This window comes from Burkholderia sp. MSHR3999 (genome assembly GCF_000833595.1).
Lineage (GTDB): Bacteria > Pseudomonadota > Gammaproteobacteria > Burkholderiales > Burkholderiaceae > Burkholderia > Burkholderia ubonensis.
This window is the reverse complement of record NZ_JRFO01000004.1, coordinates 282,072-339,742: the sequence shown is the minus strand read 5'-3', so window position 1 is coordinate 339,742 and position 57,671 is coordinate 282,072. Positions and strand designations below refer to the sequence as shown.

At 59.3% G+C, this 57,671-nt stretch carries 47 protein-coding genes and 5 pseudogenes (2 of these 52 cut by a window edge); 42 read left to right on the top strand and 10 right to left on the bottom strand.

The window, feature by feature from the left end; translation table 11 throughout:
* The 9 genes from KY49_RS14110 to KY49_RS14070 all read left to right on the top strand — a co-directional run.
* Positions 1–410, top strand: partial view of an ABC transporter permease gene (locus KY49_RS14110; protein ID WP_269433294.1) — the 3' portion only. It extends 379 nt beyond the left edge of the window; only the last 410 of its 789 coding nucleotides appear in the window; the start codon falls outside the window, past its left edge; its stop codon occupies positions 408–410.
* The gene (locus KY49_RS14105) at positions 407–1,072 is read left to right on the top strand and encodes an ABC transporter ATP-binding protein (protein WP_042585217.1); all 666 of its coding nucleotides are present in this window, start codon (positions 407–409) and stop codon (positions 1,070–1,072) included. Before KY49_RS14110 ends, KY49_RS14105 begins: the two co-directional genes overlap by 4 nt.
* Positions 1,073–1,118: 46 nt before the next feature.
* Positions 1,119–2,444, top strand: a complete 1,326-nt coding sequence (locus tag KY49_RS14100) for a hypothetical protein (RefSeq protein WP_042585216.1) — start codon at positions 1,119–1,121, stop codon at positions 2,442–2,444.
* Between the two features lie 46 nt (positions 2,445–2,490).
* Positions 2,491–3,528 carry a GDP-mannose 4,6-dehydratase gene (gene gmd, locus KY49_RS14095; protein ID WP_042585215.1) on the top strand — a complete coding sequence of 346 codons (1,038 nt, stop codon included), beginning with the start codon at positions 2,491–2,493 and terminating at the stop codon, positions 3,526–3,528.
* A gap of 156 nt (positions 3,529–3,684) precedes the next feature.
* Positions 3,685–3,984, top strand: a complete 300-nt coding sequence (locus KY49_RS14090; protein WP_042585214.1) for a hypothetical protein — start codon at positions 3,685–3,687, stop codon at positions 3,982–3,984.
* Positions 3,985–4,208: 224 nt separating this feature from the next.
* Entirely contained in the window at positions 4,209–5,465 is a 1,257-nt protein-coding gene (locus KY49_RS14085) for a capsule biosynthesis protein (protein WP_042585213.1), read from the top strand.
* 102 nt (positions 5,466–5,567) lie between these two features.
* Positions 5,568–6,086, top strand: coding sequence for an ISAs1 family transposase (locus KY49_RS14080; protein ID WP_231636413.1), 519 nt, complete (start codon positions 5,568–5,570; stop codon positions 6,084–6,086).
* 79 nt (positions 6,087–6,165) lie between these two features.
* Positions 6,166–6,585, top strand: a complete 420-nt coding sequence (locus KY49_RS14075) for a response regulator transcription factor (RefSeq protein WP_052495684.1) — start codon at positions 6,166–6,168, stop codon at positions 6,583–6,585.
* A gap of 974 nt (positions 6,586–7,559) precedes the next feature.
* Complete coding sequence (locus KY49_RS14070; protein WP_042585211.1) at positions 7,560–8,192, top strand: recombinase family protein; 633 nt, start codon at positions 7,560–7,562, stop codon at positions 8,190–8,192.
* Positions 8,193–8,258: 66 nt separating this feature from the next.
* Here the strand turns inward: KY49_RS14070 and KY49_RS14065 are convergent, their stop codons facing one another.
* On the bottom strand, positions 8,259–8,891 hold the full coding sequence (locus KY49_RS14065) for a response regulator (RefSeq protein WP_042585210.1): 633 nt from the start codon (positions 8,889–8,891) through the stop codon (positions 8,259–8,261).
* A 264-nt stretch (positions 8,892–9,155) separates the two neighbouring features.
* On the opposite strand from KY49_RS14065, the gene KY49_RS14060 reads away from it, so the two are divergent.
* Positions 9,156–10,283: an ABC transporter substrate-binding protein gene (locus tag KY49_RS14060; protein ID WP_231636412.1), complete on the top strand. Its 1,128-nt coding sequence runs from the start codon at positions 9,156–9,158 to the stop codon at positions 10,281–10,283.
* Complete coding sequence (locus KY49_RS14055; RefSeq protein WP_042585209.1) at positions 10,283–12,115, top strand: PAS domain-containing sensor histidine kinase; 1,833 nt, start codon at positions 10,283–10,285, stop codon at positions 12,113–12,115. The genes KY49_RS14060 and KY49_RS14055 overlap by 1 nt, the downstream gene beginning before the upstream one ends.
* Here KY49_RS14055 and KY49_RS14050 read toward each other — a convergent pair.
* Positions 12,106–13,344, bottom strand: a complete 1,239-nt coding sequence (locus tag KY49_RS14050) for a galactosyl transferase GMA12/MNN10 domain protein (RefSeq protein WP_231636411.1) — start codon at positions 13,342–13,344, stop codon at positions 12,106–12,108. The two genes, KY49_RS14055 and KY49_RS14050, sit on opposite strands and share 10 nt — an antisense overlap.
* Before the next feature lie 207 nt (positions 13,345–13,551).
* Positions 13,552–14,142 carry a recombinase family protein gene (locus tag KY49_RS14045; RefSeq protein WP_042585207.1) on the bottom strand — a complete coding sequence of 197 codons (591 nt, stop codon included), beginning with the start codon at positions 14,140–14,142 and terminating at the stop codon, positions 13,552–13,554.
* 734 nt (positions 14,143–14,876) lie between these two features.
* Between KY49_RS14045 and KY49_RS37275 the strand changes: the two genes are divergently transcribed.
* Positions 14,877–15,200: a hypothetical protein gene (locus tag KY49_RS37275; RefSeq protein ID WP_156162521.1), complete on the top strand. Its 324-nt coding sequence runs from the start codon at positions 14,877–14,879 to the stop codon at positions 15,198–15,200.
* Between the two features lie 276 nt (positions 15,201–15,476).
* Positions 15,477–17,444: pseudogene (locus tag KY49_RS39280) on the top strand (ESPR-type extended signal peptide-containing protein); the annotation flags it as partial.
* A gap of 8 nt (positions 17,445–17,452) precedes the next feature.
* On the opposite strand, the gene KY49_RS14035 reads toward KY49_RS39280, so the two are convergent.
* Positions 17,453–17,989, bottom strand: a complete 537-nt coding sequence (locus KY49_RS14035) for a hypothetical protein (RefSeq protein ID WP_082062367.1) — start codon at positions 17,987–17,989, stop codon at positions 17,453–17,455.
* Here KY49_RS14035 and KY49_RS39275 point away from each other — a divergent pair.
* Positions 17,919–18,479 (top strand): annotated as a pseudogene (locus tag KY49_RS39275) (hypothetical protein); the annotation flags it as partial. The gene KY49_RS14035 and the pseudogene KY49_RS39275 overlap by 71 nt on opposite strands.
* On the opposite strand, the gene KY49_RS38565 reads toward KY49_RS39275, so the two are convergent.
* The gene (locus KY49_RS38565; RefSeq protein ID WP_042585206.1) at positions 18,386–18,595 is read right to left on the bottom strand and encodes a hypothetical protein; all 210 of its coding nucleotides are present in this window, start codon (positions 18,593–18,595) and stop codon (positions 18,386–18,388) included. The pseudogene KY49_RS39275 and the gene KY49_RS38565 sit on opposite strands and share 94 nt — an antisense overlap.
* Between KY49_RS38565 and KY49_RS39270 the strand changes: the two are divergent.
* A pseudogene (locus KY49_RS39270) lies at positions 18,588–18,872 on the top strand (hypothetical protein); the annotation flags it as partial. The gene KY49_RS38565 and the pseudogene KY49_RS39270 overlap by 8 nt on opposite strands.
* An 8-nt stretch (positions 18,873–18,880) precedes the next feature.
* On the opposite strand, the gene KY49_RS38560 reads toward KY49_RS39270, so the two are convergent.
* Positions 18,881–19,897, bottom strand: coding sequence for a hypothetical protein (locus KY49_RS38560; RefSeq protein WP_052495683.1), 1,017 nt, complete (start codon positions 19,895–19,897; stop codon positions 18,881–18,883).
* On the opposite strand from KY49_RS38560, the pseudogene KY49_RS37265 reads away from it, so the two are divergent.
* The 19 genes and pseudogenes from KY49_RS37265 to KY49_RS13920 form a co-directional block, all read left to right on the top strand.
* A pseudogene (locus KY49_RS37265) lies at positions 19,827–28,100 on the top strand (beta strand repeat-containing protein); the annotation flags it as partial. The gene KY49_RS38560 and the pseudogene KY49_RS37265 sit on opposite strands and share 71 nt — an antisense overlap.
* Positions 28,101–28,136: 36 nt before the next feature.
* The gene (locus tag KY49_RS38990) at positions 28,137–28,610 is read left to right on the top strand and encodes a YadA family autotransporter adhesin (RefSeq protein ID WP_442854621.1); all 474 of its coding nucleotides are present in this window, start codon (positions 28,137–28,139) and stop codon (positions 28,608–28,610) included.
* 87 nt (positions 28,611–28,697) lie between these two features.
* Positions 28,698–29,375 carry an OmpA family protein gene (locus tag KY49_RS13985; protein WP_442854619.1) on the top strand — a complete coding sequence of 226 codons (678 nt, stop codon included), beginning with the start codon at positions 28,698–28,700 and terminating at the stop codon, positions 29,373–29,375.
* Between the two features lie 151 nt (positions 29,376–29,526).
* Entirely contained in the window at positions 29,527–30,684 is a 1,158-nt protein-coding gene (locus tag KY49_RS13980) for a DUF2827 family protein (protein ID WP_042585201.1), read from the top strand.
* Positions 30,678–31,796 carry a DUF2827 domain-containing protein gene (locus KY49_RS13975; RefSeq protein ID WP_042585200.1) on the top strand — a complete coding sequence of 373 codons (1,119 nt, stop codon included), beginning with the start codon at positions 30,678–30,680 and terminating at the stop codon, positions 31,794–31,796. The genes KY49_RS13980 and KY49_RS13975 overlap by 7 nt, the downstream gene beginning before the upstream one ends.
* Positions 31,793–32,428, top strand: a complete 636-nt coding sequence (locus tag KY49_RS13970; RefSeq protein ID WP_156162520.1) for a hypothetical protein — start codon at positions 31,793–31,795, stop codon at positions 32,426–32,428. The genes KY49_RS13975 and KY49_RS13970 overlap by 4 nt, the downstream gene beginning before the upstream one ends.
* A gap of 55 nt (positions 32,429–32,483) precedes the next feature.
* Positions 32,484–33,623 (top strand): DUF2827 domain-containing protein, encoded by a 1,140-nt coding sequence (locus tag KY49_RS13965; RefSeq protein ID WP_042585199.1) that lies wholly within the window; start codon positions 32,484–32,486, stop codon positions 33,621–33,623.
* A 61-nt stretch (positions 33,624–33,684) separates the two neighbouring features.
* Positions 33,685–34,563, top strand: a complete 879-nt coding sequence (locus tag KY49_RS13960; RefSeq protein ID WP_082062366.1) for a peptidylprolyl isomerase — start codon at positions 33,685–33,687, stop codon at positions 34,561–34,563.
* A 33-nt stretch (positions 34,564–34,596) separates the two neighbouring features.
* A complete protein-coding gene (locus KY49_RS13955; protein ID WP_042585197.1) occupies positions 34,597–34,917 on the top strand; it encodes a hypothetical protein in 321 nt (106 codons plus the stop codon).
* A gap of 45 nt (positions 34,918–34,962) precedes the next feature.
* Positions 34,963–36,837, top strand: coding sequence for a tetratricopeptide repeat protein (locus KY49_RS13950; RefSeq protein WP_082062365.1), 1,875 nt, complete (start codon positions 34,963–34,965; stop codon positions 36,835–36,837).
* A 50-nt stretch (positions 36,838–36,887) separates the two neighbouring features.
* Entirely contained in the window at positions 36,888–37,142 is a 255-nt protein-coding gene (locus KY49_RS37260) for a hypothetical protein (protein ID WP_156162519.1), read from the top strand.
* 29 nt (positions 37,143–37,171) lie between these two features.
* Positions 37,172–39,148, top strand: coding sequence for an OmpA family protein (locus KY49_RS34495; protein ID WP_156162518.1), 1,977 nt, complete (start codon positions 37,172–37,174; stop codon positions 39,146–39,148).
* A 56-nt stretch (positions 39,149–39,204) separates the two neighbouring features.
* A complete protein-coding gene (locus KY49_RS13940; protein WP_156162517.1) occupies positions 39,205–39,927 on the top strand; it encodes a DUF2968 domain-containing protein in 723 nt (240 codons plus the stop codon).
* Positions 39,928–40,178: 251 nt separating this feature from the next.
* Complete coding sequence (locus KY49_RS13935) at positions 40,179–40,430, top strand: GlsB/YeaQ/YmgE family stress response membrane protein (RefSeq protein WP_042585196.1); 252 nt, start codon at positions 40,179–40,181, stop codon at positions 40,428–40,430.
* Positions 40,431–40,658: 228 nt separating this feature from the next.
* On the top strand, positions 40,659–40,790 hold the full coding sequence (locus KY49_RS38985) for a hypothetical protein (RefSeq protein WP_269433293.1): 132 nt from the start codon (positions 40,659–40,661) through the stop codon (positions 40,788–40,790).
* The gene (locus tag KY49_RS35625) at positions 40,791–41,153 is read left to right on the top strand and encodes an H-NS histone family protein (RefSeq protein ID WP_080402772.1); all 363 of its coding nucleotides are present in this window, start codon (positions 40,791–40,793) and stop codon (positions 41,151–41,153) included. It abuts the gene before it with no gap.
* The gene (locus KY49_RS34490) at positions 41,150–42,028 is read left to right on the top strand and encodes a response regulator transcription factor (RefSeq protein ID WP_052495678.1); all 879 of its coding nucleotides are present in this window, start codon (positions 41,150–41,152) and stop codon (positions 42,026–42,028) included. The genes KY49_RS35625 and KY49_RS34490 overlap by 4 nt, the downstream gene beginning before the upstream one ends.
* Before the next feature lie 15 nt (positions 42,029–42,043).
* A complete protein-coding gene (locus KY49_RS13925; protein ID WP_197083577.1) occupies positions 42,044–42,886 on the top strand; it encodes an FkbM family methyltransferase in 843 nt (280 codons plus the stop codon).
* A gap of 123 nt (positions 42,887–43,009) precedes the next feature.
* On the top strand, positions 43,010–44,842 hold the full coding sequence (locus KY49_RS13920) for a tetratricopeptide repeat protein (protein WP_063840485.1): 1,833 nt from the start codon (positions 43,010–43,012) through the stop codon (positions 44,840–44,842).
* 789 nt (positions 44,843–45,631) lie between these two features.
* Here the strand turns inward: KY49_RS13920 and KY49_RS37255 are convergent.
* Both KY49_RS37255 and KY49_RS13915 read right to left on the bottom strand, forming a co-directional pair.
* A complete protein-coding gene (locus KY49_RS37255) occupies positions 45,632–46,570 on the bottom strand; it encodes a CmcJ/NvfI family oxidoreductase (RefSeq protein WP_156162516.1) in 939 nt (312 codons plus the stop codon).
* A gap of 255 nt (positions 46,571–46,825) precedes the next feature.
* Complete coding sequence (locus KY49_RS13915) at positions 46,826–48,001, bottom strand: histidine decarboxylase (protein WP_063840478.1); 1,176 nt, start codon at positions 47,999–48,001, stop codon at positions 46,826–46,828.
* Positions 48,002–48,506: 505 nt separating this feature from the next.
* Here KY49_RS13915 and KY49_RS37250 point away from each other — a divergent pair.
* The 6 genes and pseudogenes from KY49_RS37250 to KY49_RS13900 all read left to right on the top strand — a co-directional run bounded on the left by KY49_RS37250 (position 48,507) and on the right by KY49_RS13900 (position 52,677).
* Entirely contained in the window at positions 48,507–48,740 is a 234-nt protein-coding gene (locus KY49_RS37250; protein ID WP_156162515.1) for a hypothetical protein, read from the top strand.
* A gap of 469 nt (positions 48,741–49,209) precedes the next feature.
* A pseudogene (locus KY49_RS35620) lies at positions 49,210–49,601 on the top strand (transposase).
* Positions 49,598–49,756, top strand: a complete 159-nt coding sequence (tnpB, locus tag KY49_RS13910; RefSeq protein WP_082062364.1) for an IS66 family insertion sequence element accessory protein TnpB — start codon at positions 49,598–49,600, stop codon at positions 49,754–49,756. Before KY49_RS35620 ends, tnpB begins: the two are co-directional and overlap by 4 nt.
* A 116-nt stretch (positions 49,757–49,872) precedes the next feature.
* Positions 49,873–50,574, top strand: coding sequence for an IS4 family transposase (locus KY49_RS35610; RefSeq protein ID WP_197083576.1), 702 nt, complete (start codon positions 49,873–49,875; stop codon positions 50,572–50,574).
* A gap of 598 nt (positions 50,575–51,172) precedes the next feature.
* The gene (locus tag KY49_RS13905) at positions 51,173–51,823 is read left to right on the top strand and encodes a hypothetical protein (protein WP_156162514.1); all 651 of its coding nucleotides are present in this window, start codon (positions 51,173–51,175) and stop codon (positions 51,821–51,823) included.
* A 14-nt stretch (positions 51,824–51,837) separates the two neighbouring features.
* Complete coding sequence (locus KY49_RS13900; RefSeq protein ID WP_156162513.1) at positions 51,838–52,677, top strand: response regulator transcription factor; 840 nt, start codon at positions 51,838–51,840, stop codon at positions 52,675–52,677.
* An 878-nt stretch (positions 52,678–53,555) separates the two neighbouring features.
* On the opposite strand, the gene KY49_RS13895 is transcribed toward KY49_RS13900, so the two are convergent.
* Together KY49_RS13895 and KY49_RS13890 are read right to left on the bottom strand one after the other, a co-directional pair.
* The gene (locus KY49_RS13895; RefSeq protein ID WP_042585194.1) at positions 53,556–54,017 is read right to left on the bottom strand and encodes a hypothetical protein; all 462 of its coding nucleotides are present in this window, start codon (positions 54,015–54,017) and stop codon (positions 53,556–53,558) included.
* A gap of 322 nt (positions 54,018–54,339) precedes the next feature.
* Entirely contained in the window at positions 54,340–54,996 is a 657-nt protein-coding gene (locus KY49_RS13890) for a DUF2968 domain-containing protein (RefSeq protein ID WP_052495674.1), read from the bottom strand.
* Between the two features lie 1,509 nt (positions 54,997–56,505).
* Here KY49_RS13890 and KY49_RS37245 point away from each other — a divergent pair.
* The gene (locus KY49_RS37245) at positions 56,506–57,153 is read left to right on the top strand and encodes a GNAT family N-acetyltransferase (RefSeq protein ID WP_156162512.1); all 648 of its coding nucleotides are present in this window, start codon (positions 56,506–56,508) and stop codon (positions 57,151–57,153) included.
* 237 nt (positions 57,154–57,390) lie between these two features.
* Positions 57,391–57,671, top strand: the start of a protein-coding gene (locus tag KY49_RS13880; RefSeq protein WP_082062362.1) for an indolepyruvate ferredoxin oxidoreductase family protein. 3,364 nt of this gene lie beyond the right edge of the window; the window shows 281 of its 3,645 coding nt (coding positions 1–281); its start codon is at positions 57,391–57,393; the stop codon falls past the right edge of the window.

Genomic DNA, 57,671 nt, shown 5'->3' with positions numbered 1-57,671 from the left:
GCCTCACGGTGGTTTTCTGGCTATTCGGACTCGCAGGACTTCCCGCCCATCCGGCACGGGTTATCGTCGCCTGGGGATTGACCGCGTTCCTGTCGACGGGGCTGGGACTCTTCATCGGCGCGGTCAGCGAATTGTCGGAAGTCGCCGAGCGCGTCTGGCATACCGTGACCTATCTGCTGTTTCCATTTTCCGGCGCGGTATTCATGGTCGACTGGCTACCCGCAAAGGCACGTGAGGCAGTGCTGCTTCTGCCATGGGTGCATGGCGTCGAAATGCTTAGAAGCGGTTATCTTGGTGATGCGTATACGTACCACTACAGCACGGCATTCATGTGTTGGACCGCGTCGTTGCTGATGCTAGGTGGATTGCTGATCCTAAAGGTCGTTCATCGTAGAGTGGAGGCGGGATGATTCGACTTGTGAACATCAGTAAACGGTATCCGATTGCCTCCGGAAGCAGGCAGGTGCTCGACGGAGTTACGTTCACGCTGGAACGGGGCAGAAAGATCGGCATTCTCGGGAAGAACGGCGCCGGGAAGTCGACATTGATTCGCGTGTTGGCTGGCGTCGAACCCGCGTCGAGCGGCGTCATATATCGGGGCATGAGCTTGTCGTGGCCGCTTGCGTTCGGCGGGGCGTTTCAGAGCAGCCTGACGGGATTGGACAACCTGAGGTTCATCTCGCGGGTCTACGGCTGCGACGAGGCGTCGATGCGTTTGTTTGTCGAAGAGTTTTCCGGCCTCGGGAGATATTTGCGTGAGCCGATCAAGGTGTATTCGAGCGGTATGCGCGCCCGGCTAGCTTTTGCCTTGTCGATTGCTGTGGAGTTCGACTGCTTCCTGATCGATGAAGTGATCGCGGTCGGCGACCAGCAGTTTCAGGAGCGCTGCCGAGAAGAGTTGTTCGTGAAACGTAAGGATCGTTCGATGATCCTTGTGTCCCACGATCCCAACTTGATTCGCGAGTGCTGCGATAGTGCCGCGATTCTCGACAACGGAAAGCTAACCATGTGCAGTTCCGTGGACGAAGCCTATTCGATCTATACGCAAGAGTTTGATCATCGGGTTAACTAACGACAAGGGAGTGTGCGGCTCGGATCCGCGCGCAGAAAAAAACAGGATGAAAAAGGAAAAACCTCGGCTCGCGATCATCAGTACCTACGACGATCTGTGCGGCATTGCGAGCTACGCGCGCGCATTGGTCCGTCAGTTGTCGCCATACTTCAATATCACGGTCTTCGATCTCGATCAGTACGTCTTCCGGCATACGAGCCGATATGTCCGGAAGATGGCGGACAAGGAAATCGAACGGATCTGCAAAGAAATTCGCGGCTTCGACTGTGTAAACGTCCAACTCGAGCACGGCATCTTCGGTAGGAACAAGCGCGATTCCTACAAGAGAATTTGCAAGATCATCTCCGCCGCCCCGACGTTGTCGATCACATTTCATACCGTTTTTGACGGCTCGGCCGTTGACTGGAAGGCGGTAAGGCAGGAACTCGGGCGTTTCAATATCAGCAAGGCGTGGTCGCTCGCAGTCGGTTCGCGACTCGAAAATACGCTGCTTGGCGCTGGTATTTATGGTGCGATACGCCGCGCGCAATGGACGAAGAAGGTCAGCGTAGTCGTGCACACGAGGCGCGACGGGCGGACATTGCGAGTCGTCGAACGAATCAAGAATGTCCACGATCACCCGCTCGCCTATTACTCTCGTGGCGAGGCGGCGGAGTATGCCCGGACCGCGAGCCGGGACGAGTTCCCTCTGCTCAAGGATTGCGGCGATGATGTCATTCTACTCGGATGTTTCGGTTTCACCGGGACCTATAAAGGGATCGACACTGCGATACGCGCGCTGCACCTGCTGCCTGAGAACTACCACCTCGCGATCTTCGGCGGCGTGCATCCCGAGGCGATTCAGCGAGGCGTTGCCCTCGACCCGTACATCTCGGAGCTTCTCCAGATCGTCAATCCCGGGCGAAGCTGGCTCGACGATGTGCAGGGCGCCGCAGGCAAGGCTGTGAACCTGAATGCGACGATCAGCGAGCTGTTGAATCTTGCGGATACGCCCCACATAAAAGACATTTCGCACCGCACTCATTTCATGGGACCGATGACCGACGACGAGATGCCGCGCGCCATGGAAATCTGCGACGCGGTGCTGTTGCCTTACCTGGAGGTTGGACAGTCGGCTTCGGGCCCGATGTCGATGGCGGTCAACCTGAACCGGCCAGTCATTGCGACGCGAACAAAGACGTTTCTGCAGTTCTGCCGCTACTACCCGGGGCGGGTGTCGTTGTTCGATATCGGCAACTTCCTGCAATTGAGCCAGATCATCAGGACCGGCGCGTTCAGCATGCCACAGCACAATGCCGACGATCAGGAACCAGGAACAGAGTCGAATATAGCGACGTATTGCAAGGCTCTTTTTTTCAATCGGGCGACGTGATGAGCGTCGCTCAAGAGCAATTGAACCATCGTGTTGGGAGGCTGAAGTGAATCGAAAAGCTATTGTGACGGGTGTGAGCGGCCAGGATGGCGCTTACCTCGCAAAGTTGCTGCTGGAAAAAGGGTACGTTGTCTACGGCACTTACCGCCGGACCAGCTCGGTCAATTTCTGGCGGCTCGAGGAGCTCGGCATCGCAAATCATCCTCAGCTACATTTGACGGAATACGATCTGACCGATCTCGGCACGAGCATCCGGCTGATGGAGTCGAGCGAAGCGACCGAAGTGTATAACCTGGCCGCACAAAGCTTCGTCGGTGTGTCGTTCGAGCAGCCCGTCACGACAGCCGAGATCACCGGTATCGGGCCGCTGAATCTCCTCGAGGCCGTCCGGGTCGTCAATCCGCGTGCGCGGTTCTACCAAGCAAGCACCTCGGAGATGTTCGGCCGTGTGCAAGCCGTGCCGCAGAAAGAAGATACGCCGTTCTACCCGCGTAGCCCGTATGGCGTCGCGAAGCTGTTCGCGCACTGGATGACGGTCAATTATCGCGAGAGCTACGGCATTTTTGGCAGCAGTGGCATCCTATTCAATCACGAATCGCCGCTGCGCGGTCGGGAATTCGTCACACGGAAAGTGACCGATTCGATGGCGAAGATGCGGCTCGGCAAACTTGACGCGCTCGAACTGGGCAATCTTGACGCAAAACGAGACTGGGGCTTTGCGCAGGAATACGTAGAGGGCATGTGGCGCATGCTGCAGGCCGATCAGCCTGATACCTATGTTCTCGCGACGAATCGCACGGAGACGGTACGTGATTTCGTGACGCTCGCGGGCAAAGCAGCGGGGTTCGAGCTCGCGTGGAAGGGGCAGGGCGTTGACGAGGTCGGGATTGATCAGCGGACTGACAAAGTTATCGTGCGAATCAACCCGAAGTTCTATCGGCCGGCTGAAGTCGATTTGCTGATCGGCGATCCGTCGAGAGCAATGACCGATCTCGGCTGGAAGCCGGAGACAACGCTCGAGCAGTTGTGCCAGATGATGGTTGAGGCCGACCTGCGCCGCAACGAAGTGGGTTTTTCCTTCTGACCGACGAGCGGGCAGGCCGTTTCGCACTTGTCATTGAGACTGTCTCAATGACAAGTGCTGCATAAGGCGCGGCGCTCCCGCACTTGGGAAGTGCTGCCATCCTCTGCCCATGGCATTCCGTTCGACGATCGCGCCGTTTCATCCGGGTGAGGAAATATGAGTCATATTCTGGCAGTTTCGTTCAAGACCACTGTACTTGGCATCGTCACGTACTTCTCGTTGATGCTCCTCGGTTTTCATGACCGTGTCGCTCTGTTGCTGGCACTTGTGCCCGTCGTGTTGATGATGTTGAGCGTTTACACAGGTATCGTCGTTCGAGGCGTTGCGCTCATCTTCTTGACGGCTTGTCTGGTATTCATGCTGTCGGATCGCGGATTCGACTGGAACGGCATTGCGGCGCCGGCCAGGAAGATTCTGCTCGACGCGAAGAGCAGGCTGCAATCCGCCACGCGCTGAAAGAGCTTGCATGGCCGGCGCGACCAGAAGACCGACTCTCGCGCTGCGACTTCCGCTTGTGCTCAAACTGGCAGGTTGGTATTGCGTCAGGCGCCTTGGTAGCGTGGCCGCGGTCACGCAGATGGCATCGATGTTCTCGCCGCCCCATTTCCATTGCTTCCCGAACTTGCTTCGGGCTTCCTGCTTGCGTATCGCGTGCAGGGAGGTAAAGAGGATGTCGCTTTATGTTGCCCGACGGATGGCACTTTTTTGCCGGCAAGAATATATTGCTGCTGCAGGGACCGGTTGGTCCATTTTTCTCGAAGTTGGCTAGCACATTGTCGCAAGCCGGCGCGCAAGCGGTTCATAAGGTCAACTTCAACGGTGGAGACTGGCTCTTCTATCCTCGCGACGCGTTGAACTATCGCGGCAAAAAGCGGGACTGGCGTGCGTTTCTCGACCGGATACTGGCTGAGCGGCACATCGACACGATCATGTTGTTCGGCGATTGTCGCCCGTTTCATGTGATCGCTCGAAAGCTGGCGAATGAGCGCAGCGTGGACATGTGGGTATTCGAAGAGGGCTACGTCCGGCCGGATTTCGTGACCATGGAGCAAGGCGGAACGAATGGGCACTCGCGCCTGCCGAAGATGCCCGCGTTCTATCGCGCGCTTCCTGAACTGGCACCCGTGACGGAGCGCAGTGTCGGGAACGTGATCCCAAATCTCGTGGTTTGGGGCTGTCTATACGGGGTGGCCGCGATGGCGGGGCAGCCATGGTTTCCTCACTACCGCCACCATCGCCCGTTGGCTTTGGCCGAAGGCGGCAGATGGTTGCGGGCGGCGTGGCGTAAGGTCGCTTACCGGCTCCGAGAAAGTGGGGCGCTCGAATATCTGGTCGAGTGCAAGTCGAGACGGTATTTTCTCGTGTCACTACAGACAGCTATCGACACACAGATTCGGGTACATTCCCGGTTCCCTTCGCTGGAGACCTTCATAGAGGAGGTCGTCGATTCATTCGCGGATTCCTGCCGGGAGCACTACGATCTGGTATTCAAGCATCACCCGCTCGATCGCGGCCATACGGATTACGGCCGCGTGATCCAGTCTGCTGCCAAGCGGAACGGCGTTGCGAACCGTGTACTGTACATTCACGATCAGCATCTGCCTACGCTTCTCACGCACGCCGCCGGCTTGGTGGTGGTCAACAGTACTGTCGGCCTGTCAGGCATTCATCATGGGTTGCCGGTCAAGGTTCTCGGGGATGCGATCTACGATATGCTGGGCCTGACATTTCAGGGCCGGCTCGACAGGTTCTGGGACGAAGCCGCATCGTTTCGACCAGACATGTCGCTGTACCGTCGCTTCCGATCCCATGTGATCGATCAAACCCAACTGAACGGCAGCTTCTATTCCGGTGATATCGTCAACGTCGTCAGACGTGTTGAATCGTGCGCATGCGACCGAAGCGAACATTTTCGCGGCGAACTTTTTGACGCGTAGCCGCGCACCGAACGTAACGTTCCGATAACTTACGCGTCAGCAGAGTTGACCCCGTAGTCCCGGACACCTCCTCACACTACTGTTGATGAAACGACGCTGCTCGTGGAGATTCGCGCCACGCTCGACGCGATCCACCGTCTCCCGCCCGGCGGCCGCTGTGACTGTTCGAATGAGCATCGAGCCATCGACAGTCGAGACTGCGGCCGGATCGAAACGCGTAGCTGCCTCGTTGGCGACGTGTTGGGCGTCGGGCGCCCAGCGGCGCTTTGGCCGGGCATGCGCCCGATCGCGATGGTCGAGGCCACGCGCGAGATCTGTGGCACGGTGTCGGTTGAGCGCCGGTATTACGTGGCGAGCCTGCCGCCCGAGGCGGCGCACATTGCACACGCCGTGCGTTCCCACTGTGGCATCGAGAATTCGATGCATTGGGCGCTCGACGTGGCATTCGGTGAAGACCAGTGCCGGGTGCGGGTCGAGAATGCAGCGCGGAACTTTGCCATCCTGCGGCGTGTCACGATAAACCTGCTGCGCAAAGATACTCAGACCAGGGCCGGCCTCAAAATCCGTCGACTCAAGGCCGCCATCGGCGACATCTACCGCGCCCAATTCCTTGGCTGGTAAGGGCCTTCATGCGATTGCCCTGAGTGTTTCGGGCCCGCATAACAATTGTTGATCCTTGAAAGCCTGTCACCGCGCCAAAATGGCGCGCATCGATCAAGAGCGGTTCTACGTTCACGTCGGCCGAGCAGGTGAAGCTTGGGTTGGATTGATCCAGACGCTGCATATAAAACTGCCGACACTGCCGTTGCTGGTACTGAGCGGACTCGAAGATGCGCAAGCAATCCCGCGAATCTCGTGGGCGGGGGCAAATGGATGCATCGCGAAAGAGAGCGATCCAGACGTGTTGCTGGAAGCCGTCAGGCTGGTTGCAGCGGGCATCCGATTCATCGATCCGGCACTGATCCATGCCGTTTTCTTCGGGGAAACCGGTTCAAGCCACGTGCCGGAGGATGGGTTGTCGACAAGGGAGCGCCAGGTGCTGAGATCGATCGCTTCCGGATACAGTCTGAGCGACATCGCGCGTAGTTTTTCTAAGTGTCAAGACGATCAGTACGCGTAAAATCCGGCTGATGCTGAAGCTCAAGTAGAGAATAATGCCGAACTCATGCGTTTCGCGTTTCACCATGGATTGGTGACGGGTAAGTGAAACGGCATGCTTGGCGTCGGCGCGCCTTAGTGCTCCAAACCCTTGTCACGACGCATCTTCGCGCGAATTCAGGGGGGGCGGTGCATGAGCATGCGTCGCGCCTTTGACAATTCGTCTGTGCGCGTACCTGCGAACAATTGTCCGTCGCTCCTTTTTTGAGCTCGATCCAGGCACTGCCGAGCCATGCGAATTGCTGCCGTGCTGGTCAGACGAATCGCATCGACGCAATAGCACGAGAAAGGCCGTCCAATGTGGTGTGCGTTAATCTCCATCCAACCCGGTGCGCGCAAACTTTGCGTCGCAATGACGTTGATTTTGATCAATCACGTCAATCGATAAAATGCCGAAATTGAAGATGTCTCGATAAGGTTCGTGGCGATTCGGATTGGAGTGTGCTGCTTTGTTACCCATTCTTGGAATTAAATTGCTGTTCGCCTTTGGATCAACGTGATCGAGTGGAGCTGCAATTTGAGGCTGCCTTGGAAATATGGGTAATATAATAAAAAGAGTGAAAATAATTCCATTGGTTATATTTCTCGTGCGCGCCATCGATGGCAGGTCGGCATGCTGACAAGGCCTGGCGAAGTCAAGGATTTTCCCGATTCTAAATTTAAATGGGGATTTGTGACTTTCTGGGGGTAAGAAAATTCTTACGTTGAGGGTAGGGTGATTCTGTGATTTTTATCGGATTGGGTAACGTTTTAGTTTGTGTGTTGCGGTTTTACAATCATTGACAGTGATTTTTTGCATTGCTGCGCATGTGCTTGTTATGCTGGTCGGCGCTTGCGAAGAGCGTGGATGCTGTTTTTGTGTGGAATTTAAACAATAAATATAATCCGATGCTTTGAGTGTTGGATAACGGGTTTGGATGGAAGCGAGTTATATAAATGACGGCGACTGGCAAAAATGTTGGGTATGCGCGGGTTTCGACTGATGAGCAGCATCTTGACATGCAGATCATGGCTCTAGCGAAATTCGGATGTGACGTCACGCATTATGACAAGGGGATCTCGGGCGCACGTTTCGATAGGCCCGGCCTGCAACGTGTGCTGGAGGAACTGGTAGAGGGGGATACGCTTGTCGTCTGGAAGCTCGACCGGCTCGGTCGCTCGTTGGGCCATCTGGCCAACATCATCAGTCAACTGGACAAGCGGAAGATCCGGGTTGTCTCGCTGACGGAGTACATCGATACAAGATCATCGAGTGGCCGCTTCACGTTCCACATGCTTGCCGCGCTCGCCGAGTTCGAGCGTGGCCTGATCAGCGAGCGCACGCGTGCTGGTATGGCCGCGGCTCGCGACCGCGGTTCCCGCATTGGGCGCCCGAAAGTGCTGAGCGACGAGCAGTGCATCGAGGCGCAATGCCTGCTCGAAGCGCATCCGCCGTCCCAGGTCGCCAAGCGATTCAACGTGCACCGCTCAACGTTGATGCGGCATATCAAGATGTATCAGGACCGCCGTCGGGACATAGCACCCGACCACGCCACAAATCAATTTGCTTCGCCGTCGAGCGTATCGTGACCGGTGCGCCTGATTTTCGCGGAGCGAGTTCCGGAATGAGTTCGTAAGGAAACGGTCGCTCGGGGCTCAGCTCGTGCAGACGTTGTTGTCGATCGCGTAGCGGAACAATTCCGCATTGCTGCGGACCCCCAGCTTCTGCATCAGCCGCATCTTATGTGTGCTGATTGTCTTCGCGCTCAATGCGAACTCGGCGGCGATCTCGTTGACGGAACGACCGGCTGCGAGACGCTTCAGAACCTGAAGCTCGCGGGTCGAAAGCACCTCTCCGGCGATCGGCGCGTGCGAGGGCGCATCGAAGACAACAGTCTCGACCAGTAACGGATCGATGAACCGCCCGCCGCAAGCGAGTCTCCGTACGGCAGCGATGAGGACTTGCGGGTCGCTGTCCTTGGTGACATAACCGGACGCGCCGGCGCGAAGCGCGCGCGTGACGGTCTGAGGGTCGTTATGGATGCTTAAGACGAGCACAGGCAGCGCCGGATGGCCGGCGCGTACCGCCTGGATCAGGCCTGCGCCGGAAAGCCCAGGCATCGTCATGTCCAACAGCAGGACGTCGACGGGGTGGGCGCACAGCTGAGCCACAACGTCGTCGCCGTTTCCGACCTCCGCGACAACCACGATGTCCGAGGTCGTTGCCAAAATCTGTTTGATGCCGCCTCGGACGATCGCGTGATCGTCGGCTATCAGCGTGTGAATCATAAACGTACTTCTCGTAGGGGCGCGCGCGGTGAAACCTTCATCCTTCCACTGCAAACAATCATTGGACGAATTGGGGGGCGATTCCGGGGTGATACGACCATCTTGGACGCATCTTGGGTGCACATTGGATTCAAATAGAGATTGTAAAATGATTTTTTAACATTTAGTCTTGATATTTTTTGCTCGTTCGCGCGCCACATCCGAACCTATCGTCGAATGCAATCTCCGCGCGCGAGATGCTTCCAACATCCCTTGGTGTGCGTGGTGGAATGTGACAATTTTGTGACGAGGCGGCGACTGCTTGTCGGTGCGGCGGCGTCTGCACTGAGTCTCGGCGCCAGGTCAGTCAGGCCCGCGACGCGGAGCGCTCGCGTCGTCTTCCTCAATCCGGGCGAATCGGTCGAACGGAGCACCGGAAAGCAATGGCAGTTGGTGGTTCGTTTCATGGCCGCGGCGGCGAAAGCGCTCGACATGCAATTGGAGGTCCTGTATGCCGAACGAGACTACATGCTGATGCTGCGGCAAGCGGAGGCAGTTGCGAATCGCAGTTCCGTCCCCGATTACGTGGTCGTTGTGAACGAGAAGGGCATAGCGCCACGAATATTCGACGTGCTCCGCCGGATCAAGTCCCGGATCGTGCTGATCCACAACGATCTGACTGACCAGCAACGCGCGGTCGTCGGTGACGAGCGCGGACAGATCGCCAACTGGATCGGTACGGTGACGGCCGACGCGAGGCGCGGCGGATACCGATTGATGAATTTTCTGTGCCGAAGCCAGACGGCTTCGCAGCCGAGTGTTATTGGCATTACGGGAGACCCCATGACGCCCGTATCGACCGAGCGCGCGCAGGGTGTGCGCGATTGGCTGGCCGCCGTTCCCAATGCCCGGCTGAATCAACTGGTCTACAGCGACTGGAGTTTCTCCGACAGCTACGAAAAGGTCTGCGTGCTTCTGAAGCGCTATCCCGACACTAATCTGATCTGGGCCGCGAACGACTCGATGACGTTGGGCGCGTTAAATGCGTGCCGGACGTGCGGCGGACGTGCGGCCGTCGGTGGAATGGGTGCTTTGCCGGAGGCGTTGATCAGAGTGAAGTCTGGCGGGCTGTCCGCGATGATGGCCGGCGACTACTTCATCGGCGCATTTGCGATGGTGCTGATACATGACCACTACCGTGGGGTGGATTTCGCTCTCCTTGGCGGCGCACGGAAGAAGTTGGATTTCCTGACGGTGGTGAGCGAGCGCAATGCAGCTTCGTACTACGAATTGCTTTTCGGCGGGCTTGGCGATCCGGATTTCAGCATCTTCTCGAAATACATACATCCTGGTTCGGGGGGCTACGATTTCCAAATCGACCGTCTGTTGAGCCATGTAAAGAAATTTTCGTGATGTCCTGGTTCGAAAGATTGTTCGGCTTGCGCCGACCGCTCGGTCTGCAGGGAAAGCTGATGCTTTCTTTCCTCATCCTCGTGGTCGTGATCGGGGGCGTCGGCGCATTCTGTTTGACGGAACATGAGCGGGAGGTTCGTCTCGACGCACTGGAAGGCAAAGCCACGCGTGTGGCCAATTTCCTCAGCCTTGCGCTCGACCCGCCGCTTTGGAACGTAGACAAGGCTGCAATCGACGCACTGCTCGCCTCGTTGGCGGTCAACCCGGAAGTGGCCGAATTCACAATCACGGCAACGAACGCAGGAATCATTTCGTCGGTAAAACCGCTTGCGTCGACCGATCCGAACGACCAAATCGTCCGGGTCGAAGAGATTTTTCACTCGGCGTCTCCCGCTGCGCCTCGAGAAAAGCTCGGCGAAATCAAGGTCGTGATGTCGAAAGCCGCGGCGACCAAAGAGATTCGCCATGCGCAGATCATCCTTCTCGTCTCGATGCTATGTCTGCTGATCGGACTTTACGTAGCGGTTTATCACCTTCTCAGGTTGATGGTGCACCGTCCGATCAAACAGCTGACGACAACGATCGACTTGATTTCCTGCGGCGATCTGGATGCGTGGTGTCCGATCACGTCGGATGACGAGCTGGGTGGTCTGGCCGTCAGAGTGAATGCGATGGCACGCAACCTGCGAAAGTCGACGCGCCTCGTGCGCGAAAGCGAACAGAAATATCGGCGGATCTTCGAGAACGCGATCGAAGGCATGTTTCTGCTCGAACGATCCGGGCGACTTCGCGAGGTGAACCCCGCGATGGTTGGCATGCTGGGTTATTCCTCCGCGGAAGAATTGCTGTCTGGCGATCCTGGGCAGGGGCGGCGATCGGTGTTTTCGGTCGAGCAAGTTCAGCACCTGTTCGTCATTGCGGTGAGTAACGACGGCATAGTCGGATTGGAAATGGAGTTGCGCAAGCACGACGGCGCACCTGTCTGGGTTGAATTGAACGCCCGCATTGTCGCGGCCACTGATGGCGAGCCGGCATATCTAGAGGGCATGTTGGCCGATATCACCATCCGGCGATTCGCACGAGAGAGACTGCGTGCGCATCGCGACCGGTTGCAGCGAGAGGTATCGGAACGCAGGCGTGCCGAAGCGGAACTCGTCGCGTCGCAGGAGCAACTGAGACGGATATCTGCACATATGGAAGGGGTGCGGGAAGAGGAGCGAAAGCATATTGCAATGACCGTCCATGATGAGCTCGGTCAATTGCTGACGGCGCTGAAGATCGACGCATCGTTGCTGAAGAATGCGTTGGATCACGATAGCCCGGGGGTACACAGGATCGACCAGATGAGCGGCCTCGTCGACAAGACGCTGCAAATCGTTCGTGACGTTGCCAGTCATTTGCGGCCCGCGGCGCTCAACTACGGGCTTGAGTCGGCTTTGGAATGGTTGGCTGGCGAGTTCACCCGGCACGGAAGCGTGCGATGCGATTTTGTGTTGTCGACGAATGCGCCGGAACTTCCCGACGCACAAGCGACTGCCATCTTCCGCATTGCGCAAGAAGCGCTGACCAACGTTGCCCGTCATGCGGGAGCGACCCAGGTTGAATTACGACTCGGCGGCAACGGTCACAGGATTGAACTGACGATCACCGACGACGGTATCGGGTTCGATCCGACGGTTCGCCCCTGCAAGTCATATGGTTTGCTGGGCATGAAGGAGCGCGCCCGGATGCTCGGGGGGGAACTGACGATCGACAGTGCCCGAGGGGAAGGGGCGCGCGTGCGGCTGACACTTCAAGCGGATGCGGTGAAAGCGCACCGCGTCTACATGTGAAGCGTTTGACCCTCCGCTAGCCAGGCCCGCTCGTCGCAATCCATCATCAGCGCACGCATTTCGGTCCACATGCCGAAGTAATGGACGATAAAGCTGTCCCGCTGCTTGAAAAACCATGGTGTGTTGATGGCGAGTGGACTCTGGATCTCCGTCGCATCGAGCAGGCCGTGCTCTTTCATCGCCGCGATGAAATAGTACTGGTCGCCGTTGCCCGCGTAGACGTTCGACCGGTCCGGCAGCGCGTTGATCGTATTCATCAGGTCGGACAGCATCGCGCGATTCGCGTCGGTGCGTCGAAATCCCATCACGCCTGAATTGAACGGCCATTGCCCGATGTCCCGCGCGAGCAGTCGGTCCTTGCCAGCGAGCAACGGTTCGATGCGCAACGTCTGATTGCCGATCAAAACATCGGCGTCGAGCCAGATCACCCATTCGTGATGCGCGAGGTATGCGTGCAGCAGCCAAGGTTTGAGCCAGTTTCCGGTTCCGGAAAGGCCAATTTCCGGCGGTGTCGCGCGGTGCACGTAGAGCGTATGCCCATGCTGCTCACAGTAGCGGCGGAAGTTTTTTTCGGCGATATGCGCGTAGGTGCTGATCTCAGGCGTATAAAGCGTCACGAACGCGATCGGCCGGCCGGGATTGTAGGTGCTGCGCTCTTCGGACGGAATGCCGTCCGACCAGTCGAAGGCGAAGTAAGGGCGAACGCCGGTCATGCAGTCGTCGATGTGAGCGACGAGCGTACTCAGGAACCGCGGGACGACGCCCATCTCGACGGGTGAATGCGTTTCGTCCTCGATGCTGATCGCGAAGGTGGGCAAAACGCGCCAGCGCGGATCGACGTTCGGCCCGGTGTGCATGACTGCGCACATACCGTCGATTGAGGCATGCCATGGCAGCGAATGGAGCCGGGAAAGCAATCGACGCTCGCCGGGAAAAGGCCTACCTCCGAGCTTGCATTGCATTACGATCTCGACGACCCGCTCGCGCGTGGCCGCGCAGTTTCGCCAGATCTGCACATTCGGCTGAGGGACTTCTCCGGACGTCGATATCAGCAGGTGGTCGCGATCGCCGATCAACGCGTCAAGCGGGACCAACGACACGATTGCCGCGTGCTCGTTGAGCACGAGCACGATGTGTCCGTCAGCTGTTTTGCTCAACGTGTCGAGGAGGCACTCGTATTTGTGCAAGGCGTGCACCTGATGCCCTCGCGGCCCGTTGCTGGTATCCATGATTTGATGCGCATACGAATGGGCGTTCGCATACCGCGCGTGATTTGCGCATGCGGTAGGCGCGGATTCGAAAAAGAAGCTCAAAACTGTGCATTGAGCCATAGTCGATGTTCCTCAACGATATGAGTTCAGCTTGTTGCCCGGGGGAAATTGGTTCGGTGTTCGGAATGCAGGCAGGACAGGCGACACAGCCGCGATGATTGGCGCCTAGCTTTCTTTTTGCGGTTTCGCACCGGGCGGCAAAGTATCTTTCCGTTTCGCCAATGCGCGTTTCAGCGTGCGGGGGTGGACCTTGAATTTTCTGGCAACGTCCGACACCGGCTTCGTCTTCAATAGCGTGACGGCTTGCCTGCACTGTGCTGGCGACAATATCGGCTTGCGCCCGATGCGCTTGCCGTGCGACCGGGCTGTACGCATGCCTGCCCGTGTGCGCTCGCTGATCAGGCGGCGCTCGAATTCGGACAGCGCCGCCATCATATGAAACATCAGCACGCCGCCTGCGGATGACGTATCGATCGATTCGGTAAGGGACATGAACCCGATGCCGTTTTTCCCGAGATAGTTGACCAGATCGATCAGCTTCGCGAGCGAACGCCCGAGACGATCGAGCCGCCAAACTACCAGCGTGTCGCCGCTTGAAGCCTCCGCCAGCGCCTCGTTCAGGCCCGGGCGCGAGAAGTCGGCGCCCGATATCCCCTGGTCCATGTATAGCACGTCGCAGCCGGCACGGAACAAGGCGTCTTCCTGCAATGTGAGATTCTGTTCGTCCGTTGATACACGGGCATACCCTATCTTCACTGGGCAGCCTCCGGCAAGTGACTCGTGTCTCGGATGCCGAGATCGCGGTTCGGGGGACATTCACCAGGCGTGCAGAATGTTTCCGCGGCCCATCGGAAACGGGGAAAGTGGACGAAAGATTGCATCGTACGCAGAGAGCTTGGTTGAAAAATCCAACGGAACAGTGCGAAAAAAAGCTTCTGCCACCCCGCGACGCAGCATTGTTTGGCAGCTAATTGTGATGTTGCGCGGGCGGCGGGCACGTGCCGATTGGTTCGGTCGACTACAAATGTCAAAACTTGTAAAGTCGCCGCCATTGTAGTGGACAAAAGGGAACCCTTTTGCCACCCCGCTTCTTCGACACCCTCAACGCCGCGGCGCCTCGCAGGGCCTGACCATTAAAAATTTTCTCTCACTTTGGCACAAGGGTTCCCTTTTGCACACCCGGATGCTGTTGGCAATTGGCGAACAGTGCTGTGGCGATATTTGTGCGGTCCTGGGCCCTTTGCAAGCAAATCTAAGGAGCTTCTCGGTAGTGAAGTCAGGTAATCGCAAGCTGGCTAGAGATGGCCGAAAAGGGGGGGGGGATGCAGAACAGGACGCACAAATCCGGAGGTGCGCTCGCACCTTATACGTCGAGATTGTTCGGAAGGCGACGTTGTGGGCAGAGTCGCGATGTTTCGTTGGCTGACAGGATACTTGCTCTGTTGACGGCAACTGGCCCGCGACAGGTGCTGCCGCAGTCTGCAGAGGGGGTGTCTGCGGTAGTTGCAGAGGCGGCGATGGTGCAGCTTCGAAATGCGGCTTACGTGCTGATGGCTCATTACTTTCCCGGGGCCTCAGAAAATTTGGAAAAAGCATATGACATGGGATTGTTCGCCGGATTTTGCGGAGAGCGATCGGCAATCACTATGGGATCAATTTCGAAATCCGAAGCCGGCGGGCCAAGCGATGAACTCGCAAAAGGAGCTGCTCCGGCTTTACTTCATGGTGTGTTCGATTTAGGGATCAGGCACGGTAGGTTGGCAAGAGTTTGGGGTGGTTTGGATCATTTCGGGCATGAAGTTGTTCAGTCATAGTGCGGATCTATCGTGAAAGTAGGTAGGCCGCTTCTAGCGGCTGTCAGCGCCGAACGGCAGACTGCGTTCGATTTGAGTATATGGTCGCGCTTGCGTTGGACTTGGATTCGGAGATCGCGACCAAAGGTTTAGGGGGTGAATCTAGAGCCGACGCGTGTGGCTGGAGCCCAGCGGATATCGATAACTCTCGGACCGAATTCGAATGCCTTGTGCTTTCTACGTGTGAAATTAGTAGTGCGATTTAATGAGATAGGCGACCTCTACTAGAGGATAAAAATGAACAAGATCTATAGAGTTGTGTGGAACAAGTCGCTTGGCACGTATGTGGCGGCTTCGGAGCTCGACAGTGCGCAGGGTAAGGGAAAGGGAGGCGCCGCGTCTGGAGTCTTTGATCAGCGAGGAGCCGGCGCAATCAGTAACCTTGGTGAGGACCAGGCCGAGGGATTCGCGCTAAATGTTTTCATGGTTGCTGCGGTGTTGTTGGCCGGTGGCATGACGCTCTCACATGATGTCTTCGCCGGCACCACACTTTCCGGATGCGGAACCGCGACGGCCAGCAACGGGTTGGCTGATGCTATCGGTTGTGGAGTGACAGCTGTCAATAGCGGGGACATTGCGATCGGAGCAAACGCGACCACGGCCAGCGGAGGAAATTCGGTGGCGCTAGGTCCGAATACTACAGCGACTGGGGGGTCTTCTACGGCCGTCGGTTCGGCTGCGACCTCATCAGGAGCGACTTCAACGGCCATTGGTGCGGTTGCTGTTTCATCCGGAGCGAATTCGACGGCGCTTGGTGTGGGCGCAACAGCGAGTGGGACAGGTTCTCAAGCACTCGGTTCGGGTTCAACCGCAACCGCATTTCGCGCTGTCGCCGTCGGCCGTGCAGCGACTGCAAGCGGCCTAAGCTCCGCCGCATTCGGTGATGCTGCAGTGGCGAGCGGGCAAGATGCAATTGCGCTTGGTCAAGCGGCATCTGCGACAAATTTCGGTTCTCAAGCGTTTGGCCTTAGCGCTATCGCAACTGGCGTTAATGCTATAGCAATGGGAGATGCTGCGACATCCTCCGGGCCTAACTCACTCACGATTGGCACTGGTGCGGTTGCGGCCGGAAACATTTCAATTGCATTGGGATTTGGTTCGACCGCTACGCAATCAGGAGGTGTCGCTATTGGTTGGAGCTCGAAGTCATTAGGTGTCGACAATCTCATTGTTGGCAATAATTCGACAGCATCCGGAGTCAGCGGCGAAGTCTTGGTCGGTGATGGCGCGATTGTGTCAGGCCTGGCGGCGACAGGCGTTGGCAGCGTTGTCCGAGCATTGGGCGATCGAAGCACGGCGATCGGGCAGTGGGCTCTCACTACCGGTGCGCAAACGCTTGCAGCCGGGCGGTCAGCTTCTGCGATTGGGGATTTTTCCACTTCGATTGGCGTTAATTCGACAACTTATGGACAGGGTTCTCTCGCCGCTGGCGAAGGGGCGGTCGCGGGCGTAAGTGGAAGCGGCACCACCATAATCAACGATCTTGCCCTTGGGAATGCCGCATCCGCAATTGGCGGCAATTCAATCGCAATTGGGACGACGTCGACAGCGTCAGGCATATCCGCGAGCGCGGTAGGGCCTAACGCGACAGCATCCGGGGGGGATTCAACGGCGATCGGCAATGGCTCGCAGGCGCTGGGGGCGTCGACGGTGGCGCTGGGTGACAGCAACACGGCGGCCGCGACGGCGGGCCAGGGCGCGTTCGCGGGCGGTTATCAGTCTCAGGTCCTGAGCGGTAACGGCGCGGTGGCGTTGGGCTATCAGCAGACGGCGAGCGGCAATGGTGCGGTCGCGATCGGCGATCCGAATAGCGCGACGGGCACGGGCGCGGTGGCAGTCGGCGCGAACAACACGGCGACGGGCACGGGCGCGCTGGCGATCGGCAACACGAACGTGGCGACGGGCACCGGATCGATCGCGCTGGGGAGCACGTCGACGGCGGCGAACACGGGCGGGGTGGCGCTGGGTTCAGGCGCGACGGCGACCAATGCTGGCGACGTGGCGCTGGGCAGCGGCTCGGTGACGTCGGCGGCGAACCCGACGTCGAGCGGGACGATCGGCGGGACGACGTACTCGTATGCGGGGACCAGCCCGACGAGCGTGGTGAGCGTGGGTTCGGCAGGGGCCGAACGCCAGATCACCAACGTGGCGGCGGGCCGGGTGAGCGCGACGAGCACGGATGCGGTCAACGGCTCGCAGCTGTTCGCGACGAATCAGGCGGTGAACTCGCTGTCGACGTCCACGTCGACCTCGGTCAGCTCGTTGTCGACGGGTCTGTCGACGACGAACAGCACGGTGACGTCGCTGTCGACGTCGGCCTCGACGACGGCCAGCTCGCTGTCGACCGGTGTGAGCTCGTTGTCGACGGGCCTGTCGACGACCAACAGCACGGTGTCATCATTGTCGACTTCGACCTCGACGACGGCCAGCTCGCTGTCGACCGGCGTGAGTTCATTGTCGACGGGTCTGAGCACGACGAACAGCACGGTGACGTCGCTGTCGACGTCGGCCTCGACGACGGCCAGCTCGCTGTCGACCGGCGTGAGCTCGTTGTCGACGGGTCTGTCGACGACGAACAGCACGGTGTCGTCGTTGTCGACGTCGACCTCGACGACGGCCGTTTCGCTGTCGACGGGCATCAGCTCGCTGTCGACGTCGGCATCGACGGGCATCGCGTCGGTGTCGACGACGGTGAGCACGCTGAGCGCGCAGGCGGTGAAGTACGACCTGAACCCGGACGGATCGGTCAACTATACGAGCGTGACGCTGGATCCGGGCGGCTCGGCCGCGCAGATCCACAACGTGGCGGCGGGTACGGCGTCGACCGATGCGGTGAACGTGTCGCAGCTGAGCACGGCGGTGTCGGGCAGCAAGACGCACTATTACAGCGTCAACGACAACGGTACGCAGGGCAGCAACTACAACAACGACGGTGCGACTGGCGTCAATGCACTGGCGGCAGGCGTGGGTGCATCGGCGGCGGGTGTCAATGCGACGGCGATCGGCAATGGCTCGCAGGCGCTGGGGGCGTCGACGGTGGCGCTGGGTGACAGCAACACGGCGGCCGCGGCGGCGGGCCAGGGCGCGTTCGCGGGCGGTTATCAGTCTCAGGTCCTGAGCGGTAACGGCGCGGTGGCGTTGGGCTATCAGCAGACGGCGAGCGGCAATGGTGCGGTCGCGATCGGCGATCCGAATAGCGCGACGGGCACGGGCGCGGTGGCAGTCGGCGCGAACAACACGGCGACGGGCACGGGCGCGCTGGCGATCGGCAACGCGAACGTGGCAACGGGCACGGGATCGATCGCACTGGGCAGTGGATCGATTGCCGGCGCGGACGGCGCGATCGCAATGGGCACTACCGCTAGCGCTGGATCTCAGAACGGAATTGCGATCGGAACGAATGCCGTTGCGCTCAATGGCGGCGACGTCGCACTCGGCTCGAACTCAGTGACGTCTAGCGCGAATCCGACGACGAGTGCGACGATCGGCGGCTCGGTGTACAACTTCGCTGGCACCAATCCGACCAGCGTCGTAAGTGTCGGTAACGTAGGGGCAGAGCGGCAAATCACGAACGTGGCAGCAGGACGGATCAGTCCGTCGAGCACCGATGCGGTCAATGGATCACAACTCTACGCTGTGGATCAGGCGGTCAACAAGCTGTCGACCTCGACGTCGACGGCGGTCAGCTCGCTGTCGACGGGGCTGTCGGCGACCAACAGCACGGTGACGTCGCTGTCGACATCCACGTCGACGACGGCCAGTTCGCTGTCGACTGGCGTGAGCTCGTTGTCGACGGGTCTGTCGACGACGAACAGCACGGTGACGTCGCTGTCGACATCCACGTCGACCACGGCCAGTTCGCTGTCGACCGGTGTGAGCTCGTTGTCGACGGGTCTGTCGACGACGAACAGCACGGTGACGTCGCTGTCGACATCCACGTCGACGACGGCCAGCTCGCTGTCGACCGGTGTGAGCTCGTTGTCGACGGGTCTGTCGACGACGAACAGCACGGTGACATCGCTGTCGACATCCACGTCGACGACGGCCAGTTCGCTGTCGACCGGTGTGAGCTCGTTGTCGACGGGTCTGTCGACGACGAACAGCACGGTGACATCGCTGTCGACATCCACGTCGACGACGGCCAGTTCGCTGTCGACTGGCGTGAGCTCGTTGTCGACGGGTCTGTCGACGACCAACAGCACGGTGACGTCGCTGTCGACATCCACGTCGACGACGGCCAGTTCGCTGTCGACTGGCGTGAGCTCGTTGTCGACGGGTCTGAGCACGACGAACAGCACGGTGACGTCGCTGTCGACGTCGGCCTCGACGACGGCCAGCTCGCTGTCGACCGGCGTGAGCTCGTTGTCGACGGGTCTGAGCACGACGAACAGCACGGTGACGTCGCTGTCGACATCGGCCTCGACGACGGCCAGCTCGCTGTCGACTGGCGTGAGCTCGTTGTCGACGGGTCTGTCGACGACCAACAGCACGGTGACATCGCTGTCGACGTCGACCTCGACGACGGCCGTTTCGCTGTCGACGGGCATCAGCTCGCTGTCGACGTCGGCATCGACGGGCATCGCGTCGGTGTCGACGACGGTGAGCACGCTGAGCGCGCAGGCGGTGAAGTACGACCTGAACCCGGACGGATCGGTCAACTATACGAGCGTGACGCTGGATCCGGGCGGCTCGGCCGCGCAGATCCACAACGTGGCGGCGGGTACGGCGTCGACCGATGCGGTGAACGTGTCGCAGCTGAGCACGGCGGTGTCGGGCAGCAAGACGCACTATTACAGCGTCAACGACAACGGTACGCAGGGCAGCAACTACAACAACGACGGTGCGACTGGCGTCAATGCACTGGCGGCAGGCGTGGGTGCATCGGCGGCGGGTGTCAATGCGACGGCGATCGGCAATGGCTCGCAGGCGCTGGGGGCGTCGACGGTGGCGCTGGGTGACAGCAACACGGCGGCCGCGGCGGCGGGCCAGGGCGCGTTCGCGGGCGGTTATCAGTCTCAGGTCCTGAGCGGTAACGGCGCGGTGGCGTTGGGCTATCAGCAGACGGCGAGCGGCAATGGTGCGGTCGCGATCGGCGATCCGAATAGCGCGACGGGCACGGGCGCGGTGGCAGTCGGCGCGAACAACACGGCGACGGGCACGGGCGCGTTGGCGATCGGCAACACGAACGTGGCGACGGGCACCGGATCGATCGCGCTGGGGAGCACGTCGACGGCGGCGAACACGGGCGGGGTGGCGCTGGGTTCGGGCGCGACGGCGACCAATGCCGGCGACGTGGCGCTGGGCAGCGGCTCGGTGACGGCGGCGGCGAACCCGACGTCGAGCGGGACGATCGGCGGGACGACGTACTCGTATGCGGGGACCAGCCCGACGAGCGTGGTGAGCGTGGGTTCGGCGGGTGCCGAACGCCAGATCACCAACGTGGCGGCAGGCCAGGTGAGCGCGACGAGCACGGATGCGGTCAACGGCTCGCAGCTGTTCGCGACGAACCAGGCGGTGAACTCGCTGTCGACGTCCACGTCGACCTCGGTCAGCTCGTTGTCGACCGGTGTGAGCTCGTTGTCGACGGGGCTGTCGACGACGAACAGCACGGTGACGTCGCTGTCGACATCCACGTCGACCACGGCCAGCTCGCTGTCGACCGGCGTGAGCTCGTTGTCGACGGGTCTGAGCACGACGAACAGCGCGGTGTCGTCGTTGTCGACGTCGACGTCCACGGCCACGAGTTCGCTGTCGACGGGACTGTCGACGACGGACAGCAATGTCGCGTCGCTGTCGACGTCGACGTCGACGACGGCGAGCTCGCTGTCGACGGGACTGTCGACGACGGACAGCAATGTTGCATCGCTGTCGACATCCACGTCGACGACGGCCAGTTCGCTGTCGACCGGCGTGAGCTCGCTGTCGACGGGTCTGTCGACGACCAACAGCACGGTGACGTCGCTGTCGACGTCGGCCTCGACGACGGCCAGCTCGCTGTCGACTGGCGTGAGCTCGTTGTCGACGGGCCTGTCGACGACGAACAGCACGGTGTCGTCGTTGTCGACCTCGACGTCCACGGCCACGAGTTCGCTGTCGACGGGACTGTCGACGACGGACAGCAATGTTGCGTCGCTGTCGACGTCGGCCTCGACGACGGCCAGTTCGCTGTCGACCGGCGTGAGCTCGCTGTCGACGGGTCTGTCGACGACCAACAGCACGGTGACGTCGCTGTCGACATCCACGTCGACCACGGCCAGCTCGCTGTCGACCGGCGTGAGCTCGTTGTCGACGGGTCTGAGCACGACGAACAGCGCGGTGTCGTCGTTGTCGACGTCGACGTCCACGGCCACGAGTTCGCTGTCGACGGGACTGTCGACGACGGACAGCAATGTCGCGTCGCTGTCGACGTCGACGTCGACGACGGCCAGCTCGCTGTCGACGGGTCTGTCGACGACCAACAGCACGGTGACGTCGCTGTCGACGTCGACCTCGACGACGGCCAGCTCGCTGTCGACTGGCGTGAGCTCGTTGTCGACGGGCCTGTCGACGACGAACAGCACGGTGACGTCGCTGTCGACATCCACGTCGACGACGGCCAGTTCGCTGTCGACTGGCGTGAGCTCGTTGTCGACGGGTCTGAGCACGACGAACAGCACGGTGACGTCGCTGTCGACATCGGCCTCGACGACGGCCAGCTCGCTGTCGACCGGCGTGAGCTCGTTGTCGACGGGTCTGTCGACGACGAACAGCACGGTGACGTCGCTGTCGACGTCGACCTCGACGACGGCCGTTTCGCTGTCGACGGGCATCAGCTCGCTGTCGACGTCGGCATCGACGGGCATCGCGTCGGTGTCGACGACGGTGAGCACGCTGAGCGCGCAGGCGGTGAAGTACGACCTGAACCCGGACGGATCGGTCAACTATACGAGCGTGACGCTGGATCCGGGCGGCTCGGCCGCGCAGATCCACAACGTGGCGGCGGGTACGGCGTCGACCGATGCGGTGAACGTGTCGCAGCTGAGCACGGCGGTGTCGGGCAGCAAGACGCACTATTACAGCGTCAACGACAACGGTACGCAGGGCAGCAACTACAACAACGACGGTGCGACTGGCGTCAATGCACTGGCGGCAGGCGTGGGTGCATCGGCGGCGGGTGTCAATGCGACGGCGATCGGCAATGGCTCGCAGGCGCTGGGGGCGTCGACGGTGGCGCTGGGTGACAGCAACACGGCGGCCGCGGCGGCGGGCCAGGGCGCGTTCGCGGGCGGTTATCAGTCTCAGGTCCTGAGCGGTAACGGCGCGGTGGCGTTGGGCTATCAGCAGACGGCGAGCGGCAATGGTGCGGTCGCGATCGGCGATCCGAATAGCGCGACGGGCACGGGCGCGGTGGCAGTCGGCGCGAACAACACGGCGACGGGCACGGGCGCGTTGGCGATCGGCAACACGAACGTGGCGACGGGCACCGGATCGATCGCGCTGGGGAGCACGTCGACGGCGGCGAACACGGGCGGGGTGGCGCTGGGTTCGGGCGCGACGGCGACCAATGCCGGCGACGTGGCGCTGGGCAGCGGCTCGGTGACGGCGGCGGCGAACCCGACGTCGAGCGGGACGATCGGCGGGACGACGTACTCGTATGCGGGGACCAGCCCGACGAGCGTGGTGAGCGTGGGTTCGGCGGGTGCCGAACGCCAGATCACCAACGTGGCGGCAGGCCAGGTGAGCGCGACGAGCACGGATGCGGTCAACGGCTCGCAGCTGTTCGCGACGAACCAGGCGGTGAACTCGCTGTCGACGTCCACGTCGACGACGGCCAGCTCGTTGTCGACGGGCCTGTCGACGACCAACAGTACGGTGACGTCGCTGTCGAGCAGCGTTGGGTCGATCTCGACGACGCTGTCGACCACGGGCAGCAGCATCGCATCGCTGTCGACGGGGCTGTCGACCACGGACAGCAATGTCGCGTCGCTGTCGACGTCCACGTCGACGACGGCCAGCTCGCTGTCGACCGGCGTGAGCTCACTGTCGACGGGCTTGTCGACGACCAACAGCACGGTGTCGTCGTTGTCGACCTCGACGTCCACGGCCGCGAGTTCGCTGTCGACGGGTCTGTCGACGACGAATAGCACGGTGACGTCGCTGTCGACCTCGACGTCGACGACGGCCAGCTCGCTGTCGACCGGCGTGAGCTCACTGTCGACGGGCTTGTCGACGACCAACAGCACGGTGTCGTCGTTGTCGACCTCGACGTCCACGGCCACGAGTTCGCTGTCGACGGGTCTGTCGACGACCAACAGCACGGTGACCTCGCTGTCGACCGGCGTGAGCTCACTGTCGACGGGTCTGTCGACGACGAACAGCACGGTGTCGTCGCTGTCGACCTCGACGTCCACGGCCACGAGTTCGCTGTCGACGGGTCTGTCGACGACGAACAGCACGGTGTCGTCGCTGTCGACCTCGACGTCCACGGCCACGAGCTCGCTGTCGACGGGTCTGTCGACGACGAATAGCACGGTGACCTCGCTGTCGACGTCGACGTCGACGACGGCCAGCTCGCTGTCGACCGGCGTGAGCTCGTTGTCAACGGGTCTGAGCACGACGAACAGCAACGTGTCATCACTGTCGACGTCGAGCTCGACGGCAGTCAACTCGCTGTCGACGCTGGTGTCGACGACGCGCACGCACTACTACAGCGTCAACGACAACGGCACGCAGCAGAGCAACTACAACAACGACGGCGCGACGGGGATCAACGCGCTGGCGGCAGGCACGGGCGCGACGGCGGCAGGCGCGGCAGGCGTCGCGGTGGGCAACAACGCGAACGCGAGCGGCGCGAACACGGTGGCAATCGGCTCGGGCGCGACGGCGTCGCATGCCGGCGACGTGGCGCTGGGCAGCGGTTCGGTGACGTCGGCGGCGAACCCGACGTCGACGGGGACGATCGGCGGGACGACGTACTCGTATGCGGGGACCAGCCCGACGAGCGTGGTGAGCGTGGGTTCGGCGGGTGCCGAACGCCAGATCACCAACGTGGCGGCGGGCCAGGTGAGCGCGACGAGCACGGATGCGGTCAACGGCTCGCAGCTGTTCGCGACGAACCAGGCGGTGAACTCGCTGTCGACATCCACGTCGACGACGGCCAGCTCGTTGTCGACGGGCCTGTCGACGACCAACAGTACGGTGACGTCGCTGTCGAGCAGCGTTGGGTCGATCTCGACGACGCTGTCGACCACGGGCAGCAGCATCGCATCGCTGTCGACGGGGCTGTCGACCACGGACAGCAATGTCGCGTCGCTGTCGACGTCCACGTCGACGACGGCCAGTTCGCTGTCGACCGGCGTGAGCTCACTGTCGACGGGCTTGTCGACGACCAACAGCACGGTGTCGTCGTTGTCGACCTCGACGTCCACGGCCGCGAGTTCGCTGTCGACGGGTCTGTCGACGACGAATAGCACGGTGACGTCGCTGTCGACCTCGACGTCGACGACGGCCAGCTCGCTGTCGACCGGCGTGAGCTCACTGTCGACGGGCTTGTCGACGACGAACAGCACGGTGTCGTCGTTGTCGACCTCGACGTCCACGGCCACGAGCTCGCTGTCGACGGGCCTGTCGACGACGGACAGCAATGTTGCATCGCTGTCGACGTCGACGTCGACGACGGCCAGCTCGCTGTCGACCGGCGTGAGCTCACTGTCGACGGGCTTGTCGACGACCAACAGCACGGTGTCGTCGCTGTCGACCTCGACGTCCACGGCCACGAGTTCGCTGTCGACGGGTCTGTCGACGACGGACAGCAATGTTGCATCGCTGTCGACCTCGACGTCGACGACGGCCAGCTCGCTGTCGACCGGCGTGAGCTCGTTGTCAACGGGTCTGTCGACGACCAACAGCACGGTGTCGTCGTTGTCGACCTCGACGTCCACGGCCGCGAGTTCGCTGTCGACGGGTCTGTCGACGACGAATAGCACGGTGACGTCGCTGTCGACCTCCACTTCGACGACGGCCAGCTCGCTGTCGACCGGCGTGAGCTCACTGTCGACGGGCTTGTCGACGACGAACAGCACGGTGTCGTCGCTGTCGACCTCGACGTCCACGGCCACGAGCTCGCTGTCGACGGGTCTGTCGACGACGAATAGCACGGTGACCTCGCTGTCGACGTCGACGTCGACGACGGCCAGCTCGCTGTCGACCGGCGTGAGCTCGTTGTCAACGGGTCTGAGCACGACGAACAGCAACGTGTCATCACTGTCGACGTCGAGCTCGACGGCAGTCAACTCGCTGTCGACGCTGGTGTCGACGACGCGCACGCACTACTACAGCGTCAACGACAACGGCACGCAGCAGAGCAACTACAACAACGACGGCGCGACGGGGATCAACGCGCTGGCGGCAGGCACGGGCGCGACGGCGGCAGGCGCGGCAGGCGTCGCGGTGGGCAACAACGCGAACGCGAGCGGCGCGAACACGGTGGCAATCGGCTCGGGCGCGACGGCGTCGCATGCCGGCGACGTGGCGCTGGGCAGCGGCTCGGTGACGTCGGCGGCGAACCCGACGTCGACGGGGACGATCGGCGGGACGACGTACTCGTATGCGGGGACCAGCCCGACGAGCGTGGTGAGCGTGGGTTCGGCGGGTGCCGAACGCCAGATCACCAACGTGGCGGCGGGCCAGGTGAGCGCGACGAGCACGGATGCGGTCAACGGCTCGCAGCTGTTCGCGACGAACCAGGCGGTGAACTCGCTGTCGACATCCACGTCGACGACGGCCAGTTCGCTGTCGACGGGCCTGTCGACGACCAACAGTACGGTGTCGTCGCTGTCGAGCAGCATTGGGTCGATCTCGACGACGCTGTCGACCACGGGCAGCGGCATCGCATCGCTGTCGACGGGTCTGTCGACGACCAACAGCACGGTGACGTCGCTGTCGACGTCGACGTCCACGGCCACGAGTTCGCTGTCAACCGGCCTGTCGACGACCAACAGCACGGTGTCGTCGTTGTCGACCTCGACGTCCACGGCCGCGAGTTCGCTGTCGACGGGTCTGTCGACGACGAATAGCACGGTGACGTCGCTGTCGACCTCGACGTCGACGACGGCCAGCTCGCTGTCGACCGGCGTGAGCTCACTGTCGACGGGCTTGTCGACGACCAACAGCACGGTGTCGTCGTTGTCGACCTCGACGTCCACGGCCACGAGTTCGCTGTCGACGGGTCTGTCGACGACCAACAGCACGGTGACCTCGCTGTCGACCGGCGTGAGCTCACTGTCGACGGGTCTGTCGACGACGAACAGCACGGTGTCGTCGCTGTCGACCTCGACGTCCACGGCCACGAGCTCGCTGTCGACGGGTCTGTCGACGACGAATAGCACGGTGACCTCGCTGTCGACGTCGACGTCGACGACGGCCAGCTCGCTGTCGACCGGCGTGAGCTCGTTGTCAACGGGTCTGAGCACGACGAACAGCAACGTGTCATCACTGTCGACGTCGAGCTCGACGGCAGTCAACTCGCTGTCGACGCTGGTGTCGACGACGCGCACGCACTACTACAGCGTCAACGACAACGGCACGCAGCAGAGCAACTACAACAACGACGGCGCGACGGGGATCAACGCGCTGGCGGCAGGCACGGGCGCGACGGCGGCAGGCGCGGCAGGCGTCGCGGTGGGCAACAACGCGAACGCGAGCGGCGCGAACACGGTGGCAATCGGCTCGGGCGCGACGGCGTCGCATGCCGGCGACGTGGCGCTGGGCAGCGGTTCGGTGACGTCGGCGGCGAACCCGACGTCGACGGGGACGATCGGCGGGACGACGTACTCGTATGCGGGGACCAGCCCGACGAGCGTGGTGAGCGTGGGTTCGGCGGGTGCCGAACGCCAGATCACCAACGTGGCGGCGGGCCAAGTGAGCGCGACGAGTACGGATGCGGTCAACGGCTCGCAGCTGTTCGCGACGAACCAGGCGGTGAACTCGCTGTCGACGGGCCTGTCGACGACGAACAGCACGGTGTCGTCGCTGTCGACGTCCACCTCGACGGTGGCGAGCTCGCTGTCGACGGGTCTGTCGACGACGAACAGCACGGTATCGTCGCTGTCGACCTCGACGTCCACGGCCACGAGTTCGCTGTCAACCGGCCTGTCGACGACCAACAGCACGGTGTCGTCGCTGTCGACGTCAACCTCGACGGCAGTCAGCTCGCTGTCGACGGGCTTGTCGACGACGAACAGCACCGTGTCGTCGCTGTCGACGTCGACCTCGACGGCGGTCAGCTCGCTGTCGACGGGCTTGTCGACGACGAACAGCAATGTGTCGTCGTTGTCGACGTCGACCTCGACGGCGGTCAGCTCGTTGTCGACGGGCTTGTCGACGACGAACAGCACGGTGTCGTCGCTGTCGACGTCGACCTCGACTGCAGTCGGTTCGCTGTCGACGGGTCTGTCGACGACCAACAGCAACGTGTCGTCGCTGTCGAGCACGATCAGCTCGGTGTCGGGTAATACGACGTCGTTGTCGACATCGGTGTCCACCACGGCCAGCTCGCTGTCGACGGGCTTGTCGACGACGAACAGCACGGTGGCATCGCTGTCCACGTCGACCTCGACTACGGCCAACTCCTTGTCGACCAGTGTGAGCTCGCTGTCGACGGGCTTGAGCACGACCAACAGCAACGTGTCGTCGCTGTCCACGTCGAGTTCGACCGCGGTCGTGTCGCTGTCCACCCTGATCTCGAACTCGCACTCGCATTACTACAGCGTGAACGACGACGGGCAACAGCAGAGCAACTACAACAACGACGGCGCGACTGGTACCAATTCGATCGCTGTCGGTCCGTCCGCATCGGCAGCCGGCAAGAACGCGGTCGCGATCGGAAACGGCGCTAACGCGAGCTCGGATGGGGCAACGGTGATCGGCGCAAATGCGTTGGCGACCGGGTCCAATGCGGTGGCGTTCGGCACAAATGCCACCGCGAGCGGGGCGAACTCGGTTGCGCTGGGTGCGGGCTCGATCGCGAGCGAAGCGAACACCGTGTCCGTCGGTTCGGCCGGAAGCGAACGGCGCATCACGAACGTCGCGGCGGGCGTGAATCCGACCGACGCGGTGAATGTGTCGCAGTTGGGCGCGGTCCAGAAAGACGTGAGCAACGTCGCACGGCGAGCCTACTCGGGTGTGGCAGGCGCGACGGCTTTGACGATGATCCCGGATGTCGATCTCGGCAAGACGATTGCTGTGGGCGTGGGTGCCGCGACCTATCAGGGCTATGGCGCCGTGGCGCTTGGCTTCACCGCGCGCCTGACGAACAACGTCAAGCTGAAGGGTGGTTTCAGCAGCAGCAGTTCCGGTTATTCGTTCGGTGGCGGCATCAGCTACCAGTGGTAGTGCGATGGCGGTGAGGCGAGCGGCGACGCTGCTTGCCTCGCACAGTGTGCGAATCGTTGTGAGATGTACAAGAAAGCGAGGTTTGACATGATGAAAATGATGACCACGGCGCTGTTCTCTGCCGTCGTGCTCACGGGCTGCTCGTCTGCGTCGGGTCCGACGTTCGACGCGTATTCGGTGACGCTGCCGAACCAGCAGCAGGCGTTCCGCGTGCGGTGCGACGGTCTCCTCGAGGGACAAGGCACATGCGAGGCGAAGGCACGCGAAATCTGTGGCAACGCGCAGGTTCGTCCTATCGAGGCAGTGGCTCCGTATTCGAGTGGCGCCGACGCGCGATTGCTGACGTTCCAGTGCGGCGTGCCCCCACAAGCCGCCCCGGCGCCGCAACCCGCCCCGGCGCCTGTTCCCGCACCGCCGCGCAAGATCACACTGAACGGCGATGCAAACTTCGATTTCGACAAAGCGACGCTTAGGCCCGACGCGAGCGCACGACTCGATCAGCTTGTCGCGCAAGCTCGCGGGATGTCGTTCCGAAGCGTGACGGTGGATGGCTATACCGACGCGCTTGGTTCCATCGCCTACAACCAAGGCTTGTCAGAGCGCCGCGCGCAAACGGTGGCGACCTATCTGCACGATCGTGGGTTGAACGCGCAGCAATTCATCGCACATGGCTACGGCAAGACCAATCCGATTGCAACGAATGCAACGGATATCGGCCGCGCACAGAATCGGCGCGTCGAGATTCTGCTCGATCCCACAAATTAAATAGTGCTGTGAAGTACCCCGCTGTCCGCCTCGTCATCCAGGAGCGCGGTATGCATGCAGCGGGTTTTGGGGAGGGGGTTGCAACGCCCCGGAAGAGTAATTCCTTCCCCCCTTTTTCATAACAATTCAATCGTGCTTCACAAAAACAGCAATGCGTATCGGAATTTCAGTGCTTACCCATGCCGGACATAGCATCTGGGAAAACGGGCTGGGACAGAACGTATTCTTTTTCGCTCAGCTTCTTCGAAAGCTGCCGTTCGTGACGGACATCGTGCTGCTGAATTGCGGCGACCAGGAAAGCGTCGCACCGGAAGCCACGGAAACGGCCTTCGACATGCGGCTCGTGGCACCGCGCGACGCGACGGATCTCGTCGATGTCGTCTTCGAGATGGGCGGCGGGCTCGACGTCGAATGGCTGGACTACATCCGGACCCTCGGCAAGAAGGTGGTGTTCTTCTGTTGTGGTCAGCCCTATGCGGGGCTGATCGAGCCGACTGTGTTCAAGAACAAGAACGGCTACTTCTCCCGCGCTACACGCTGCGACGAGATCTGGATTCTCGCTAAAGACCGTGTATTCGCGCCGATGCTGCGCTCGCTTCACCGGTGTCCGGTCGTCGAGGTGCCGTTCCTGTGGGATCCAGTCTTTATCGACCGGCGCGCACGCGAAATCGAAGCGGCAGGCTTGCGATTCGGATGCCGTCCGATGCAAGGATTGCAATCGCCGCGCCGTCTTCGTGCCGCCATCTTCGAGCCGAACATCTCCGTCGTGAAATGTTGCACGATCCCTCTGCTGATCTGCGAGACCGCGTTTCGGCGCGATGCGGAATCGATCGATTCCGTAAGCATACTCAACAGTGTCCATATGAAGGATCACCCAACTTTTTCATTTCTGGTCGGATCACTCGCGTTGAATGAAAGAGGCAAGCTGCATATCGACAAGCGACACGATTTCGTCGGCTATGCCTGCCAATTCGTCGATGCAGTCGTCGCGCATCAATGGCATAACGACCAGAACATCGCGTATCTCGACGCGCTTTATGGCGGTTATCCGTTGATTCACAACTCAGAATGGCTCAGATCGGTCGGTTATTTCTATTCCGATTCGAACGTCGAAGAAGGTGCTGATCAGTTGTTGAACGCGGCATACATGCACGACGTGGCTTACGACGGGTACGTCGCGCAGGCGAAGGCATTTCTGGCGCGTCTCAATCCCGCGCATCCCCGCAACCGGTCCGACTACGCGCGGACCCTGCTGGCGCTGAACACGGCCGATGGCCGACGTACCGCCATGGGAGCGCGATCATGCTGAGTCGCCGCCTGAAGGTTGGCATCACCATTTTCCTGCGTCCTGGACATCAATCGATCTGGGAAAACGGCATCTTCCAGAACTGTTTCTTCCTCGCGATGCTGCTCAAAAGGTCGCCGCACATCGATGCCGTTTATCTGGTCAACGGCGGGGACGGATCGCCATCCGAAGCGGAACAGTTTCTTGCATTGGCGCCGGCACCTACGATCGATCTGAACGTCGCACGGGAAAAGCTCGACGTCGTGATCGAGTTGAGCGCGCAACTCAATCCGGATTGGGCACGTTCGTTCCGCGAGCGCGGCGGCCACGTGATCGGCATGCGGGTCGCGAACGACTATGTAATCGATATCGAGCGGATGATGTTCGATTTGCCGCACGGCATGCTGGTGTCCGGCACGCCGTACAGCGCGATCTGGACGCTTCCGGCATTCGAGCGTACCTGCGCAAGCTACTACCAGTCCGCGTTGCGTGCGCCGGTTCGCGTCATGCAGCACCTGTGGGGGCCGCAGTTGCTCATGCGCTCGGTCGAGGCCAACGGCACCGCTAGCTTCAGCTACGAACCGGGCCGCCAACGTTGGCGACTCGCCGTTCTCGAACCCAACATCTGCATGGTGAAGACGTCGCATCTTGCGATGCTCGCCGCGGATGTGGCGTATCGTCAGGCACCGCATACGATCGATTACCTGCGCGTGTACAACACGCTGCACATGAAGAGCGATGCACAGTTCGTTGGGTTCGCGCGCAGTCTCGACCTCGTCAATCACGGGCGCGCGACATTCGAGCCGCGCCTGCCGATCTACGAAATTCTTGGTCCCCAGGCGGACGCAGTGGTCTCTCACCAGTGGGAGAACGCCCAAAATTATCTGTATTACGAGGCGCTCCATGGCGGTTATCCGCTCATCCACAACTCGGATCTTCTGGACGGCTGTGGCTACCGATACGAGGGCTTCGATTGCGAAGACGGCGCGCTCGCGTTGCGTGAAGCGTTCCACGTTCACGACTTGAATCTCGCGATCTATCGGGCCAATGCGCGCGCCTTTCTTGCGAAGCTCGATCCCGAGCGAAAGGAGAATGTCGATGCGTACGGCGCGGCCATTGCGGAGCTCTTTCAATGAAAAGCATCCGCAAACCTGGACCCGCCGCACGACCGAAAACGCACCGGTGCGCCGTTCGCATCGGCGTCGCGTGGCCGTGGTCGGTCCTGGCCGGTGTCCTGATGCTCGTCCAATCGACTGTGTTCGGCCAGCCGCTTCCGGCGAACGCTGGCGCCGGGAGCGCACAACCAATGGATCTGCCGGGCACCGTGCTCGCCGGCGCGGCGATGCGTGCGGGCGTGAGGCGTTGCTACCCGATGATCAATGCGGTGTCTGGCCGCACGTTCGCGAATGCGGAACATACGGACGTCGTCCTCGACTGGGATCGGACCAATCCGGACGGCGAGCCGTTCTTTTCGCTGTCGGGCCTCGATTACGGTCAGGCTTCGGCGCTGCTGTCCCTCACGACGGCGCCTGCCGATACCGGGTGCACCGTACTGGCCGAGCGCATCTCGAGCGCGCCGCTGCCATGCAAGGACGTGGCGCGGTCAGAGCTTGCCGGCTACCGTGCTTCGCCGCTCGTCAAATCGGTCACGGTCTATACGAATCCGGCTCGTCCGCGCGAGACGGTCACGCTGCTCGACGCACCGCCGTCGTGCGTGATCGTGCGGCGGCAGGTCCATTACGGATCGAGAGGGGTGGGGATGCAATGAACGCAATCAACGAACGATTTTCCTGGCCGCGGAGCGGTCCGGCAGGGGGGCAGACATGAACACCGCGCGATCACTTCGGATAGGCATCACGATCGGCTTGCGCGACGCGGCGGAGAGCCTGTGGGTCAACGGCATCAAACAGAATGCGCTGTACCTGATGAAGCTGTTCCAGCATTCGCCGCTGCGTCATCGCGTGACGCTGGTCAATACCACGGCCGTCGAGATCACGCCGAGTCTGCCGTGGGATCTCGAGCAGTTTCCGGTGCGCTCGTTCGACGACGCGAAGGACTCGCTCGACGTATTGATCGAGCTGGGCGGGCAGATCGATCCGCTGCAGACGCGTTATCTGCAGTCGCGCGGCGCGAAGGTCGTCAGCTATTGCTGCGGGCCCGAATACGTGCAGATGACCGAGGCCATGATTTTTTCGCGGCGACTGGCCGATTCGATCTTCATTAATCAGGAGTATGACCAGGTCTGGGTGATTCCGCAGGTGGTCGAGACCAGCGCGGGCTTTTTCAGCGTGCTGCGGCGTCGTCCGGTGCGCGAAGTGCCGTTCGTCTGGGACCCGATGTGTCTCGACATGCGTACCCGCGACCTGCCGTTTTCCGGCGAGTATCGGCCCACGGCGCGCGCGAGACGGCTGTCGATCATGGAGCCCAACATCGATGTGCTCAAGTTCTGCCTCTATCCGCTTTTGATCGCCGAATCCGCCTATCGGCAATGCGGGCCGAAGATCGACTATGTGCACGTGACGAACGCTGACCATTTCGCGCGCATGAGCCCGGAGTTCATCGGTGTGGCGCGCCACCTCGATCTCGTACGAGACAGCAAGGTGAGTTTCGTTGGACGTTACGACACGCCGCAATTCCTTGTCGAGCACACGGACATCGTGGTGTCGAATCAGTGGGGCCTTGCGCTGAATTACTTCTATTTCGACGTGTGCTGGAACGGCTATGCGCTCGTGCACAACGCCCATCTGTGCAAGGAGCTCGGCTACTACTACCCGAACAACGACGTGGACGAAGGTGCGCGACGGGTCGTCGAGGCGGTCGAATGCCACAGCGAGACCTGGCAGCGCTATCTGAAACAGCAGCGCAAGCTCATCGGCCGGTTCTTGGCGACCAACCCGGATCAAGTCGAAGCGTATGACCGGCTTCTGATCGGTTTGTTCGACGACGCCAGCCCATCAACTTGAAACAGCCACGTCATCAAACCGCAGCGACGGATAACTCAGCCACCACCATAGGGACCTGACAATGAAAAATCATATTCACAGCACGAAGGGGATCGAACTGCGTCATTCGGTAGCGGCGATCGCAACGGCGTTCGTACTGGCCGGATGCGCGCACCAGGCAGCATCTGTGCCGTCGGCGCTTGTATCGCCGGTGGCGCACGTCATACCGGCTGATGCGGTTGCCGCCGTCAACGGTGTCCCCATCGATCGTACGCAAGTCGACGCGTTGTCGCGGGATGGCGGACAGCGAGATGTAATCGAGCGCGGATTGATCGCTCGAGAATTGATTCGCCAGGCGGCCGAAGCGGAAAAGCTCGGTGATTCGGCGGAAGTGCTTGCCGCTACGAACAAGGCGCGAGTCGATACCGAAAATCGCCTTTACATCGCCAGGCATGCAGTGCCGCGCGTCGTCACCGAGGAACAGGTGCGTGCCCGGTACGACGCGATTGCCGCATCGCTCGGGCCCGTTAGCTACAAGCCGCGCGTGATCGTGTTGCCGAATGATGCTGCCGCGCAGGCTGTACTTGGCCGGCTCGCCAGTCACGAGTCGTTCGAGTCCCTCGCATCGAAGGAAAGCATCGACTCGAGCAGGACGAATGGCGGAGCGCTGTCCTGGGTGACTTTCAAGACACCTATCACCGAAGGACATACGCAAAACCTTCCGTTGGAAGTTGCCCGTGCGCTCGTGAAATTGCGCCCGGGAGAGTACACCAGGACGCCGCTCGCGGTTGGCCAGGCGCGAGTGTTGGTCAAGCTCGATGCGAAGCGCCCGACGACCGTACCTTCATACGAGCAGACTCGCGACGAACTACACCGATCGCTGCAGAACCAGGCTCAGGAAGATGCATTCAGTGCGCTGGTCGACTCGCTGGCAAAGCAAGCGACGATTGTGCGCCGGTGACGTAGACGACATGAAGTCACAAGAGGAGGGAAGATGGACACCTTGCGATACACAGATCGTTTCATCGCCAATCTGCTCGTCAGTTGGCTTGTGACTTGCTGGGTGGTAATGGTCGTCGACTGTTACGCGATCGATATGCCTTGGCTCAGAAACGCGACCGCTCGCGCCGAAATCGGCTTCGCGACCGTCGTGGCCATCGTCGTGCTGTTCGTTGTCCCGGTCGCATTCAAATTCGTATGCCGGATCCGGCCGTCGATATTCGACGACGACGATGCTAGAAAAGCTTCATGGCGTGGACGGCTGATCGGTATGGGCGTCGGGCTTGTCGTCGGCATCGCCATTCAAGGCATGTGAGCGGCGTGGAGTTCGCACCGGGCCGACGAGCAGAGGAAAGTTTATATGACAAAGCAGACCAAATCTCATTTGGACAAGGCGGAGGCGCTGATGGAACGCGGCTCGCTTATCGAAGCATCGCATCTCCTGCCGGAGGATCGAGTTGCACGGTCGGACAACCCGCGAGAGCTGATCCTCGCGAGTCGGCTGTTTTGCTTGCGCGGGCGATTCATTGAAGCGCGCGATTTGCTCGATCGCGCATTGGCGCTGGACGGCACGAACGTTGATGCGCTGACCGAGCGCGCGCGCCTCGCGGTGCGACTGGGCGACGACGCAGGCGCTGACGAATGGTTCGGCCATGCGTATCGCGAGGGCGCGCGCGGTGACGATTGGTTGGTCGACTGGATCGACGTGTTGTTGCGGCTCGGAAAATACGACGCAGCGCGCGATATTGCGACGGTGCGTTGCGAACGTGCGCCGAACCAGGCTGCGCCCTGGTTCAGGCTCGGTCTTGCTCATCAACAGGCGCGTCATCATCTGCAGGCGCTCGACGCCTATCGGCATGCGGCGCGGATCGAGCCGACCTTGCCGATGCTGCGCAACAACATGGGGGCGGCGCATCTCGAACTCAAGCAATATGACGAGGCAAAAACGCTTCTCGTACAGGCGTTGCAGGACGACCCGGACAACGCGCTCGCATGGAATAACCTTGCAACGACGCTGCTGAAGCGGGGCGAGTTGCATGACAGTCTCGTCGCGGCGGAGCGCGCGTGTGCGTTGGCGCCGAATTATGCGACGGCGTTGCTGACCTATTCGTACGTGTTGCGCGAGCATCAGCAGTGGGATAACGCATTGACAACGGCTGAGCGCGCGTTGAAGCTCGATTCTCGGAACGTGGCGCTTGTTTGGACGATTGCGATGCTGCAACTGATGCGTGGTGACTATGCGAACGGCTGGATCAATCACGAGGCCCGTTGGAACGGATCGCCGGAATTGCGCGCCATCCCGCATAACATGCCGGTACCGCAATGGACCGGGCAGCCGCTCGACGGGAAGACCGTCATCGTGTGGGGCGAGCAGGGGCATGGCGACGTCCTCCAGTTCGTGCGATTCGTGCCCGCCATCGCGGAGCGCGTGAAGCGAGAAGGCGGCAAACTCGTCTACTGCTGTTTCGCGAGCTTGTTGCCTCTCCTCAAGCGCAGCCTGGGCGATGCGGTGGAGTGTGTAGTGCCGCACGATCAGCGTCCGCTGCCGGCATTCGACTATCACCTGCCGCTTTGTAGCGTGCCGTTGACGTTCGGCATCCGAGTCGAACATTTGCCTGGGCGCACGGCGTATCTGCGAGCCGACCCGGGCAAGGTGCTGGCGTGGCGCAAGCGCAACGAGAGCGACGCGAAACTGAAGGTCGGACTCGTATGGTCCGGTAGCCGCGATCACCAGCGAAACCCGATGCGATCCGTCAATCCTGTGGAATACGCGAAAGCATTCGGATCTATCCCCAACATCGATTTCTATAGCTTGCAGGTGGGCGACGAGGGCGGGGCAAGCGAAGCGCGCGATGCGGGGCTTCGCCTTATTGACCATACCGACGAGTTCGATTCTTTCGACGACACCGCTGCGTTCATTCAAGGCCTCGACCTCGTGATCACCGTTTGCACGTCGGTTGCTCACCTGGCTGGCGGCTTGGGTGTGCCGACATGGGTTCTCCTGGACGTCAACCCGCATTGGGTATGGATGACCGAACGTGCGGATAGTCCATGGTATCCGAGCGTCAAGTTGTATCGGCAGCGTACTTACGGCGACTGGTTCAGTGTGTTCGAGCGACTGGCGGGCGATCTGAAGGAATTGACAAGCCGTGTCCAAGACCTGACTGACTGGCGGGAGAGTGCAACCGAACGGACCTCGGGCGCGTGGACCGCCGACTCGCCGGTGTTGCAGTAGATCCCGTCTTCAGGAGCAAACACGCGATTGCAACAGTAAGCAGTAAGGCGATGGATAAACAGGACCGATTCAGTTTTCCCCCTCCCGCGTCCTGCGGCCCGCAGGGTGCCGAATGGCCCTTTTATCTGAATCACCGCCAACTTGCACTGCTGCGGAGATTGCACGACGCATGGGGTGAAGACGCGATCGTGCAGATCTATGCAGGATGCGTGCGCATTCGGTCTGATTCAGGCGATTGGCGGTTTTCCAGCGATGCGGAACTGCGGGCCGGGCTCGACATGTGTGCCCGGATCCAGCGGAAATGACACAAAAAATAGACTTCACGGAGTAAGCATTGAACAACTTAGATCTCGCGCACGCGGTTTCGACGACATTTGCGCCTGAACTGTGCGAGCGGATGTCGGCCCGGGTCGGTCTGGCGCAGAACGTCATCCGGAGTGTCGCCGAACGCGGCGCAGCCGCGATCACGGCCGGCCTGGTCGCGCGATGCCTGACTCCCCAAGGGGCGGAGTCTGCATTTGCCGCAGTCGTATCTGCGGCGGCGAACCCGCGCATCGCCGAACAGCTGGGCGCGTTGGTAACGGATACCGCGAGCTTCAAGGATCTGGAGGCGAGCGGCGACGCGCTGTCGGAGCAGGCGACGCAGCGACGCGTGGCGGCTTACAGCGACCTGATATCGCAACAGACGGGCGTGCCGCCTCAAGCCACGCACGTGTTGACGGCATCCGCAGGTGCAGTCCTTTTTGGCTTGCTCAAGCATCGTCTGCTGATCGATCAGGCAACTGCTGCAGACCTGTCGAAGCTGGCGCACGGTCAATTGCCGTCGATCGAGGCAGGGATGACCGACGCGCTGGCGCATCTGCTGGGTTTCGAGAGCGTGGAACACTTTGTTAAAGCGATCAAACAGTCCGCTGAGTCCGCCGAGGCCGCCGCAGCTCCGGCGCCGGTCGCCCTGCCGACGACGTATGGGCTGCCCAAGCTCGCCGCCGGCACGACGGTCAGCGCAAACATTGTCTCGGCGTCGATTCGCGCATCGGATATCGGCGCGGCGCGCCCTGCAATGACCACCTCTGGAACTGCTCGGAGCTACGCGCAGAAGGTGGGCTCGCAACCGGCGCCTTCATCCGGTGAGCCGGCTGCTCAATCGCAGGCCGCGGCCATGGCGCAGGCTCCCATCTCAGATCTTCGCCGATCGGCGCCACGACGCAGTCGTGCAGGCCGCAAGTTGGTGTGGATTCTTGCGCTGATCGCCGCGGGCGTGGCGACAGTGTTTGCTTACGAGCAAACGCATTCGAGCGCCTCGAAGACGACGTTGTGGCCGCCGTCCGATCCACGAGCGGATGGCAAGGCCGGCCCGTCTTCGCCTTCGAGCGAAGTGTTGCCCCGGACTGCTGCGCACGGTGATCCGGCATCTGCTGCGCCGACCGCCGCCTCCCCGAGCAGCGCTTCGCAGTCCGCCACGACGTCAGGCGCGAGCGGCGTCAACTTGGCGACCGCCGCAGAAGAATCCGCACCTGCGGCCGCTACGAACGCAGCCATGGCATTCCGCGTCGATGCGGCGGGATTCACGAGAATCGTTGCGACAGTATCGAACGAGGCTCAGCGTCAAGCACTTTACGATCGGCTGAAGGCAAAGCTCGGCGTCAATCGCTTTCAGGCCGATGTGACGATCGCACCGACTGCCCGCACCGACTGGCTCGACCATCTGGATGATCTGAGCGAACTCATGACAGTGAGGGACGCGGAGCTGAATCTTCACGCGACGGCGATCGAGCTTGCAGGTTCCGCCGCAGACCAGCAGCGCGGGTGGTCCGAGCGCTTGCAGCGGGCGTTCGGCGCCCCTTGGCGAGTCGAAGCGTTCGATCAGGCGGCACGCGTTGAGGAGTCCACGCAGGCGTTTCGTCGCGTCCTGGTCGCTGCGATAGACCGTGGCCATCCGTGCGCACCCGCAGACGTGGCGAACGTGCTGAACGCCCAGATCATTGATTTTGCGCGTTCAAGCGGCCATGTCCCCGCGACGGCGAGAGAAAACCTCAACGAGGCTGCGCTCCTGCTCAAGACGTGCGCGAACGTCGGTCATCCGGTGAAGGTCGAGATTGCCGCCTTCACGGATTCCATGGGCGATGCCCAGGCGCTGCAGCAATTGTCGCAAAAGAGAGCCGATTCGGTTCGCGTCCAGTTCATTGAGGCCGGGGTGCCGGCAGCCCTATTAACGGCCAAGGGCTACGGCGCGACTCGTCCGGTCGCGAGCGACCTTACGGAAATTGGCCGATTTGCCAATCGCCGTATCGAGTTTTCGGTGCAAGGGTGAACGCAAAATTGTTTTTGCCACGCGTGTGTCGGCGTCCGCAATTGAGGAGATTGATCGTGAAGTTGCATCAAGACAGATACCCGGTGGCGGCCGGGGAAATCGAAGTGAAGGATGACTTCCTTGGTGCCGGCAAGTCGCCGGGAACCGCCGTCGGCGCTGTACCGGCAGAAGAAGCGACGCCTGCGGCGGCAACTGTCTCGCCACTGCGGCCGCTTAATGCGGTCATGCCGCACGGCAGCACACGTGCGGTGCACATGGCGGAGGTCGCGGAGGTCGAGGCACTGAACGCGCAGCAGACGCTGACCTCTTTCAGGTCGATGCACGCGTTCTCCTACTCGGCGAATCTGCTGTTCCACCGTACCGCGCTTTCGTACTACATCACGCTCTCACAGGACGGACGCCTGTGGAGGGCGTTGCATGCAGCCGAGTTCGAATCAGCGGAGTTGGCGTTCCGACATTTCGAAGAGCAGGTGGTACGGCTGGCGGATGCGGAGCTGAGGCGCGCGCATCTGGAGGCCCAGAACCAGCAACTGGTGGCCGAGATCGAGGCGTCCGAGGCGCGGGCGGAGCGGCTGAGAAATGACCTGGACGCGCATGCCGCGCAGACCCAACTGGTGACGAGCCGTCAACAGCAAGTGCGCAAGGAAGTCGCTCAACTCGAGACGCAGCGGATTGGAACACAGGCCATATTGAACAAGACGTTGAGGCAGATCCAGCAATTGCGGGCGACCAGCAACGAGCGCGTTCCACACCTGCCCACGCGCAGAGCCGAGTCCTGAGTGCATGCAAAAAGCCGGAAGGGCGGCCGGCCACTCGCCCGAATCAACTCAAGGAGAAATCGAATGAAAAGACGCTCGATGATGACGATCGTTGCGCTTATGGTCGCGGTGCAGTATAGGGGGCGCACAGGCTGCGACGCAGCGCCATAAGCATCGCCGGCATCATTTCCGTTTTCATGGGGATCATGATCAGGTGAACTAACCTGTAAGTCGATCTTGATAGTTAAAAATTTTGTTTCTGGAAAACAGCAATGCTTCATCAATTTCTCGTATGGCTAATTGTTGGGGGTGTGGCGGGATGGCTCGCCGGCTTGATCGTGAAAGGCAGCGGGTTTGGCCTCGTGATCGACATCCTCGTGGGGATTGCCGGTGCGATCGTGGGCGGCTGGATTGCATCGGTATTGGGAATCAGTATCGGAACCGGCATCGTATCGACGATCGTCGTCGCGATCGCCGGTGCGGTCCTTTTACTGTTCGTCATCAACGTGATTCGTAGGGCCTGATGACGATGCGGCTGCCACATGACGATGACGGCAGCCGCATCGCGAACGGGCGGCATGTTGTGTGGCGGTGAGAGCGCAACGCCGCGTATTGCCTTGCAAATCGTAGCGGCAGGGTTGGACATCGCCCGTCCGGTGGTCATGCACCGACGGGCGCGGCGCGAATGGTCATGGGAAATTGTCGTGGGCGAGGCGGAGTAACAAAGTATGCGTTATCTGGTGAGTATATCGATGTCTTCTTTCGAACTGACCGGATGGAAGATATTCGATTACAGCGGAGTTGCCTCGAATATCGCAGCGGCGGACGGATGCTATGCCGGCACGCGCTTTGACGAGGCGCTGCGCTGGAGGAAAGGAGAGTAAATGTCGATCGATCGCCTGCAGGAATTGCTGACGAGGCGTGCTCAGCTTGATGTAGAAATCGCCACGTACCGTGCAGAACGGCGCAAGGAAATTGTCGAGCAAATCAATCGGCTCATACGCGAATACAAGATTACGCCTCGGGAACTCGAACTTTTTTTCTCGTCCGATGAAGGTTCTCGCGCACCTCGACGACGTCGTGTGGAACCGCTTTATTGGGATCCCCAAACCGGCGCTACGTGGTCGGGGCGAGGAAAGCGACCTCGTTGGATGAACGGACGTGATCCGGAAGAATTCAGACTCAAGCCTGTAGATGGATCGCATGAACCGGAGATCGATTCTGGCGAGAAGCAGAACAACCAATGAAATTCGCGTTTGCTGAAGTAAGCCATATAAACGAAGCTGGTACCGAGACGGTGGCCACATTGCCTCTGTCGTTGACTGGCTCGTTCACGGAAAAATCGGGCGGGACCTTGTTTGGATTCCCGGACATTGATCGGCCTCAGGCAATGTGTGCGATCTTGGATAAGGCCCGCGTTCGGCTGAACGAGGCGCGCGAAGCACTCGCACGAGTCGGGTATGGCTGCACACGATTCGACGAAGAATTTGAATTGCTACGTCACGTCCGGTCGACTGATATCGACCTGGTATTGGTGATGGAGCCGGAGCAGGGAGCGTCGCTGGAGGCCTTCGTCGCGGAGCTGCGGTCCGACCCCGCAATCAACCACATACCGCTGGTGATTGTCGGTCCTGACGACGAATGCAGAATGGTCAATGTGCTTGCCGCCGGCGCGGATGCCTATATCACGTGGCCCACGTCTCCGGAGTTATTGGTTGCACGAATCCGTGCACTGTTTCGCCGTATATGCAGTTCGCATCTGCGCTCGGCCATCCGGTCTCACGGCGCCTATACCTTTTACACGGGTACCGATCGGGTCTGCCTGGATGGGGAACGGATCTGGCTGACGCGCATGGAATACCGGGCGGCATTGCTGCTCTTTAAGCGCATGTCGCACATTGTGACGTTTGCTGACCTCTGGCTAGCGATGTGGGAAGGTATATCCGGGTTGGAACCGCAGCGGAGAACCGTCTGTGTCCACATGTCGCGCGTGCGCGCAAAGCTCAGATTGAGCGGCGAATATGGATATCAGCTGATATCCGTTCGCGGCTCCGGTTACAAGCTCGTCCCGTCAGCCAATGAGCTTCATTGGGAAATGATGTCGCATGCTGTGAACTATTGAGGTGTCCACGAACACATGAGCGTAAGCAGCCAGATGGCACAAATCGCGGATCCGTATGTTCTCGTCGAAGCGCGACACGGGACGATGCTTGCGAACCGCTACGACTACTACATCGGTCAGGCGCTGATCGAATATGGCGAGTACTGTGAGCTTGAAACGCAGTTCCTGAAGCGGTGGATCGACCGACCGGGTACCGTGATTGAAGTCGGCGCCAACGTCGGTAGCCAGACCGTGGCGCTAGCCAAAGCCGCCAAAACAGTGGGCGCCGACGTGATCACGTTCGAGCCTCAGCCGTTCGTTTTCCAGAACTTGTGCGCGAATCTCGCGCTGAACGCTGTGGACAATGTGACTGCATGGCCTTTCGCTTGCGCTATGCGAGCAGGCGCCCTTTGGCTCGCCGCTCCGAACTACAGGCAACAGGGAAACTTTGGGGCGGTGTCGGTCCGTGCGGACGTGATCGAAGGCGGAATTCAGGTGCCGTGCGTAAGATTGGACGACATGATTCCTGCGCGGGAAGTCTGCCTCATGAAAGTCGATGTCGAAGGGTTCGAGCTGCAGGTGCTGCAAGGCGCGCGGGAAACACTTTCGAAGAATCGGCCAATCGTGTACATCGAAAATGATCGACTGGCCCAATCCTACGCACTCGTTGAATACCTGTGGGAGCTGGGTTATAGACTGTGGTGGCACATCACTCCGCTGTTCAATCCTCTCAATTTCCGGGGCAGGACAGACAATCGCTACCAAAATCTGAGTGCTTTCAACATGATAGGACTGCCGCGAGAGTCGAGCGCGACGTTGGACGACTGCGACGAGATCGTGGACGCGACTTTTCATCCACTGGTTGCGAGGCGGACCTGATATGGAACCGACCGCATCGGCACGATTGCACGCTACAGAAGTTTGTATTGGATTTTTAAGTCCAGGTTGCTCGCTTGCGGGTGTCGTGATGTGTATTGGCGTTGCGAGCAAGCAGCGATGACCATGTCGGAGAAGGATAACGCGCATTCAGCAGCCGCCGCAGCGAAGGCGTTCGAGGCGGGCGTGGTCGCGCATCGATCAAAGTCGTTTGCTGTTGCGGAACAACGCTATCGTGAGGTTATCGCGATTTTGCCTGGTCACGCAGAAGCTCACAATAACATCGGTATCTTGCTGGAGATAGCAGGAAGGATCGACGAGGCTGAGACACACTACCGTCGAGCATTGTCATCGAGGCCCGGCTACATTGAAGCGCACTGTAATCTGGGCCTTTTGATGCATTCCGAAGGACGCTTGGCAGAGGCGGAGCGCTGTTACCGACAAGCCCTCTCCCTCGATTCAGAATGTGTGATCGCGCACAACAAGCTGGGTCTCGTTCTTCAGTTGGCCGGGCGACGGTCGGAAGCCGAACATCACTTTCGCCACGCGTTGATGTCTGCTGAGAATGACGTGGACGCGCTGGCGAATCTTGGTGCATTGCTGCACGAGGATGGTCGCTATCAGGAATCGGAGACGCTTTATCGCGAGGCGATAGTGCATGCCCCTCAACTGGCCCGCGTCCACCAGAACCTTGGTGTTCTACTCCACAAGGTTGGGCGCCAGTCCGACGCGGAAGACTGTTTACGCCGCGCGATCTCATTGGATTCAAATCATAGCGATGTGTACGGGAGTCTCGGCAATCTGCTTTATGATCAGCAACGCTTCTCGGAAGCGGAGGCCTGCTATCGGGCGGTACTCGAGCAAATGCCGAGTTCGGTAGAGGCGGTCAATAACCTGGGGCGCGTGCTGCAGGACAGCGGGCGTTTCGCGGAGGCCGAGCAGTGCTTTCGTCGCGCGCTCGCGCTTGCTCCGGAGCGGCATCCGACCGCATTCAATCTGGGACTCGTCCTGCTTGCGATGGGGCGTTACGAAGAAGGCTGGCAGTTGTACGAAGCGCGATACGGCGAGTCGCCATACTGGGGTGAAGATGCGTCGTGCCATGTGCGGCCGAGGCTGCCTTATCCTGAATGGCGCGGCGAGCCGATAGACGGCAAGTCGCTCATCGTACTGCCTGAGCAGGGGCTCGGGGATTTCCTGCATTTCTGTCGGTATCTGCCGTTGTTGAAGGCGCGCGGCGTGCGGCGGCTAAGTGTGGTCTGTCCTGTCGCGTTGCGCAGGCTGGCGGAATCGATCGAAGGCGTAGATTCATGCTACACGCCGGGCGAGATCGAGTCGCTGCCGGCCCATGACTTCGCGTGCCTGTTGATGAGCTTGCCGATGAGGTTTGCGACGACACTGCGGTCCATTCCTTCCGATATACCGTATGTGCGGCCGCGCGACGACTTGGTGTCGCATTGGAACGCGCGCCTGCCAGTCGACGGCTTCAAGGTGGGATTGGTCTGGGCGGGCGATTCGCGTCCGGATCAGCCTAGCGCAAACGCAATCGATCGCCGACGTTCCTTTCATGCAAGCACATACCTTCCGTTGCTTGCGTTAAAAGGGGCGACGTTCGTCAGCTTGCAGAAGGGAGAAGCCGCACGTTGTCAACTCTTCACGCTTCCGGGCGAATTGCGTCCAGTGGATTTCATGGACGAGGTGACGGATTTCGCAGATACAGCCGCAATCGTCGCAAATCTCGACCTTGTGGTAACGGTCGACACGTCGGTCGCGCATGTCGCCGGTGCGCTTGGCAAGCCCGTCTGGATCCTGTCGCGATTCGACGGATGCTGGCGCTGGCTTTCGAATCGCGACGATTCGCCGTGGTATCCGACTGCGCGACTGTTCAGGCAACGATCACCAGGTGCTTGGATGCAGGTCGTCGAGGAAGTCGCGGCCGAGCTTCGGGCGAGAATTGCGTAGACGGAAGGAAGGGTGATTTTTCACCACTTTGAATCGCCTCCCGGAATATTCCGAGCACGATAGGCGAACCATCTACTTGTGCCATTCCTGTCGGCTTGAAACCATCTTGTTCCGGCGTTGGAAGAAAGCGGGAATTGCTCACTTCACAGTACGTGCCGACGCCTTCTTGATCGCAACGCATCAGAGCATGTTGCAGCAAGTCGGTTCCGTAGTCCCCACTGTGGTGACGAGGTGACGTTACGGCAATTTCGGGTGTATGAGCTTCACGTTTTCGAAGAGCATGCGCACCGAATGTCGTGAGGTTTCGGACATATTCTCCGGAACTAACCGTGTGTGCGCTCTATCGTCGGAACGGAGAGATTGTGGAAGACAAATTAATGCCCAATTCCTGACTGTAAGTGCAAAATGCGCAGTCTTATACGTATGGAAAGGCGGCGTCCCAGTACGCTAGCACAAGCACTTTCAGCAACGGCGATAGTCGGGCGATCACTGTATAGCCATCGCATCAGTCGGACCTCGTAAAACAAGTCGGCGATGATCGAAACGACCACGTTGACATGCTCTTCTTGTTCATGCGTGTTGTTTCGGTCACGTGTATACAACAATGGGAAAGCGCGCACGGTAACCGAGTCAGGCCATCACCGTAGGATGATGGCCTACACTCTCGGGTCCGGTGACACTATTATTTTTTCGCCCTGTAATCAAGCTAATGAAATGGAATTTTCTGGTGCATCGGACCCGGGGCGCAGGAAGTGTCGCTCCTATTGACGAAGTTGCGAAAATTTTATTTTACTTTGCAAATTGACACGGAAAATAATCATTGTTTTTAAAGAATGCAAAGGTTCGAACGTCGATGCTGGACCGGCCAACGGCGTGCGATGGGCAGTTAGGGTCTCTGAAGGCGCTGTGGAGTACGCGGGCCGCCTCATGATTGTTGAAGTCGTAACCTAACATCACCAGAACTTCGTCAGGCTCCATGTCGGAGAAGTAGTACCACGCATGCCGCGGATTGAATCGGTAAGCTGTAAACCCTAGGATTTGCCGCTCGAGATCAGATGCGCCATAGGAATATACTCCGTCGACTCGGTCTTCGATGGCGACTGAGTTGGCCGCGCAAACTGCAAGCGGTATGTCATGCGGAGGGTTGGACAATACTCTCCAAGTCTGCACTCCGAGCACCCTCTTATATTCTGGTTCCTGTCCTTCTTGCAGATCGATGGAGCCGGCCATAAGCCGACGTGTCTCGGCATAACCCTCCTCAGGCGCCAGACTCCGGTCATAGGACAAGCGGAGATATGCGCGGGCTGCTGCGTCGGTATAGTCCGTATGCCCAAAAATATTAGGGCGGTTCACGCCGACTTCCTGTGGTGACGTGAAGCGAACGACCGGCCCGTCGGATACGACGACGCGGTCGGCTCTGGTCAGATCGACGATAAGTTCCTGTACGGCTGGAAGATAGCGGCGGACGACCTCTTCATGATCTCGATAATTGATGGCGGGAAGCTTGTGCCGAACAAGCATGAAACCCTCCCGCTCGAGACTTGGCGGAATGTCAAGGGTGCGTGCGTCCAGAATGGTGCAGTTATGGCTTTCGAGATCCAGTTGACTGGCGCTTGGGTCACTCACGTCTACGTAGGGCGTTCGCGCCGTTGGCGCAATATAGTTAATCGGTGCCTCGATAGATTGAACCTTCCTGGGTACATCAAGCCGACCAGTCGTCATTTCCATGAGTAGTCCTAAAATTTGAAAATTGTTGAACTGAAACTCAATTGGAGCTGGTTGAAATTCAATGATCTATATATTGGATCTCGCCTATTTGATCTGGAATTAAAAAAATTTCACAGTTGAGTATTGCAATAAAAAGCTCAAATAATTTTTGGTGTGCTTTAAGTTAAACGCATTTGAGGATTTGAAGTTGGCCCGCAGAACCCCAAGACGGATAGAAATGCCACGAAAGTTTGCGAGCAGCGAACCAATTCATCTTCAGATCACTTGATCGGTGAGGTGGAGTTTTTCGAGGGCATCACGAGCTGAGTCGAGCAAAAATGTCGCATCGCGGTTTGCATCGATTGCGGCTGCGAACGAGTCGATATGTTGGCGTGTGGTACCCGGCATTGCAATGAGGTGGCTGACATCGTCGGTAGCCAATTGCCACTGGGTCTTAACAGACCCATGGGCCTTCGGAAACACCACGGTGAGCGCGCCGGCGTTACGCCATGCAGGAACGCCAATTGCGTTGAGCTGTTCCACCGCGTAACCGGCTACGGCCTGGCATTCGATCATGAGCTTTCTGAGGCCCTCTCGGCCAAGTTGCTTTGTTGCATACCAGAGGACAATTGGCGTGAACGCGTTTCGGGACCCGGTCAGCGTCGTATCCACCGTGCCGATGTATTTGATGGCGCGGCTTACCCGTTCCACATGCTGCTTTCGCGCGACAATCACGCCGCACGGCATAGGGGAGCCAATGAACTTGTGGCCACTGATCGTGATGGAATCAGCGCCGTCCGCGAAGTCGAATGCGGGCTTGGGATCGAGAAAGGGAGCAAATGGACCGCACAATGCCGCGTCGCAGTGAACGTAAACATCGCGGATGCCCGACTCGCGCAAGGTCTCGCGAATCCGTGCGATGTCGTCCTTGCCTTCTTTCATCGTCGTTCCGATGTTGGCTACGACGATTGCAGGCCGATCGGCGTTGAGCCTCGATTTCGCCAGGAGATCGTCATAGTCCATGACGCCATACTGGTCCGATCGAACCGAAACACTCTCCATGCCAAGCAAGTGTGTTCCCTTATTCACGCTGTAATGAGTGTCAGGTGTGCAATAGACGACGGCGTTCGGATACAATTGTCTGGCGAGATACAAGCCGTAAATATTTCCCTCAGTTCCGCCATTCGTTACGTATCCCCAGTAATCATCCGCTTCCGCATTGAAAAGTGACGCGAAAAATCGGACCACTTCCCGCTCGAATTCACGGGAATCGACGCGATAGTAACCGTCCTGGAACGGATCGCCTAGGTTGTTACCCGTGAGTCCGAGGAAGCGCCAAAGTGCGCTGTAGTCGAAGTCGCGCGCAAACGGATAACCCAGAAAGTGGTTGTTTGCTTCGTTCATGGATTCGAACAACTGGTCCAATCTATTTTGGTCGATTTTTGTAAGCATGATCGTTACTCGCGTTTATTGATAGTCCGCTACGTAAGAATTCCATCGTAATGCTGTTGATGGTTTGGGCGCACGTCTTCTGCCGATTAAATCTAGCTGAAGGTGGTCGGCGCTATCAATCAAACAATTGTCAAAAATCGGATTTGCAATTATTGCACCCGGCCGACGACGTTCGCGACATGCTCGCAAGCTGCCCGTAGCCCGTAGGCTTGACGTGGTTTCGGCCGTGTGCTCGGGCGTCGTCGCGTAGATTGGGTGCAATGCATGCTGCGCTGCGTCTGGCACGACAGCGGTCCAAGGCCACTTGCCTGCCAGCCGTTGAAATTCGATTTCGTGAGTTTTGCAAGCCTGGAACGTCTGAATCAGTCATGCGTTGTTGCCGGTTAACACTCCAGACTTATAAAATTCATGAAATCGTGACAATTGTGACAATGGTTGTGTTGCGAACCTTTATGGATGGCGCTAATCTAAAATTTCCGAATTTGCGAATTGTTTGCGGATTAATATGAAAAATGACAACGGCAGTGAGGGAAAGGGTGGGTGCGTGGACGAGGCGTTCGACGTCAGCGACCATTACTTGGAAATTCGGGAAATTGAGTTGCAGACCGTTGCATTTTCGCTTCATCCGCAATCGGTTGTAATGGCCGAAGCAGTCCGCCCTGTGGTGGAAGATGCGTGCTCTGTGCGCTCTGTGCCGGCACCAATTCGGAGATTTGGTAAAAAGCTGCGGCAAAATTAGTCGGCATGCGGCTTGGCAGGTTCGAGCGAATTAATGCACAAGCCGGCGATAGCATCGCATCGAGAGCATGCGTATATCGTTCTTGGCGAATTTCGAGGCATCTCCGGATAAAACGTGTCGTGCCGTCCGACAGGATGGCTTTGACCGAAATTCTGAAAACCGCATTCACTAGCTGCCCATTGTTGCGATGACTTTATCCTGAGCTGAAGCACTTGTCCGCCGCGTCCCCGGCTGGCTGGATTATGAATGCGGGGACCATACGCGCATGGATACGGTGTCCGCCATGAGGGCTTGGAGGGTGCGTTTCTATAGCTGCAGCCGGAGATCGGCCAGGACAAGGCAGGGCTCGTGTCCTACGTGATGCGTACGGTCTCGGAATCGCGACGCCGTGATGTTGAGCGGTAAGCGTGTCCCCTGCGCCGTCTCGACGGTGTGAAAGGAAGTTCCCAGAGTAGTCCCCACCAAAGTAGTGGGGATCAAAGTGACAACAGACGCACCGAAGAGAGCATCACGCAAAGGCATCCCGAATCACCCGATCGAATTTCGACGGCATCTGGCCAAGCTGGCCTGCGAGCCGGACGTATCGGTGGCGCGCTTGGCGATGGAGCATGGGGTGAATCCGAGCCTAGTATTCAAATGGCGTCGAGCGCTGCGTGCCGGCGAATACGATCCGGTGGATTTGTTGCCGGTGACCGTGGAAGCACCGGCACGAGAAATCGAGCAGCCGGCCCCAGCGCCGGTAGCCCGTGCCGCTCCGGCGGGCGTCGCAACACCCGTATGCGCATCGAAGGCTCGCCCCATGAAGCCACGCTGTTGCTGGTGCTGCGCATGTTGCGCGGCACGTCGGGACCGACAGCATGATCGCACTGCCCAGCCGCACGAAGATCTGGCTTGCCGCCGGCGTGACCGACATGAGTTCGGGTTTCAACAGCTTGGCCGCGAAGGTCCAGACCGTGCTGGAGCGAGACCCCTTCAGCGGCCACGTGTTCGTGTTCCGCGGCAAGCCGCCATGCTAAAGCAAGACGGTGGCGGCGCCCTTGCAATTACCCACAACCCGCGAGAGCAAGTTCATAGCCAAGCTGGATGTCGGTCAGGCGCCGGATGCCGCGCCACATGACGATATTGCCTGGAGGTGGATCGCCGGCACGCGCGAGATAATCATACGATCGTCGGCGAGATGGCGCAGATGAGAGTCAAGGGCCTGCATCGCATCGAGCTTCGCGATTCAAAAGGCCGCGTCGACGAGGCACTTCTCGAAATCAGATGTCGTTGCATTACTGTACTGCCTCCCATTGGCAAGCAAAAATGCTATCCACAACTGCGGTTGACCGTCATCCACGCCGTCGAGCAGTCCATACCAACGAGTCGTCCGCGCGTCGAGTGGAAGCTGATTACTGACTTGCCGGTAACGACCAGAAAGGACGCTGTGGAGAAGCTCGACTGGTATGCGATGCGCTGGAAGATCGAGACATTTCACAAGATACTGAAGTCCGGATGCAGGGCCGAGGAGTCGAAACTTCGTACTGCGGATCGTCTGGCCAACCTCATCTGCGTCTTTTGCATTCTCAGCTGGCGCATATTCTGGCTGACTATGCTTAGCCGATGTGTATCAGATGCGCCCTCCGGACTGGCGCTTTCGCACACAGAAGTCCAACTGCTTGACCGGCTCGTCGCGGATACACCAGGCACGGCTCAAGCCCCACCATTGTTGCGTAGCGCCACGAAGCTGGCCAGACTTGGTGGTTATCTCGCGCGTGCCGGCGATCCACCACCAGGCAATATCGTCATGTGGCGCGGCATCTCGGCGCCTGACCGACATCCAGCTTGGCTATGAACTTGCTTTCGCGGATTGTGGGTAATTGCAAGCCCGCCAGAAGTGGCTGAATCGCGAACTTCGCGGTATGCGGAATGCCGGAGGAGTCGATAAATTTGTCATAAGAATTTAAAATCGGTGTGATTCGTTAGCTATCCCTATAAGAATGATCTTACAGTGTTGTCAGTAAATACCGTGCGATATGAAATATTTGAGCGGATAGTTTATTTCCCCCTTGACGATTTGAGTGGAAATTCTGTTAAATCGACTTTGATGATTTGCGACGCCAGATGGGCGAGTTCGAGACAGCCGGTCGGTAAGGGCATGTGGTTGTATGTCCGTAAGCTCGCGCAAATGTCTGTCGATCTTGATGGCAGGCGGTGTGTCGCCTCGGTTGTGATACGCCTCCTAAGATAGCTTTGCGCGGAATAGTAGGAGGTTGTCTCGCCACATGCTTCACGGCTTCCTGGTCTGGGACGTTTGGCAGACTGAAATGAAATTTTTATGTGGATTTGCACTTTTCAGAATAATTCGTTAGTGAAGTAAATTACCTGATTGCGATGCTTATTTGATATATATGGAAAATTGGCCTGTAAATTGAGCTGGTTGGAGAAAGTCTATGGGCGCTTGTGATTCGATTTGTGTGCGTCTGGAGCCCGAGATTAATGAGGTAAATGCGAGTCTAATTGATTTTTATGTTGCGTTTTGTCGAGGGTGGGGCGCGCCATTTGGATGCCAGATTAATCGAACGTTTGATTGCTCGGTGTTGATGCCGTTCATCAACCTATATCTCAATAATGTTAGTGACGCCTTCGATTCAGAGGTCAACCTGCTGAACACCCACGAGTTCGAGCGGGAGGTGTTGAGTCCCTTCGCGACACTTTGGCATGTCCAGCCTTCATGGCAGGACTTCGCAGACCGCGATCTGGTCTTCTGGACCGACAGTGCACCACATTCGCTCAGAATGCGATCTGCCCGGCGGGCCGATGATATTTTCGATCGGGTCCTGGTAATCGCCCAGGGTGATGAGGCTCATATCTTTACCATGCCGTACGTGACGCAATCGTTGATCGATGAATTGATCGGCGCGATCGACAACGCGAACCTGTTTCGTTACAGGAAGCCAAGTATTCAGCGAAAACAGAAAGTGGGAGGGAGCTCATTGCGGCCGACAAACTCGGACGCGCGCGATGCGCTATGGCCGAAGCGGCGAAGGCGAGTTGGCCCCGTGGGGGCGGAGGCGATCGGTGACGCAGTCAGTCGAATTTGATCTACGGATAAGGGGTGGGCGATGAGCCGGGTTCGGGCTGGCTTCGATATTTACCGGGAAAAATTTTGGGGGCAGCGATGCACATTCTGATCATTACGGGCGACATTTTGCAGGCGGGAGCCATTGGGCAGTTCCTCCGTCACTTGAACTATCGAGTTTCGTGCATGGCCGACCCGAAGAATGCGATGAGTATTATCGAACAAGGGGAGGCCGATCTGCTGCTGCTGGACTGGGAGTCCTCCAAGGCGCGCGGTTCTGAACTGATCGAAGCGATTCGCTCGCGCAGCATAAAACCTCTGCCTGTTCTTTGCTTGGCCAACCAGGCATCCGAGATCGATCTCGCATCCATGCTGCGCGGAATGAACGACGACTACGTTCTAAAGCCGTTCAGTGGATTCGAGCTGGCAGAAAGAATCGACGCGAGACTGAAGGCGAAGTGCGTCGGTTCGGTTGAAAGCGGCCACGTATGTGCCGGCAAATTTGTATTGAATTTCAATCGAAGGAGCGTCTTGCTTCGCGGCGAGGAAGTGCGTCTCACGGCCAAGGAATATGATCTGCTCGCGTTTCTATTTCGAAACGTCGGAAAAGTCGTTTCGAGACAGCTGATATGGATGGCCGCTTGGGGCCGTCCAATGAGCGGGGTGTCGCGCACGCTCGACACCCACATTTATCGATTGCGGAAGAAGCTTGATTTGTCTCCCAGAAATGGCGTCAGGCTCAGTTCCGTGTACACGCACGGTTATCGGTTCGATATCGTCAATTGTGACGATGCCACCGATGCGCATCATGCTCAAACTTTGGCTTCGTTGCCGGGGGCCGTTGAGATGGTGCCGGAACTTCGGGTGGCACGATAATTGAAATTGCTGAAAACCGGGTAGTGCATGACGTCGGAAATGGAATCTAGAAGATGACCGTGAGGATCCAGCGAGCGCACTCCGAGTGACAAGGCGAAGGTGCCACTGGTGGTGCTACATAGTGAATGCACGCTGGCCGAATCGGCGTAACAATTCGCGAAATGTCCGCACCGAATCACGGGACAGGTGCGGGAAGATCGGTGGCGTGCATCTTGTGTGTTTGGCGCAGCGAGTCAGCTAGTGACCACCTTTCGAGCATGTGACTGCGCGGCAGAGATTCGGCACTGCCGCGAGATCGAGCCATGCGCTCTTACGTTCGGGGCGACAGGGCGTGGTCTCGGCGCCGTGCGGCCTTGAGTTTTTGCGTGCCGCTTCCCGGCTGACCAAGCGCGTACGCAGAAAAGGATCCTTGGTGGTTCGATTCGTCATACGAACGGGCCGCTTGGGCGAGTCGAGCTTCGCCGGGCGTTGGTTTCCTGCAATCTGCGGTACGGCGCTTTCGGCATTGCGATTGCGCACGGCGATCTCGTTCCCCACGTCAGCTAGGCTTAACCAACTTTACCAGTAGCCCGCATGAGCGGGCTGCGTAACTGTCGCTGCCATCGTTGCGCTAATAGACGGAATCCGCCGGAATATCAGAAAATTTCTTTTCATATTAGATATCAGCGGCCATCAAAAGTTGTCGTGCGTAGTCCTCAGGTCAATACGTCGTCCGGACTCTCGTCGTCTTCTGCTGCGCGAATCGCTAGCGAAGTAGCAACTTCCCACCAACCGACGGCGAGGCGATAGTTCGCCCGCGCTCTTTCCGATTCGATTTGCCAAGACGATCCGAGGAGGCAGTTCGCCAATGCGACATCGCACGGTAACGTTGTGAATGCTCATTCCCAAATATCTAGAACCCGGCTACCCGGTAACGGCGACTGATCCGGAGAATGGACAAACTTCCCCATCTTCTGCCACGCCTCAACGAAGCGATATTTTGGCGCGCTCGATATCACGTCATCGAAAAGCAGCAGCATCCGCTCGATGGCGGGTATTCTCTCTGCGCAGACTCGCCAGTCATGCCCGCCATCCGCAGCACGGATGCTCTCGTCTAGCGCCGCCTCGACTTCCCGAAACGACTCGACTTCGGCTTCGGAAATGTTCCGCTCCATCAGGAAATACGTCATGTATAGAGTCCGAAGCAAAGCGATCATCGATTCGGGTGTGCCCTTCCCAGTCTGAATGATTGCGAGTGCAAGATGATTTTCGAGTGAAATTTTGCGTGCGACACCGATTGCCAACGGTAGCAGCATGTCTCTGGTGCGCGGCACCCGAAGCGGTCCATTTTTTCGCTTCATGTACTATTGCTTGCTCTCAAGCATTCCTATCCAAGCCAAGTCGTTTTTGCTTCGCGTCCTGTCGGCAGGCTGGACACATCAAAGTCCCGGGTTGACTATACAAAATGTAAGTTCCCTGGCGCACGAAACAATGCTCTGCGCCGCACATAAACGTGTAACGGGCGGCGTAGCCGGACCATGTATCCGCCAGGCAGCGCCAACCGTTCGATTCTGCCTGGCTCTTCAAAGCATTCATTGGACCACCAAGGTCCGTCGCGCCAATCGCGCTATGCGAGCAAATCGCGTTCACGACAGTATCCATCATGTTCGATGAATGCAGGACTTACGACTGGTGGTACGCTCTGCGCTTCCTACCATGAGTATGGTGTTCGCTCGGCAAGCCGCCATATACCTGACGCTGCAACTGTCCTACCTGCGTTCGTGCTTGCATTAGCTTCGTCTGAGCGGCGTCGCGCTGCGCTCGCAGCTCCATCATCTGAGCCCGTGTTTCCAGGTTCCGATTTTCCGCACGGGCTGCTTGCTCTCGAGCCGTATTCAAATCCGCGCGGAGTCGGTTCTCGCGTTCTTCCACCAATGCTAGCCGTTGTTCCGTCTGCGCCTTCTGAGCTTCGAGCTGTGTCCGACGCATTTCCGCTGCGGAGAGCTGTTCGGTTTGCCTAACGAACGAGCGATAAATCGAGCCAGTGCGAGCTTCATCTTGTGCCTTGACGACGCGCCAAACGGCCCCCTGCTGGATCAACGCCGAATAGTACGTTCCCGTTCGTCTATCGATCAGAAGCCGGGCGTCGTAATCCCCGTTCGATGTGCTGCGCAGGGTTTCCAACGCGTTGCGTTCCAGCATTTGCTGCACCTCCTGTACGTCGCCGACCGATGGCCCGTTGTCTGTTGGCGCGGGCGAAACTTGCGCGCTTTGGACAGGCACTTTCTCCGGCTCTGCCGACGTTTGCGCCGATGCGTCTCCGGCTGACACGAGCGACATTGCAACGGCAATGGTGAAGTATGCTGGGTAGCGGCTGGGTCGAATCATACTTGTTAGGTTATGTTGAAATGAAATTTTTAGGCGTCACGCAAAGACGTCCCGGTGAGCGACCGTGGATTCGGGAACGCAGAGAAGGAGAACAAATGCGCTTGGCGAATTGTTCGAACGGCATCATGACAAGGCGACAGGAGTCGATCGCGGTGGATTGTTCCATCGGGGATATCGATGCAGCCATCCGATCCTGTATCCCTGACTCCATGCCGCAATTTCGGAATACATAAGTGTTAGACAGTGTTGCGATCGCATTCCTAGCTCGTGGAGCTCTCGCGGCGCCGGCGTTCGTGTTGTATTCATATCCACTCTGTCCAGCATACGAATGCGCGTCTAATGGGGCGCGAATGCACATCCGGTCGTTCCGATGCACTTTCGACAACGAGCGAGCGCGCATCATCCGATATTTGTCTCTTCTACGGCGCTACGACTTCTACCCAGAGACGCCAAATACGACGTGCCGAAAGAAGCCGAAAGAAGAACACGCTGACTTGCCTTGCGGCGATTCTAGGAGCAAAGCTAACTTTCAAGCATCAACAATTGTCAGGCGCAGCAGCGAGTTTCGGACACCGTCGAGCAACGATATTACGAGACGAGCATAGCTTCCTACGCCACGGCATTGTGCACGCCGTGCGCTCGCGCTGACGTATCGAGAACTCAATGTGCGGGGTGCTCGACGTCGTGTTCGGCGAAGATCAATGCCGGGTGTCGATCAATCATGCGGCGTATCACAACGATCCGCTGCACGATGACCCGCAAACCAGGACGGTCTTCAGTTCGAGCGGCCCAGATGCGGGGCGATCGCAGACGTGCATTCCGTGAAGAATCGATGGTCAAGTAATGTGAAATTTTGACAATTTAACGTCATGCACAAATTTGGATGCCTTCGTCTACATATCCCTGTTCACGCATGAATTTGACAATTGTTGGATTGCATAAAAATTTAACTATGCATAGCATTGAATCATATCGGCAAGAGAAAATATTCGAGGAAAAAGGTATTTTCTTATTTTGCGTTGGATGTATAAGGGCAGGTGGGTGATATTTTTTGCGGAGTAGGGTGTTGTCGTTCCTGTTGCTGGACGGTTTGTTTGGGTCGGGCGGTGCAGCTGATTAAAGTTACCGATGTTCGCGAGATGTTTTGGTGAAGTCGGTGCGACGAGATGCTTGTCGTTTTATTTTTTGCATGGCTAATGAGTTTGTTGTTATATGGATTTAAAAATTAATGACTTGTGGGGTGGTGTTGATTGGTAATGCCGAAAAGTAGTAAGTAAATTCGGCGGTAGAGGTTAAACAGGTTTGATCACCCGTTTGAATCGATACGGAACGCGGGCAACTACTATCTTATGCAACCATAACTGATCACAGGGAGCATTTAAACTGGAGAACGAGGATTGACGCGCATCGACTCCAACTGTTGATTTGAAACGTTATGAGACTTTTGAGGAAAGCATCAACATGACACAGAGCAAAACCCCGCATCTAGCCGTCAGGCGGATCACCCCGTCTGACCGGGCTGTCGTGACCGGAATTTTGACAACCGCCTTTGCCAGGTGTCCGCTATTGCGGTGGCTGTATCCCGAACCGGATCGCTACCTACGCTGTTTTGCCGGCTGGCTCGACCACTACGCTGGCGATCCTTATCTACGTGGAAACGGGGTGGTTTATGAGGGGCTGGAAGGCGCATTAACGTGGCTGGATCCATTGGTGCCACAGGATGTGTCGGGACTCATGTCCTACATGATGCGAACAGTTCCGGAGTCGCATTGCGGTGATGTTGAGCGCGTATTTGAAGGATTTGCCGAGCATCATCCGTCGGAACCCTGCTGGTACTTCACGATGCTGGGTGCCGATCCTTATTACCAGAAACGGGGGCTGGGCGAGGAGATATATCGCTATGGTGCGAGCCTGACTGATCAGGCAGGCATGCTTGCCTATGGCGAGACGACAAGCGAGCGCGCCGCGCAAATCTATGAGCGCTTTGGGTGGGAGGTAATTGGTGAGGTCCAGTCGGGAAGCTCGCCACCGTATTTTCCAATGACGCGTAAACCGCAGAATCCGCCGTTGAAAACGGCAGTGATTCTCACTGGTGACGAAATGGTCTAGCCGCTAACCGTTGATGTGGGCGAGTGGGCGCATTTCATCTGTCGGGAGAATTGGGCGAGACAATCGTGAGCGCGTCGATGTTGGCGCGCCAATCGGAAGTGGCCTTCAATTTCAAAACCCGATTAACATGGCTTTGACGCCGATCTATAGCGCCGGTTGCGCCACGCACTTTTCCGTTTCGGGGCACATTGGCAGCGGGCGGAAATTGCAGGTGCAACTTTCAAGAATAGACTAACCATGCAGATTGATACCACTGTCCCTATCAACCAGCAGGTGACTGATGTCCAATCGGATCACTCTTCGCTCGCTGCGGTAAAACTGGACGACAAATACACCAGTACATCCGGAAGGATATTTCTCACCGGGATCCAGGCCTTGGTGCGCCTGCCGATGTTGCAGCGTCAACGCGATCTTGCCGCCGGACTAAATACCGCTGGATTCGTCTCGGGCTATCGTGGCTCACCGTTGGGAGGTCTCGACGAAGCCTTGTGGAAGGCCCGCCAGTTGCTCGAAGACAA

Bases quoted from the DNA above. Each gene is read 5' to 3' on its own strand.
- KY49_RS13980 (WP_042585201.1), top strand. From the start codon at position 29,527: ATGCGTATCGGAATTTCAGTGCTTACCCATGCCGGACATAGCATCTGG.
- KY49_RS13920 (WP_063840485.1), top strand. From the start codon at position 43,010: ATGTCGGAGAAGGATAACGCGCATTCAGCAGCCGCCGCAGCGAAGGCG.
- KY49_RS14065 (WP_042585210.1), bottom strand. From the start codon at position 8,891: ATGATTCACACGCTGATAGCCGACGATCACGCGATCGTCCGAGGCGGC.
- KY49_RS13985 (WP_442854619.1), top strand. From the start codon at position 28,698: ATGATGAAAATGATGACCACGGCGCTGTTCTCTGCCGTCGTGCTCACG.
- KY49_RS13960 (WP_082062366.1), top strand. From the start codon at position 33,685: ATGAAAAATCATATTCACAGCACGAAGGGGATCGAACTGCGTCATTCG.
- KY49_RS13965 (WP_042585199.1), top strand. From the start codon at position 32,484: ATGAACACCGCGCGATCACTTCGGATAGGCATCACGATCGGCTTGCGC.
- KY49_RS14050 (WP_231636411.1), bottom strand. From the start codon at position 13,344: ATGGATACCAGCAACGGGCCGCGAGGGCATCAGGTGCACGCCTTGCAC.
- KY49_RS14075 (WP_052495684.1), top strand. From the start codon at position 6,166: ATGGCGCGCATCGATCAAGAGCGGTTCTACGTTCACGTCGGCCGAGCA.
- KY49_RS37260 (WP_156162519.1), top strand. From the start codon at position 36,888: ATGGATAAACAGGACCGATTCAGTTTTCCCCCTCCCGCGTCCTGCGGC.
- KY49_RS13955 (WP_042585197.1), top strand. From the start codon at position 34,597: ATGGACACCTTGCGATACACAGATCGTTTCATCGCCAATCTGCTCGTC.
- KY49_RS14055 (WP_042585209.1), top strand. From the start codon at position 10,283: ATGTCCTGGTTCGAAAGATTGTTCGGCTTGCGCCGACCGCTCGGTCTG.
- KY49_RS13890 (WP_052495674.1), bottom strand. From the start codon at position 54,996: ATGTCGCTCGTGTCAGCCGGAGACGCATCGGCGCAAACGTCGGCAGAG.
- KY49_RS38985 (WP_269433293.1), top strand. From the start codon at position 40,659: ATGTCTTCTTTCGAACTGACCGGATGGAAGATATTCGATTACAGCGGA.
- KY49_RS13935 (WP_042585196.1), top strand. From the start codon at position 40,179: ATGCTTCATCAATTTCTCGTATGGCTAATTGTTGGGGGTGTGGCGGGA.
- KY49_RS14070 (WP_042585211.1), top strand. From the start codon at position 7,560: ATGACGGCGACTGGCAAAAATGTTGGGTATGCGCGGGTTTCGACTGAT.
- KY49_RS14090 (WP_042585214.1), top strand. From the start codon at position 3,685: ATGAGTCATATTCTGGCAGTTTCGTTCAAGACCACTGTACTTGGCATC.
- KY49_RS14105 (WP_042585217.1), top strand. From the start codon at position 407: ATGATTCGACTTGTGAACATCAGTAAACGGTATCCGATTGCCTCCGGA.
- KY49_RS13895 (WP_042585194.1), bottom strand. From the start codon at position 54,017: ATGAAGCGAAAAAATGGACCGCTTCGGGTGCCGCGCACCAGAGACATG.
- KY49_RS37255 (WP_156162516.1), bottom strand. From the start codon at position 46,570: ATGGAAATGACGACTGGTCGGCTTGATGTACCCAGGAAGGTTCAATCT.
- KY49_RS13970 (WP_156162520.1), top strand. From the start codon at position 31,793: ATGAAAAGCATCCGCAAACCTGGACCCGCCGCACGACCGAAAACGCAC.
- KY49_RS14085 (WP_042585213.1), top strand. From the start codon at position 4,209: ATGTTGCCCGACGGATGGCACTTTTTTGCCGGCAAGAATATATTGCTG.
- KY49_RS13975 (WP_042585200.1), top strand. From the start codon at position 30,678: ATGCTGAGTCGCCGCCTGAAGGTTGGCATCACCATTTTCCTGCGTCCT.
- KY49_RS37250 (WP_156162515.1), top strand. From the start codon at position 48,507: ATGAAAAATGACAACGGCAGTGAGGGAAAGGGTGGGTGCGTGGACGAG.
- KY49_RS14100 (WP_042585216.1), top strand. From the start codon at position 1,119: ATGAAAAAGGAAAAACCTCGGCTCGCGATCATCAGTACCTACGACGAT.
- KY49_RS13905 (WP_156162514.1), top strand. From the start codon at position 51,173: ATGGGCGCTTGTGATTCGATTTGTGTGCGTCTGGAGCCCGAGATTAAT.
- KY49_RS35625 (WP_080402772.1), top strand. From the start codon at position 40,791: ATGTCGATCGATCGCCTGCAGGAATTGCTGACGAGGCGTGCTCAGCTT.
- KY49_RS34490 (WP_052495678.1), top strand. From the start codon at position 41,150: ATGAAATTCGCGTTTGCTGAAGTAAGCCATATAAACGAAGCTGGTACC.
- KY49_RS13925 (WP_197083577.1), top strand. From the start codon at position 42,044: ATGAGCGTAAGCAGCCAGATGGCACAAATCGCGGATCCGTATGTTCTC.
- KY49_RS13915 (WP_063840478.1), bottom strand. From the start codon at position 48,001: ATGCTTACAAAAATCGACCAAAATAGATTGGACCAGTTGTTCGAATCC.
- KY49_RS37245 (WP_156162512.1), top strand. From the start codon at position 56,506: ATGACACAGAGCAAAACCCCGCATCTAGCCGTCAGGCGGATCACCCCG.
- tnpB (WP_082062364.1), top strand. From the start codon at position 49,598: ATGATCGCACTGCCCAGCCGCACGAAGATCTGGCTTGCCGCCGGCGTG.
- KY49_RS13950 (WP_082062365.1), top strand. From the start codon at position 34,963: ATGACAAAGCAGACCAAATCTCATTTGGACAAGGCGGAGGCGCTGATG.